Here is a 57,671-nt window from a genome sequence, read left to right on the forward strand (position 1 = left end):
TATGAAAAATTCAGACCCAATTATCCCAAAGAAATTATTCAGATTCTTCAGGAAAAGATAGGTTTGAATAAAAGCTGGCTGGTAGCAGATATCGGCAGCGGTACCGGCCTATCCACGCAGTTATTTTTGGAAAACGGAAATGATGTGTTTGCTGTGGAGCCCAATAGGGAAATGCGTGAATCTTTGGTACACCATTTTAAAACATACCGGAACTTAATTGCATTAAACGCCACGGCTGAAGATACCGCTATCGAGTCCGGTTGCGTGGATTTAATTTTCGCTGGACAATCTTTTCAGTGGTTCGATCGGACCGCCTGTTTCCAAGAATTTAACCGCATTCTAACGGAAACCGGTCATATTGTGCTGGCCTGGAATCAACGTGATCCGGAAGATGCTTTCCAGAAGGAATATGAGCAGTTTTTACATAATCATATTCCCACCTATCAATCTGTCAGTCATAAAAATATATCCGATGGGGACCTTCGTAGTTTTTTTGCCGATAGGCCAATGACGAAGGTATCCTTGCCCAACCAACAAGTATTTGACCTGAAATCCTTTTTGGGAAGGGTAAGATCATCCTCTTATTTTCCTAAAGAGGAGACGGAGAATAAAAATTTATACGATGACCTTCGCTCATTGTTTGAAAAATATGCGATCTCTCAACGTATCGTGTTTCGGTATATTACAGAGATTTATATCAGTTAAGATTAAGCGACCGGAATCTGTAGGGCTTCTTTCGATAGTTAAAAAAATGTTAAAGATATGACGGGAATAGGTGTGTGGCATTTTATTTGGAAGTGATTTAGGCATAAGTAAAAAAGATATGCTGAGAGTTGAATTGATATTCTTTAGACGCTGCTTATTTTTACTGCCAATTTTTGTGTTCGCAAGTAGAGTTAATGGTCAGCAGCTTACTTTCTTAAATAATTGGGATGAAAATTTCCCTATTGTAAATTATTGGATAGATCCTTTTTTTCCGGTAAATATGCAATCTCATGTCGTTAGTTTGGAACGAACGGAGGATAAAGATAAAAAGGCTATTGCAAAGGAGCAAACCATGGATAAAGTAGATGCGGCGGCTGTTGATCTTTCTAACGTGGTCGTTGCACGTAGTAGACATCGAGGAGATATCAGGTATTCTTCTTCACGTTCAGGTGCGTTATATCGTGTTGCTTTGGACAAACAGACCGATGAACGGTATGAGGGTAAGCCTGTTTTTTTGGATGCTAAGGGGGTAAAATATATAATTGACTCGAAATATAGAAAGCAAATTATCAGATAACAGAATAGCTAAGTTAAAACGCTGTTTAAAAAAATAATGCGGGGAAATTTTGGTATTTGTATTGTACTTTTACTTATAACTATTTAAATAGAAATTGGGGCATGACGGCAATAAATTCTACCGTAAAATCTTAAGTAAATAATCCTTATCAAGGTAAAAAGCATCTAAGCTTCCACCATCTTCTAGAATAGTGCTACTGATTTCCTTTTTATGCTGCTGAAGTGCCTGAATTTTATCCTCAACTGTATTTGGGCTGATCAGACGCACCGCGGTGACATTCTTTTGTTGGCCAATGCGGTAGATACGATCAATCGCCTGTTGTTCCACAGCCGGATTCCACCAGGGATCAACGAGATAAACCACATCCGCAGCAGTGAGGTTAAGCCCAGTTCCTCCGGCCTTGAGGCTAATCAGAAAAACCCGGCTATCTTCGTTCGATTGGAAATCACTGACAAGCTGCCCCCGGTTCCGCGACTGGCCAGTGAGGGTGAGCGAGGGGATTCCATTTTTATCCAACGCTTCTTTAATTAGATGCAACATGCTGACAAACTGCGAGAACACGATGATTTTGTGCTGATCTTTTTTATGCTGAATTTGCTCGATCAGCATTTCAATCTTTGCTGAATCTTCGACAGATGTTAGATCTTCGCTCTGGAGCAATTTACTGGAATTGCAGATCTGCCGTAATTTCGTCAGACCTTTCAGAACATGCATCGGACTTTTCTTGATTTCATCCCCATCTTTAGCAGAGATAAACTCCCGAAATTCTTTTTCATAGAGATCATATATCCGTCGTTGTGCGGTTTTCATTTCGCAATAGAGTACCAATTCATTTTTTGCAGGAAGATCATCCAATACATCCCGTTTTGTTCTTCGAAGGATAAAGGGTTTTATTTTTTCCTTTAACATCTTCTTTCTTTTGCGGTCGTGAAAAGCATCAATTGGCGTCGTATAGACGTCTTTAAAATATTTTTTATTTCCCAATAAACCCGGAATGGCGAAAGAAAGCTGCGCAAACAAATCCATGGTATTATTCTCTATAGGTGTTCCCGTTAGTATGATACGATTTCGAGAGTGCAGTAAATTTACCGCCTTGTACCGCTGTGAATCCGGATTTTTTATGTATTGAGACTCATCGAGTATAACATAATTGAAGATCAGCTTTTTTAACCTATTGATGTCGGTCAGTAGATTATGGTAAGAAATAAGCACGATATCCAGTTCTTCAAACTGCTCGCTTATGTCGCGTCGGTTTGACGCCTCTAGGACGACTGTATTAAAAGAGGGTAAGAATTGCTCAATTTCGTGCTTCCAGTTAAAAATCAGCGTCGTAGGGAGAACAAGCAATGTTGGTGTGGTTATGCCCTTTGCTTTTTGAGTGGCCAGAAAGGCAAGGATTTGAACTGTCTTTCCCAGCCCCATATCATCCGCTAGGCAGGCACCAAAATTTAATTTGTCCAAGAAGTTGAGCCATTGTAGCCCTTGCTGCTGATAGTGACGCAAATCGCCAACAAAAATATCGGGTAATTGCACCGGCGGGTAGCTTGCTGATGCGGAGAGCTGATTTCTTAAATAATCGACCTCGACGGATACGGCATGATCGATCTCTTCGTTGGAAAAGAGCTGGCCGATTTCATTAAACTTGTATTTGGGAATCTGAATAAGTTCATCTTCTATAATTTCGGCAGCGTTAAAATAGGCTTCAAATTTTTCCAGCCATTCCTGAGGCAGAATACCAAGTGTGCCATCGTCCAGGGGAATAAATTGAGAACGGTTGCGGACTGCTTTTTCCAGTTTCTTCAGTGAGACACTTTTGGGACCAAATTTGACCTGAATATTGGCATTAAACCAATTTTGTCCACTTAATACCTCGATCTGTATGTTACCTTTGAACCGGCTAAGTTTATTGCCTCGTATGGTATTGAAGCCAATGATCTGGACTCCGTGTTGGTGCCACTCTTCAAATGCATTTAAAAACCAGTTTTTATCGAGAAAATATTTACGATGTAAATAAAGGTGTTGAAAACTATCATCATCCAATTGCTCCTGAAAATAAGAATGCTGCTTGAGGAGCAGTGAGATGACTTTTGTTTCAGCCTCTTTTTTCCGCTCTACCAAATATTGGGATCCTTTCGCATCTGTTCCAAATATATTTCTTTTACTCAGGATCGGAACCTCAACATCACCGTAACGCATGACAGGAATGATATTTACAAAATCTTCCGATTCCTCCAGGAAAATAAGTGCCTGCATATCCTGATAGTAGAGGTTTTCTTTCAGTTGCGGTTTATTCGCCTTGGGGATATCCTTAAAATTTAACGCTACCGAATTGGCCAAAGGAGCCAAGAATAATTCGTTAAACTCTTTAAACTTATTCCGGTGTATGCGCAGCTCATTTCCTTTGTTTCCAAACAAACGGATCAGTTTGATATGAAGCTTATTCTCAATAAGATATAGGTGCTTTTTTATGGCGATAAAATGATTGAAAAGAATAGTCAGATCCTGTAGTTCGTAAGTAATGCCATGAAGGGATAATTCTCCTTTAATGCAATAAAAGGAACCGCTCTGTTCGATCAGCAGTTTGATTTCGCTTTTGTTCAGACCGATTTGAATCGGAGATAGGGAAGTAGCCGTTATATTTTCTGCTTTTTCATAATCATGAAGGAAAAAATCCAGACCCAAAGGATTCTTGGCAATGGCCCGCAGACTTCGGCCAATGGGTGTATCTGTCTGTTGTAACGGTTGTGCCAATTGGCTGATCGCCGCAAAGAACTGGGTTTCGTCAACGGATTCTGTTTGCCAGATCCGTGATTGGCTCTCTACTGTGGAAATGGGGTTTTTCGGCTTGCCCGATTTCGACAGTGGTGCCTGACATAGCAGGATCTGTAATTGTTTATAATAACGATTACGTGTCAGTACAATGAAGCTATGCAGCTGTTCACTGTGAATTTTAGAGAGGCTGGTTTGTGGCTCCAGGAGATCAAAATCGTCTATGGATGTCAGGTGTTTATCTTTGAGAACAAATTGTAGCGTTGCATCTTTAATATGTGCTGAAAAATAGTTTTCCAATAAGGGTTCATGTTCTAAACCATATTGTACAGCAATCTTTTTTAAAAGATTTCGATACCGGTTAAAGTCAAAAAAAGACAACCAGTTTTCTTGTCCGAATAGCCTTGTCAATGTCGCTTTCTGGTGACTACAGAAACCTGTCTCCTCGCAATTGCAGAAAAGCGAAGTTACAGGTGATCTGTAAATAACCGTCACCCGGAAATCCCTGTAATTTTCGAGGACCTGAAAGGTCGCCTGGTTGAATTCCATCTCCAGGACATTGATTTGGATATTCGCCAAGACGGTATCCATCCAGGGGAAATAAGAGTAACGGCTTACTGTGCCGAAATCTATTGTTGTCAATGTATATTGATGGAACTCCATATAATACGGTATTAAAAATGAAAATTCATGCCACCATAATAATTTCGCAATGGAGCAGGATTGAAATATCTGCCTCCAAAAGCATTGATGTCATTGCCTAGGCTGTATTTTTGGTTCAACAAATTGTCGGCACCAACAAAAAAATTGAGCTGATATCGCTGGCCGATCGCTTTATTCCAGGATATTTTGCCCTGTAAAAGATGGTAACGTTTTGCATACACGGTATTGGCGTCATCCAAGGGTATTGCAGCGGTTAAATTTGAAAGAAGATCCAATCGAATTTGGTATGGAAAAAGGGCATTTAAGGTATTGACCCAAACTGTTTTCGGTACTGCAGTTAGTTTGTTACCACTATAATCTTTATCTCCTACCTTATAATTTTTGAAAGCATAATTATTTAACGAGAAATTGCTTCCCACCTGTAAACTACGGATAATCCCTGAAGATTTTGGAGTCATCAAGTAGGTCAATATAGCGGCTTCAATTCCCTTTTGATCTATCTTTCCTGAATTCTGAAAATATTCTGCTCCCGTTTCACGTACTTGTCGAATAATGGCATCATTCATTTGATAACTATACACTGAGGCATCAAAAATAACTCGACGGTTCCACAAATGCCATCGAACGCCAAATTCATGGTTGGTGCCGGTCTCCGGCTTGAGGTCGTTATTAATTATATTGTCGGATGAGCGTACTTCAGCAATCGTCGGCGCAGAAAATCCCTTTGAGATCGAGGCCCGAAGCGCGAAAGTTGCTGTAGCCTGATAGGAAACAGCTGCCCGTGGCATCCAGGTATTCCCGAAATCGATGTGTGATTTATCCATCTGGGCTACAGGATAGCGCTGTTGATAAGCGATTTTATTCTCATTGAGTCCGACAGATAATTCGACCTGAAGGCGTTCCAGCCAAGCTAACTGTGTGCGCGCAAAAAATGATTGCTGGCTGTTTTCCAATTTATCTTTCGCCTGGGGATTACCAATATTACCCTGATTATTATCATAATTGTCAATATCGTACCAGCCTTTTTGTGCCTCTAAACCAAATTGCAATTCATACTTTAGGTTTTTGCTGATCCGATCGACATAGGATAGGTACAATCGTGTGCCCAGATTTTTCTCATCCCTTTTTTCATAATTTGTGATAAAAGGATTTTTAATTTGGTTGGATGAACCGAATACATTAGCAAAAAGGGTTAATTTGGTACTGATATTCGTTTGGTTGCTCAGGCCGCCAAAAAATGTTTTATCGTAGATGGCTGCTTTTTGTTCTGCAGCACTTGGATTGGGCCCGGCCTTAGGGCGGGACTGCCGTCGATCGCTTTCCATTTGTGCAGCAGTCAGGCCGCCGGGAGTCTGATATCCCAGATCAGTGTAGAACCCTGTAAATTTCAGTTCAGAATGTTTGGCATATTGCCAATTGTAGTTTAGCTGAATGTTTTTCTTGTTTAAAGATGAATGCTGTCGATATCCGTCACTACGCGTCCAACTTTGATTGATGGCCAACTGCTGTGTGTGGTTTATGGGCAGTACGGCATTGAGCTGCTGCTGAAATAGGCCATAAGAGCCCCCTGTTAGCTGAAGGTTGACTTCGGGCTTGGTCAAGGTATGATAACCTTTGCTGTAGAGTGAAATTACACCACCGGCATTTGCACCATATATGGAACCATCAGGACCCTTCAAAATATTGATCTGGTTTATTGTGTAGGGATCAATCAAATTTAGATAGGTATTTCCCCCTGCATCTGTAAGGGGAAAGTCGTCAAGATAGATCTTTACATTACGTACGCCGAATGGAGAGCGCAGCATACTGCCACGCAGTGCAAGTCGGTAACTCCCCGGGGAGCGTTCTTCCATACGTAGTCCGGGCACTGTATTCATAACGGAGACGAGCGCCGGCGATTGCTGTGATTGTAGATGTTGCTGGCTTAACACAGCCGCCGATGAGGTTAGTTTCAATAAAGGCTGTTTAGTAAAATAGGCTTTAATCTCCACTTGCTCAAGCGTATTGCTGGTGCTGTCAGTAGTCTGTGCATATAATTTGCCACTTAGACAAAGGGCGACGAGTACGTAATTTCTTTTCATTGGCTAATGGTTCGATCGGCTAGTCCGCAAATTCTTGGCTAAAGTAAATTTCAAAAATCTCTTTGGTCTTATTGTATTTTAGGCATTGGTAATTCGCATATACTGAACTTGTCGGTATACACAAGGTATTAGCCGTGGTATTTTTCGAAAAATCTTTGCTTAGGCATCCCCGTTTCAGATCGATGTTGTTATTTTTTGAGATATCATCAATGGAGAATGCCTTGTCATCGATCAAGTAATTTGATCGACTCGAACGCATATAGTCTTCCTGATAGATCAGTTCGGCTGCAATGCTATAATCTATTGTGCCATTCGTATAGTAACAATCCGATTGTCGCAATAAATTTGATACCTGAACATCCCGATACAGTGTTTTAAACCGTTTGCTCTGCTTGTCAAAAAGAATGATTTCAATTTGATATTTTTCTTTATCATAGACGACATAAGCAAAATCATTTTCCTTGTTGCCAAAGATATCCCCATTTGTGTGAGCCAGCAAATCGAGGTTTGTATGGCTTTCGAAATAATTTTTTTGGTTTTCAGCAAGGTCCTTAAGCAACTTTAGATGTAATTTTTCAAAGAGCCCCTCCTCAGCCAATTTGACGAGCTGTTGTCGTTGCAGATTAGCCGTCTCTTCGGTCCGTGGATTAGCATAGTTGGATGTATCAAGAAGAGGTTTCTCTGTACGCGGGCTTTCAGCCGCCTGTCGGTTTTGGTCGTTGACCGCACGGTCTTGTGTCGGGATATTTTGAGAATTAGATTGAATTGTCTGCTGACAGGAAGCAAATCCAAAAAGCAAAAAGTATAGAAAAATCGTCTGTAAATTCATGCGTATTTATCTTCAATGGGAGACCCCGTCTATCGGATTTTAGGCGAAGCCACAATATCGGCTAATTTAATGATTTTATAGAAAAGAAGTCTTGCTGCTTTCCATTAAATTAAAACGCTTCATTCAATCCGAGGAAGAATCCACGGGATCCATATTTTCCTATGGCGTAGTCCAAACAGAGATTTGTTCGAGTGGCTTTGTTAAACAGGACGCGTAATCCTGCGCCGCCTCCCGGCTGCCATCTTTCAAAAAGTTTTGTGCCTAATTCATCGCTAGCACTTTGGAGATTAAAAAATGCTGCACCGCTCAAAAAACGGTTTTTTAAAATTGGAAAGCGATATTCCGTTTCTGCGTAGGCAAAAGATATCCCCTTAAAATAACCAATTGTATAGCCACGGCCTGTTCTTACAGCGGCATCCCTTCCTGTCCCCGGAAGATCAAAGTAAGGGAGGACACCCCCCAGCTTATAGGAGCCCCAATACCAGAATGCAAGTACATGTGCGGGATCGGATTGCGATACACTAAAGTATTTACGAAAGTCAGTCGTGAGCTGGACGGCACTTTTGCTACTGCCCAGTAAGGTTGTATTCCATCGCAGGCCAATATCCGAATAGATTCCCTTATAAGGTCTGTTGGGATTATCGCGGGTGGTGTATTGCATATTTAGCAACAGTCCGTTTGAATTATAGCTATCTGGAGCAAAACCATGTTTTTCTGTGTAAATAGTATTGGGTGTAATATTCCCGTTAGGACCACTGCTCGTTATCTTTCGACGAAGGTCAAATGCCAATCCAGCTCCTAGAAACAAATCATCAGCAACCTTTTTGTAGACCTTCTCATTAAACGTAAAGGCATTGTATTTGGCTCCATATTTTTTATGTTCGGGATTCGCAAGCACTTCTTCTTCTTCATTGTTCCATTTGCCGTAAGGAGTCATCCCCAAACCCGCATCCAATGCAACCATTTTGACCAAAGCGAAAGCTCCTTGAAAATTCAGTTTATTGTTTGGGGTGAACACATTATGGCTGATGTAGAAAACCATAATGTTTTTGGTCGTGATGGACGCTGATGTTGCAGCAATTGACATGGTCGTCGTTTTTGGATCCCCCAATACTTTCCCCGCAACGGCTTTGACACCGATCTGCCCACCGATCGTAGGGTTATAGGCGATATTTGGCATTAGCGTAATCGGAGAACGTTTGCTCGATCGTTTCTTTTTGCGTTTAGGATGAATAATGCGACCGATTAAGTCCGATATATCATATTGGCTTGCCAAAATCGAATCGCGTTGCTTTTTATAGAAGGAAACCGAGTCTATCTCAGTTTCAGATTGAGCCACAAGCCTATTGGATATCAGCAGAAAGCAAGGTAGTAAAAAACAGAGCGTGAATAAATAGTGATGACGTAAAAATTGCTGCATACCTTCGGGTTTATCTTAGATCTAAACGTCAAAAATATTAAAATGTTTTCTAATCGGGCAAAGCCAATTCCGTAAAACATAGATATTGGCATAAACTGATAAGCGTGTAAAGGCTATTGGTCTGGATAAATGATCCGGGATTACGGCCCAACGGTGCGGGCGGAATATTTTTGGCAGTAAGAGAGAATCCGGTAATTAAACTTGGAAGTAAGTGCAAATTTATCTTAGTTTTGATTATTTAATTCGGAGATATGATCAGACAAAACATATATCGCTTCAGTTTGGCCTTGCTGTTGCTAACGGGGTTTGCGCAAGCACAGGAACTCTATACACCCAGGAATATTAAACAAGCCATTGAAAAAGGCACACGCACCACCACCGGAGAGCCCGGTAAAAATTACTGGCAAAACTTTGGGAAATACGATGTAAAGGTACAATTGGATCCCGCGACGAGGACTGTTCGTGGAAATGAGACAATTTTATATACCAACAACAGCCCTGATACTTTGAAGCAATTGGCTATCCGATTTGTGAATAATGTACATAAGCCCAACGCCGTGCGTGCTAACTATGCCTCGGATGATTATTTGACCTCGGGGTTGAAAATAAAATCATTTACGCTCAATGGAAAGGTTTATGAGGTAAATAGTGCGGATTGGGGCACAGTCAAACTTGGTGATTTTGGGCAGAAAATTCTTCCCGGAACAGTGGCAACCTTAGAGATTAGCTGGGAATATCCGTTATCGGTTGAGAGCGATCGTGAAGGCCTGCTCAATGCATCTACTTTCTATTGTGCTTATTCCTATCCACGTGTATCTGTCTATGATGATTATAATGGCTGGGATGTTTTGGAGCATAACGGTAGACAGGAGTTCTATAATGGTTTCAATGATTATCAGTTTGAAATTGCTGTTCCTAAGAATTTTGTTGTCTGGGCTACAGGTGAGCTTCAGAATGCGGCGGAGGTATTGCAGAAGCCTATTTTAGAACGTTTTGAGCAATCGAAACAAAGTGATGTGCCTATTCATGTTGCTACAGCATCTGAGATGAAAGAAGGTCGGGTGACCGCACAGCAGGATTGGAATAAGTGGAAGTTTAAAGCGACTTATGTTCCTGATTTTTGTTTCAGTGTGAGTGACAATTATATTTGGGATGCTGGTAGTGTGGATTTGGGAACGAAACGCGTCAGTGTACAATCCAGTTACGTCGCCGGTACTCCCGATTTTGAACAGTATATTGGCTGGCAGCAGTATTGCATCGACTGGTTTTCCAAGAATTGGCCCGGTGTGACCTACCCTTATCCGACGATGACAGCAGTACAAGGGTTTGCGGATATGGAATACCCGATGATGATCAATGATTCGAGTGTGCCCGATAATTTTGTTGATGCCCGACAAACAGCGGATCATGAGATTGCGCACACCTATTTCCCATTTTACATGGGAATTAATGAAACCCGCTATGGGTATATGGACGAAGGCTGGGCTACTGCACTTGAATTTTGGATTGGTAATGCAGAAATCGGAGCCGAAAAGAACAAGGAGCTCTTTAAAGACTCACGTGTGAAACGATATATTTTTGACCCGTCCACCGAAGAGGATCAGCCATTGATTACCATGACTTCACAGTTAAATGGTCTGGGGTACGGAAATAATGCCTATATCAAAGCTGCCTTATCGTATATCGCGTTACGGGATTATTTAGGTGATGCGGTTTTCAAAAAAGCACTACATCATTATATGGATCTTTGGCATGGTAAGCATCCAACGCCATGGGATTTCTTTTACAGCATCAATGCCGGAGCTGGTCAGAATTTAAATTGGTTTTGGAAAAACTGGTATTTTACCAATAATTATATTGATTTAAAAGTGGATAGCTTTAAGCAATCTGGTAATAAAAACACTTTGTCGATCAACAACGTAGGAGGATTTGCGGTTCCTTTTGATGTCTTGATTACCTATACGGACGGCACTTTGGAAACAAAACATCAAACACCTGCAATTTGGCAACAGAATGAAAAACAGGCAACAATTACCTGGTCATCACCTAAGAAGATAAAAAAGATTACGTTGGATGGCGGTGTTTTTATGGACTATACAGCAAAAGACAATGATTGGGAAGCTGTAAACTAATGTATCAATTCAATTGGATCAATCGCTGCGCTAGGGGAGATTGATCCAAATTCTCACCCGATGAAGTTTATGTTTGCTCAAGTCATAAGTGTTGTGCTGATCTTCCTCACGACGTATATAATTCGGTAAATGAACTGGATTTATGATCCAGATGTATTTAAAAGAAATTATCGATAGTTCTGAAAGTAAGATTGACACGTGGTTTAAACACTTTTTTTGTCGGGGGTAGCCGATGTAGCCAATAGGTCTGCGTGAGATCTTTCATAACCAGAAGACTACCATTTTCCAAAATAAGATCTATCTTTTCTTTTGTGGTTTTATGTTTGAACGCAAATTTTCTTTCGGCTCCAAAACTTAAAGAAGCAATTGCCCCATTTTTTTTCAGGTCCTTTTCTCCGTCACTATGCCAGGCCATGCCTTCGTCACCATTGTGATATAAATTTAATAAGCAGGAATTATAGGTTTCCTGTGTTTTCAATTCAGCAAGAGCTTTTAGCTCGAGAAGTTCTTTTGTCCAAGGGAGAGCCCTTTTGGTGGTGTTGGAATAGCTATATTCAAAGGCCTGTTCGCCGTACCAGGCAACTTTGCGTTTGGTGATAATTTCATTTCCAAAAATAATAGCGCGATCATTTACCCATTCGATGGAATCCATTAACCGGTCGAAATAGTGATTTGCTTGGGCCTGATCTAGTATTTTGCCGTAGTAATTCACTGTCCCATCATAGGGTAGTATATTTTTGTTTCCATCAAAAAGATTGTCGAAGAGTTCCATGATATCCTTGCTGTTTTGTTTTTTTATATTGCGGCATGGAGGCTTTCCCAGCCTATCATCGCTGTTTTCCGCATCGGATCCCAACGATAACCGCCAAATATACCACTGTTTTGAATAACCCGATGGCAGGGGATCAGATACGCAATCGGATTGCTGCCAACGGCGGTACCTACTGCGCGTGAAGCCTTGGGGTTTCCGATCTGAGAAGCAATCGAACCGTAAGTGCTTAAATTGCCCATGGGAATTTTTAACAGTGCCTCCCATACTTTCAATTGAAATTCCGTCCCCTTGAGGTGCAGTTTCACCTGACCGATATCGCCATCCTGTGGATTTAATGCTTTTAGTGCATTTTCGTGCATAATGTCTCTTTGTTGTATAAATTTAGCGTTAGGAAAACGACTTTGGAGTGCTTTGAATGCAGATTCTTTATCTTCTTCATAAGCGATATGACAGATACCTTTGGCGGTGGAAGCGATGATAATAGGGCCAAAAAGTGTATCATAGTAATCATACGAAATGAGCAGGTTGGCACCTTCATTCTTGTACTCAGCAGGTGTCATCCCTTCGATATTGATAAATAGTTCGTGTAACCTGCTGCTACTTGAAAGGCCCAGCTGAAAAGTGGTTTCTGCAATATTGTTTTCCTTCAGTAGTGATTTGGCATGATTTAAACTGATATATTGCAAGAACTTCTTTGGGCTTGTGCCTGCCCAGGAGGTAAACATCCGTTGAAAATGAGCTTCACTCATGTAGACATGAGAAGCGATCTGCCCCAATGTGGGTTGATTTCTGAAATTTTCTTGTAAGAAATGTATAGCCTTGGCGATACGTTGAAAATCTACTTCTTGTTGAATAGTCATGATTGTCCATTTAATTTATACAAAGTTGCTAAGAAGAAGAAGTTAATAAAATCCGATTTATGCTATATTGGAAGAATGCTAGGAAGTTTTATCCGAGTGTCCCAATGATTTTTCAGGAGCGACAATATCCCGGATCAGTTGTTTTAGCTCCTTTATCTCCGGAAATCGGCCTGCTCGCTTTCGATCGAAGATTTCTTTGCTGTCTATGCGTATGGTATAGCGGCCTGAGATTTCACTCGGAATAAGCAGGACGCCGTGGATATCTTCGGTGAATGAGCTCAGGATTTCTTGGGACATATAGGCCGCACGGAGCATCCAATTGCATTTTGGACAATACTCGATTTCAATAACAGGTTTTGTTGCCATGATTTAAACTAAGATGGTATACATTCTATATAACAAATGTACTTATCTCTCTGCTGTCATCAAAACGTGCATAAGAAATCCAGCCCAGACCGTTGACAAATAGTCGTTGAATAGTGCGGGCTGGAATCTTATTTCATTTTATTGTTCTTCAGTTAACCGATCTTTAATGAGGTCATGGTGAGGGAGCCTGCTACAGAATTGTCATTGAACAAAAATAAATCTTCGTTTTTTTCCTGTAAAGCCAAACTATAGATTAAAGGAAGATAGTGCTCCGGTGTAGGGATTGCCAGATCAAACTCTTTCCCCTGCTGTCTGAACTCAATTAAAGCCTGATGATTTCCATCCAGAATAAACTTTTTCATCTTATCATTGGCAATGGTAGCCCATTCGTAAGCATATCCTGTTGTATTGAGTTTATCCCAGGCTACCATTCGGAGATTGTGGACCATGTTGCCACTTCCGATAATCAATACACCTTTTTTTCTTAGCTCAGCCAGTTGCTGTGCAATTTCATAATGATAGGCAGCTGGTTGGGTGTAGTCGATACTCAACTGAATAATAGGCACGTCGGCATTTGGATACAGGTGTTTGACAACAGACCAGGAGCCGTGGTCCAAGCCCCACTTATCGTCCAGATGAACCTCTGTTTTTGTGACGATGCGTTTTGTTTCATGGGCTAATGAGGGGCTTCCGGGAGCAGGGTATTGCACGTCAAACAAAGCTTGTGGGAAACCACCAAAGTCATGGATTGTAGCAGGATGCTCCATGGCGGTAACAAATGTTCCACGTGTCTCCCAGTGTGCTGAGATCACTAAGATTGCTTTCGGTTTTTCGAATGTTTGTCCTATTTTTCTGAACCCTTGAACAAATTCATTGTCTTCAATGGCATTCATGGGGCTTCCATGTCCTAAAAAAAGAACCGGAAATTTGTCTGTAGCAGCAAGGTCAGTAGAAAATTTACGTAATGAACTTGCGGGACCTGCTATGCCTGATAGGGAGAGTGTTGCCATAATTTTGATAAAGTCCTTTCTACGCATTTGAATGATACGAATAGCGTTAATATTCCTACAAAATTAGACAGTCTGGAACGGTATCAGGTATTGTTTTTTAGCCAAATTGTTGTATTATTCGGAAATCAGTTTCTGAATCTCATGTCTAAATTCAGATGGGGTCATTCCGGCTTTCTTCTTAAAAACATTGGTGAAATAAGCTTTTTCCTGATAGCCTAATTCGAAACCTATTTCTGAAATGGTCTTATTGGTTGTTAGCAGCAGGTTTTTCGCCTCTATCAGTTTTCTTGTTTCGATGATCTCCGATACACTTTGCTGCAATATACTTTGGCAGATCAGATTTAAATTACGGGCAGACATAAAAAGTTTTTCTGCGTAATAGTTAACGCCCTCCGGTCGTCGATAATTTTCTTCCAGTATAGATAGAAAACTGGTGAATGTTGTACTTTGGTTTTTCAATTGTTGTTGTGCGGCTGGAAATTGTTTTTTTCGCTCAGACTCAATCATAATAAATATTGTACTTAGCAACTGCTTAACTACTGCATAGTCAGCTACGGCTTGTTGCATTTCCTGTTGCATCATTTGGCACAAAATCACCAGCCTGGAAAAACAGGAGGGCCGAAAAAATTTCAATGTCGCATTTTCGTGAAAATGTGCATAGAGCTGGAAGGTCGTTTCGGGAATAAATTCACTTTTAAATCTGATCACCCAAAAGTCGATCTCTTGGTCCAATAGGAGAGGTGTTACCCGATGATTTTTACCTTGCGCGACAAAACTGACGAAAGGAGCTGTATAGGTTTCCGCTTTAAAATCGATAAAATGTTTTAATTGCCCTTTGACACCAATAATCAGTTCTTCGAAATCATGTTGATGTATTTCGTTTTTCGATTCTTGGATGCGTAGTGCTTCATTCGCATCAAGCTGGTAAATTTTGAAAAGTTCGTTCAAAATAGGTGATGGTGATTAAATTTCCTTTTATCCGAATATACGGTTTAATTCGTGATTTTTGACTTTTAAGCTTCAAAAAGCTGTGTTTCTACTGAATTTTACGCGTTGCTAGTTTATGTCAGTTTTTTGGCTGCGGTCGGAAAACTGCTCGCCTCCGAATCAGGTTTGAATACGATCTAAATGGTTGATTCAAGCGAATTTTGAGAGGTTGGATTTGGTATCGTTCATGTCGCATCTCCGTCTTTAGTTTATGTTATGATCTGCTCAGGTATCGATTTTATAATAGTTGAGAAATAATCTAGACTTAGGTTAGTGTTTAGTTAGGTATCTATTAGCTTTTACCTAAAGAATACCTAAACTAAACCTAAACAAAACCTAAGTAAAACCTAAGTAAAACCTAACTAAACATAGGATCTGTACCGACATTGTTGTTGGTATTGTTGCCTTATTTTTCTATGGGCTCCGCGGACTGCCCGGCTGCGGTTCTTATGCCTGCCCATGATTCGGTCTCCCCGGTCCCCCGTTCCGCCATAGAGCCCGTCGGAGATCCGCGGATAACCGTCCATTTTTGCATCCCAGAGCCCCCAGGATCCTGTTTCACAAAAATAATCCCCCAAGTTCACAGCCAGTTAGCGGCAAAACGAAATAAATAAGAACAAAAGTCTTGGAAGTTTGCCCGAAAACTCCCTATCTTTGCACCACTCCGCAAGGGAGGGACGGTTACCGCGAGAGCAGGTATTCATGAAAAAAGAAGGATTTAACGAGAGTTAAACGCGGAAATCGGAAAAAGGGAAAAGAAAAAAAAACTTCAAAAGTTTTTTGGAAGTCCGGAAAAGATTTCTACCTTTGTAGTCCCAACGGAAACGGAGGGAAACAAAAAAGATAAAGAGGGGCCTGGTGCCCATCGGAATATAGCGGATACGGAAGTTGAAGCGGCAAAAGTTCTTTAAGAAAACACAATCATGTAAGCGTGACGGGTAGACAGACGAAAGTCGAAAGTCATGAACAAATTCAAGAATAGTTCAATTCGGTCCAAGATCAGAGATATAAAAAAAGAATTCTGATTATTATAAATAGTTGGAATCAAAAACTTCATTTTACAATGGAGAGTTTGATCCTGGCTCAGGATGAACGCTAGCGGCAGGCCTAATACATGCAAGTCGGACGGGATTTAACTTAAAGCTTGCTTTAAGTTAATGAGAGTGGCGCACGGGTGCGTAACGCGTGAGCAACCTACCTCTATCAGGGGGATAGCCTCTCGAAAGAGAGATTAACACCGCATAACATCAACAGTTCGCATGTCCGGTTGATTAAATATTTATAGGATAGAGATGGGCTCGCGTGACATTAGCTAGTTGGTAGGGTAACGGCTTACCAAGGCGACGATGTCTAGGGGCTCTGAGAGGAGAATCCCCCACACTGGTACTGAGACACGGACCAGACTCCTACGGGAGGCAGCAGTAAGGAATATTGGTCAATGGGCGGAAGCCTGAACCAGCCATGCCGCGTGCAGGATGACTGCCCTATGGGTTGTAAACTGCTTTTGTCCAGGAATAAACCCAGATACGAGTATCTGGCTGAATGTACTGGAAGAATAAGGATCGGCTAACTCCGTGCCAGCAGCCGCGGTAATACGGAGGATCCGAGCGTTATCCGGATTTATTGGGTTTAAAGGGTGCGTAGGCGGCCTGTTAAGTCAGGGGTGAAATACGGTGGCTCAACCATCGCAGTGCCTTTGATACTGACGGGCTTGAATCCATTTGAAGTGGGCGGAATAAGACAAGTAGCGGTGAAATGCATAGATATGTCTTAGAACTCCGATTGCGAAGGCAGCTCACTAAGCTGGTATTGACGCTGATGCACGAAAGCGTGGGGATCGAACAGGATTAGATACCCTGGTAGTCCACGCCCTAAACGATGATAACTCGATGTTGGCGATAGACCGCCAGCGTCCAAGCGAAAGCGTTAAGTTATCCACCTGGGGAGTACGCCCGCAAGGGTGAAACTCAAAGGAATTGACGGGGGCCCGCACAAGCGGAGGAGCATGTGGTTTAATTCGATGATACGCGAGGAACCTTACCCGGGCTTGAAAGTTAGTGAAGGATGCAGAGACGCATCCGTCCTTCGGGACACGAAACTAGGTGCTGCATGGCTGTCGTCAGCTCGTGCCGTGAGGTGTTGGGTTAAGTCCCGCAACGAGCGCAACCCCTATGTTTAGTTGCCAGCATGTGATGGTGGGGACTCTAAACAGACTGCCTGCGCAAGCAGAGAGGAAGGTGGGGACGACGTCAAGTCATCATGGCCCTTACGTCCGGGGCTACACACGTGCTACAATGGATGGTACAGCGGGCAGCTACATAGCAATATGGTGCTAATCTCTAAAAGCCATTCACAGTTCGGATTGGGGTCTGCAACTCGACCCCATGAAGTTGGATTCGCTAGTAATCGCGTATCAGCAATGACGCGGTGAATACGTTCCCGGGCCTTGTACACACCGCCCGTCAAGCCATGAAAGTTGGGGGTACCTAAAGCATGTGACCGCAAGGAGCGTGTTAGGGTAAAACCGATAATTGGGGCTAAGTCGTAACAAGGTAGCCGTACCGGAAGGTGCGGCTGGAATACCTCCTTTCTAGAGTATCGCGGACCGGTACTCGTCACGTTACATATGATTGAAAAAGAATAAAACATCAGAAGAAAGTGCCCGCCCCGGATGGAGCGGTCCCTGAGAGAGATAGATGAACAGAATAGCTAGTCCCGTAGCTCAGTTGGTTAGAGCACTACACTGATAATGTAGGGGTCAGCAGTTCAAATCTGCTCGGGACTACGAAATTAAAAAGGGGAATTAGCTCAGCTGGCTAGAGCACCTGCCTTGCACGCAGGGGGTCAACGGTTCGAATCCGTTATTCTCCACGTTCTTAGTACATAGTATCAAGTATTTAGTATGAAGATGACGGTATAGCGATATATAGGAGTCTAAATACTAACATCTAACTACTGGTTACTAAAAAAAGAGTTCTTTGACATATTGAAAGAGAAAAAAAATTACAAGAGAAGACAACAGTAGAGACAATACGTGTATGTGTCTGATGTAAAGAGGAGACCCCCGGTGAATGCCGGACGAATCTTTGCGTAGCATACGGGTATATATATCAAAAGCAGCCGCATAGTAGCAAAAGGCTATGCCGGTGAAGAAAGTAAATAAGGGCACACGGGGGATGCCTAGGCTCTCAGAGGCGAAGAAGGACGTGATAAGCTGCGATAAGCTCTGGGGATCGGCAAATGCGACTTGATCCAGAGATTTCCGAATGGGGCAACCTGACTATTTGAAGAATAGTCGTATAAAACGCGAACGCGCTGAACTGAAACATCTAAGTAGGCGTAGGAGAAGAAAATAACAATGATTTCCCAAGTAGTGGCGAGCGAACGGGAAAGAGCCCAAACCGATCATGTTACGGCATGGTCGGGGTTGTAGGACCACGAGATTGTACAATGCTATGAACTGGAAGCAGGTGGGAAACTGCGCGACAAGGGTGAGAGCCCCGTACAGGTAAAGAATATTGGCATAGTGGTATCCTGAGTACCGCGGGACCGGAGAAATCCTGTGGGAATCCACCAGCACCATCTGGTAAGGCTAAATACTCCTGAGAGACCGATAGTGAACCAGTACCGTGAGGGAAAGGTGAAAAGAACCCCGAACAGGGGAGTGAAAAGAACCTGAAACCGTGTGCTTACAAGCGGTTGGAGCAGAGAGATTCTGTGACAGCGTGCCTTTTGCATAATGAGCCTACGAGTTACTCTTGTCTGGCAAGGTTAAGTCCTTCAGGGACGCAGCCGAAGCGAAAGCGAGTCTTAATAGGGCGCATAGTCAGATGAGGTAGACGCGAAACCTTGTGATCTACCCTTGGGCAGGTTGAAGTTGCAGTAACATGTAATGGAGGACCGAACCGATAAACGTTGAAAAGTTTCCGGATGACCTGAGGGTAGGGGTGAAAGGCCAATCAAACTGGGAAATAGCTCGTACTCCCCGAAATGTTTTTAGGAACAGCGTCGGCATGGAGTCTGATAGAGGTAGAGCTACCGATTGGGTGCGGGGGAGTCAAATCCTACCAAATCCAGACGAACTCCGAATGCTATCAGATATGGCCGGCAGTGAGGCTTTGGGTGCTAAGGTCCAAGGCCGAGAGGGAAAGAACCCAGACCATCAGCTAAGGTCCCCAAATCCGTTCTAAGTTGAACTAACGAGGTCCGGTTGCCCAGACAGCTAGGATGTTGGCTTGGAAGCAGCCATTCATTTAAAGAGTGCGTAACAGCTCACTAGTCGAGCGGCCGGGCGTGGATAATAAACGGGCATCAAGAACGGTACCGAAGCTATGGATTTGCATTGAAAGATATGCATCTGGTAGGGGAGCATTCCATCGCCGGGGAAGCACAGTGGTAATGCTGTGTGGAGGTTATGGAAAAGCAAATGTAGGCATAAGTAACGATAAGGCGGGTGGGAAACCCGCCCACCGAAAGACCAAGGTTTCCTGATCAACGTTAATCGGATCAGGGTCAGTCGGGACCTAAGGCGCACCCGAAAGGGGCAAGCCGATGGACAACTGGTTAATATTCCAGTACTCTTGATAACTGCGATGTGGTGACGGAGTAGTGACACTGCCGCGAACTGACGGAATAGTTCGTTGAAAGGCGTAGGTATTGGAGTTGTAGGCAAATCCGCAACTCTAGCTGAAACCCAATAGTACAGCAAAGCTCCGGTGGCGCTGATAGAGCAGGTAAACAGACTTCCAAGAAAACCCGCTAAGCTTCAGGTTATGAAGACCCGTACCGCAAACCGACACAGGTGGTCGAGGAGAGAATCCTAAGGTGCTCGAGTGAGTCATGGCTAAGGAACTCGGCAAAATGGCCCTGTAACTTCGGGAGAAGGGGCGCTGTCTCAGTGATGAGCAGCCGCAGTGAAAAGGCCCAGGCGACTGTTTAACAAAAACATATGGCTTTGCAAAATCGCAAGATGAAGTATAAGGCCTGACACCTGCCCGGTGCTGGAAGGTTAAGAGGGGATGTCATCGCAAGAGAAGCATTGAATCGAAGCCCCAGTAAACGGCGGCCGTAACTATAACGGTCCTAAGGTAGCGAAATTCCTTGTCGGGTAAGTTCCGACCTGCACGAATGGTGTAACGATCTGGGCGCTGTCTCAGCCATGAGCTCGGTGAAATTGTGGTATCGGTGAAGACGCCGATTACCCGCAACGGGACGGAAAGACCCCATGCACCTTCACTATAGCTTAACATTGAGATTGGGTACAGGATGTGTAGGATAGGCGGGAGATATTGAAGTGGCTTCGCCAGGAGTCATGGAATCACCCTTGAAATACCGCCCTTTCTGTATCCGGTTTCTAACTCCATCATGTGGAGGACATTGTTTGGTGGGTAGTTTGACTGGGGTGGTCGCCTCCAAAAAGGTAACGGAGGCTTTCAAAGGTAAGCTCAGTACGCTTGGTAACCGTACGCGGAGTGCAATGGCATAAGCTTGCTTGACTGTGAGACCGACAAGTCGAACAGGGTCGAAAGACGGACATAGTGATCCGGTGGTTCTGTATGGAAGGGCCATCGCTCAAAGGATAAAAGGTACGCTGGGGATAACAGGCTGATCTCCCCCAAGAGCTCATATCGACGGGGAGGTTTGGCACCTCGATGTCGGCTCGTCACATCCTGGGGCTGGAGAAGGTCCCAAGGGTTGGGCTGTTCGCCCATTAAAGTGGCACGCGAGCTGGGTTCAGAACGTCGCGAGACAGTTCGGTCCCTATCTGTTGTGGGCGTTGGAAGTTTGAGTGGATCTGACCTTAGTACGAGAGGACCGGGTTGGACAGACCTCTGGTGAACCTGTTATGCCGCCAGGTGTACGGCAGGGTAGCTACGTCTGGAATAGATAAGCGCTGAAAGCATCTAAGTGCGAAACTAGCCACGAGATGAGACTTCCTAATAGGGTCGTAGGAGATGACTACGTTGATAGGCCATAGGTGTAAAGGTTGAGAGACCAAAGCCGAGTGGTACTAATAGCCCGAAGCTTTCTCAAGCAGACAGACACTGTTGTCTTCCTCTTTAATTTTTGAAACAAAGGAAACAGAACTCTTTCAATATATATGTCAATATAGAGTGAGCTATAGGATGGGTATACACTTTCAGAGGAAAGTCTAAATACTCATGTCTGACAGCTTGATACTATAAAAAAACTTTAGGTGCCTATATCGGCGGTGTCTACCTCTTCCCATTCCGAACAGAGCAGTCAAGCCCGCCAGAGCCGATGGTATTGCCGTAACAGGTGGGAGAGTAGGTCGGTGCCTTTTTTTACACGGAAGCCCTTGCTGGAAACAGTCAAGGGCTTCTTTCGTTTGGGTGCTCCCCAAGGACCTTTATTTATCCTCCGGTCCTTTTTCTCCCTTTGCCGGTACTATGCCCCGCTCCATGTTCGCTATCAAGAAGCGCCGGGGAACCCAGGGAAACGGCTCGGAGCTCCTGACACCGCACGGTCACGTACTGTGCACACTCAGCAGCCGGGTAAACCATGACCCAAATTCTGTTGATAAGCCTTTACCCCAGAGCCGGGAGGTGAATAAATAAAGACTATAACTCGGTCAGGGAACCGTCTTCTTGGAAGCAGTACCGCTGGAGGAAGGTTCGGCTAAAATCACTTGACTCCTGCAACATTATTATTGGACAATCGTTTGCATTTCGCAAGCTCTTTTTTACTTGGATTTACTATTGTATTATTGTTATGTTAATTTAACAGCATTTCGCCGCTTTCTCATGGAGATATAGCAATGCGATTTAATATTATAAATGATACACATGAAGATATCTTTTTGGAGTACAAAAGCGCAAGTTAGTTTATTGGTGGGATTGGCTTCTCCGTTTATTTTTCAATCGAATAAGATCGGTGCGATGATCCGCCCAGCTGCTAATTATAAGGTGGAACAAAGCGCCACTGTTAGCAGGATTATTGCTGTACAGAAAATTAATCCAACAACAGTGGAGATTGTATATGAAAATAACCAAAGGCTGACATTGGATTTTTATGGAAATCATATTTTCAGAATGTTTCAGGATATACATGGTGGTATTATCCGCGATCCGGAAGCAAAACCTGAGGCAAAGATCCTTGTCGAACAACCACGTAAGGCAGTGAATGAGCTGGAAGTAGAAGACGATGGCAGTAAAGCTACGATCACAACCAGAGATATTGTATTCTCCATAGATAAACATTCTTCTCAATTTAGTATCCTCAACCGTATCACAAATAAGGTTGTCGTCGAGAGTTTAAAACCTATCGTTTTTGAATCCAAACAAGTGACCTTAACGCTGAAAGAAAATAAGGATGAATACTTTTTCGGCGGTGGTGTACAAAATGGGCGGTTCTCCCATAAAGGTAGAGCGATCGCAATTGAAAACCAAAATAGCTGGACTGATGGCGGTGTAGCATCTCCTACACCTTATTTTTGGTCAACGAACGGTTATGGCTTTATGTGGCATACGTTCAAAAAAGGGAATTACGCATTTGGGGCTAAAACAAAAGGTACTGTAAAATTATCCCATGACACCGATTATCTGGATGTCTTTTTTATGATCAATAATGGTCCGGTACCCTTACTTAAAGATTTTTATCAGTTAACTGGTAATCCCATACTTCTGCCAAAATTTGGCTTATATGAAGGTCACTTGAATGCATATAATAGAGATTTTTGGAAAGAGGATGAAAAGGGAATTCTGTTTGAAGATGGAAAACGCTATAAAGAAAGCCAAAAGGAAAATGGCGGTACAAAAGAATCACTGAATGGCGAAAAAGGGAATTACCAATTTTCGGCGCGTGCCGTTATAGATCGCTATAAAGCGCATGATATGCCTTTGGGATGGATTCTGCCCAATGACGGCTATGGCGCGGGATATGGTCAGACCGGGACATTGGACGGAAATATTAATAACCTAAAGGAATTTGGTGATTATGCTCGTAAAAACGGCGTGGAAATTGGCTTATGGACGCAGTCTGACCTGCATCCTAAAGACAGCATCAGTGCATTGCTGCAAAGAGATATTGTCAAAGAAGTACGTGATGCAGGTGTCCGGGTTCTAAAGACGGATGTCGCTTGGGTAGGGCCCGGTTATTCCTTTGGCTTAAACGGTGTTGCTGACGTTGGGCATACCATGCCTTATTATGGTAATAATGCACGACCGTTTATTATTTCATTGGATGGATGGGCAGGAACACAACGCTATGCCGGTATTTGGTCGGGCGATCAGACCGGTGGGGTTTGGGAATATATCCGATTCCATATTCCGACCTATATCGGTTCTGGTCTTTCCGGACAGCCAAATATTACCTCAGACATGGATGGGATCTTTGGTGGAAAAAACTTTAAGGTGAACATTCGGGACTTTCAATGGAAAACTTGGACACCAATGGAATTGAATATGGACGGATGGGGATCCAACGAAAAGTATCCACATGCTTTGGGCGAACCAGCAACTTCCATCAACCGTCTTTACCTGAAGCTGAAATCTCAATTGGTTCCTTATAGCTATAGTATAGCTAGACAGGCTGTCGATGGTCTGCCGATGATTCGTGCGATGTTTTTGGAACAGGCAAATCAGTACACACTTGGAAAGGCGACACAATATCAGTATTTGTATGGGCCTAATTTTTTGGTGGCACCGATCTATCAGGAGACGCGCGTGGATGAGAAGGGCAATGACATCCGAAACGGTATCTATTTACCTGATGGAGCATGGATAGATTACTTTACCGGTGAAAAATATACAGGCGGACGTATCATCAATAATTTTGATGTACCAATTTGGAAACTACCGGTTTTTGTTAAAAATGGAGCCATTATTCCTGTTACGAATCCAAATAATAATGTACAGGAGATCAAAAAGGATCAGCGTATTTACGAGGTATATCCGTTTGGAAATTCTGAATTCACGGAATATGATGACGATGGAAAAACAGAAGCTTATCGTTATGGAAAAGGCGTCAATACAAAGATTTCTTCCATACAGAAAGAAGACAAAGTGCTGTTCACAGTAGCGCCATCAGAAGGGGAATTTGAGGGATTCGAAAAAGAGAAAGCGACAGAAGTCCGTTTTAATGTAACCGCTGCCCCGAAGAAGGTAACCGCTAAAGTGAATAAAAAAGGAATAAAACTTCAGACGGCACATTCACTGGCTGAATTTAAGAACCTGGAAAATGCCTACTTCTACGATGCACAGCCTGATCTGAATCAGTTTGCAACAAAGGGATCCGAATTTGAAAAGGTCAAGCTAATCAAAAATCCGATGGTATTAGTACGTATCGGTAAGCAGGATGTGTCATCAACAGCGCTAGAAATACAAGTTGATGGGTTCAGATTCACGCCTAATGACGCGCATTTGGCACAGACGGGTGCGCTTACGCCTCCTCGTGCCAAAGTAACGGAGAATAATACCCAAGCCTACACATTAACACCGACATGGGAGAAGGTCACCAATGCAGACTATTATGAGATTGCGTTTAATGATCTGATATACTCGACCATTGAAGATAATCAATTGTTATTTGAAGGGCTGGATGCAGAAACTGAATATAACTTTAAAATTCGATCCGTTAATAAAGCGGGTGCTTCTGATTGGAGTACATTTAGTGCAAAAACAAAAGCTAATCCGCTGGAGTTTGCGATCGAAGGTATTAAAGCAGAGACCTCTGTAGACAATCAAGGAGGCAACGGCATTAATAAACTGTTCAACTACGATGAAGGGGATATGTGGCATACCAAGTGGGGGCAAACTGCGGTTCCGTTTGATATCACGCTAGATCTGAAATCCGTCAATCAGCTGGACAAGTTTGAGTACCTTCCCCGGACGGATGGTGGCAACGGCATCATTTTAAAAGGTAAAGTATTTTATAGCAATGATAAAGATACCTGGTCTGAGGCCGGAAGCTTTGAGTGGAAACGTGATGGCGAAATGAAGGGCTTTAGTTTTGGTCAGCATCCTGTCGCACGTTTTATTAAAATTTCGGTTTCGGAGGCTGTCGGCGGCTTCGGTTCAGGCCGTGAGCTCTATGTCTTTAAGGTGCCCGGATCGACTAGTTATTTACCTGGCGATATTAACAACGATCGCCTGATCGACCATAATGATCTGACTTCTTATATTAACTATACCGGATTAAGAATGGGGGATGGGGATTTTGAAGGCTATGTGGGTAATGGTGATGTCAATAAAAATAATTTGATTGATGCCTATGATATCTCAAATATTGCCGTGTCGATCGAAGGCGGGGCCAAACCGGGCAAAGAGGAAAAAGTTGCCGGTAAGCTGAAGTTGACGGCATCCAAGACAGCTTTGAAATCTGGTGATATCGTTGAAATCACAGTGAGCGGAGAAAACCTTAAAGCGGTGAATGCGCTTAGCTTCGCATTGCCTTATAATCAGGGCGATTTTGAGTTTGTCGGAATAGATCCGCTACACTTAAAGGAAATGAATAACTATACTAATGACCGTCTGCATACAAACGGCAGTAAAGCTTTGTATCCTACTTTTGTGAATTTGGGCAATAAGGAAACACTGAATGGCTCCGAAGTGCTATTTAAGATCAAATTGAAAGCCAAACGTAACGTTAACTTCAATTTAAAAGCGATAGACGGTATTCTAGTCGATAAAAAACTCAATTCGATCAGTTTTTAAAGTAGATTTTGTAACGACGACAAAAAAAGGGGAATGTTAACATTCCCCTTTTTACAATGGTAATCCGATCAGGAATACGAGCATCCGGCTTACGCATACCGCTGGATTTAGCCGGCGGTAAAAGCAATAAAGTGATGCCATATTTTAATCATATCTCGCTTATCTGTCGCTTCAAGATGACAGTGAATTAATTTAATATCATGTTAAGATCCATCAGGAGGATCTCAGTATCGGGCGAAGTGGCCATGAGTTTAATTTCCGAAATACCCCAGATACCGAAGCCATCTCTCGTTTCCAGCTCTTGTCCCGCTACGTTGACACTTCCGCTTATGACGAAAATATAAACGCCATTTCCAGCTTTCCTAACTTTGTAATTTGCTTCAGCACCTTTGTCAAAATTACCCATATGAAACCATGCATCCTGATGTATCCATACTCCTTCGTCTGCCGGATCAGGTGAAAGGATCTGTTGAAACTTATTGTGTCTTTGTGATTTGTCCAAGGTTATCTGATCGTACCGAGGTGCTACATTGCGTTGGTTCGGGTAGACCCAGATCTGCAGAAATTTAACAAACTGATCGGTGTTTTTATTATACTCACTATGCATGATACCTGTCCCTGCGCTCATCACCTGGATATCTCCCTTTCGGATGATGGCCTGATTGCCCATACTGTCCTCATGCTCCAGATCCCCTTCCAGGGGAATACTGATAATTTCCATATTGTCGTGCGGATGCAATCCGAAACCCCTGCCTTTGGCAACAATATCATCATTCAGTACCCGGAGTACACCGAAATGCATACGTTCGGGATTATGGTAATTGGCAAAACTAAAGGTATGGTTACTCTGCAACCAGCCATGATCCGCATAACCCCGGCTCGTTGCTTTGTGTAGTACACTATGGTTTTCCAGTTGATCGGACTTGTATTGCACTGCATTGGCATCCAATGTTTCCAAAGGTTCTATTTCATCGATTTCATTCTTCATGACATCTGCTGACTCAGCACTTGATGCAAATATTCCGGAACCTAAAAGTCCCTTTTTTATAAAGTTTTGTTTATTCATGATCTTACGATTTATATATTCAAAATTAGTCTGCTAAGGAGTATTTTTCATTGAACTGGTTTAATAACCCAAAAAAACAGACCATTCTTTGTGAATTCATTTATTTGCCGGGAATCAAATCAGGGAATAAACTATAAATTTCATTTTTCAAAAGCCCACTTCCACCTCCATAATGTTTTATCAAACCAATCGGATGGTCTAAATAAGAAAGATGGTCCATGATTTCGGTTTCTTCTAGTGTTGATAAACCAGAGCTCAGCAGCAGGATGTCGACAGGGTAACTGGAGAGGTATTTCTTACAAGTGGAGAGATCTTGCTGAATGACCGCTTGCCAGCCATTTGTACCCGTTATGATCCGCTGTAGTGTGTGGAGGATTTCCTCGTTTTTTCCGAACAAAATAATGATTAAATTCTTCATTTAATTGTTTGTTTTCATGATTGTATTCACAACGGAATTGCCTTTTAATATCTTTGAAATCGGACATTCATCGGCAATTTGCCGTAAACGTAATACCGTGTTTTCTTCGATTGCCTGTCCGAATGAAATTTCTCGGTCAAAATAGGTCACTACTTGCTCTTTTTCAATTCGTAGATATAAATTGGCCGTGACTTGTATTTCGTCGATGTGAAGTTCTTTTCTGTCAATATACATCCGCAAAGTTGCTAATGTACAGGAAACGAGGGAAGAGACCAATAGGGTGTATGGGTCAGGCCCGAGATCTTTTCCACCCAATTTTTCAGGTTCATCGGTAATCAATTCACCATTGCGCCAGTGGATGGTCGTTTTATATTTTTGCTGGCCAATATGACCGCTGACAGGATTCTCTAAGATATATTTCATACGATGTATTCCTTTGATTTGATACAACAAAATTAAAGTCCATTTGGTTCAATTCCATTGATGTAGTTCAAGAAATATGGAAAAGAGGGACTTATTTGGCTACCTGAATTTGACTCAATATACTGCATGATGGAACAAAAAATAATTGTTTGAAAAATAAAGTGACAATATCGGCTCAATCGCCTAAATTTTCTTAATTTTAGATTGTTTTATATTTTTATGATGAAGAGATTTTTACTTTTTGCATGTATAGCCTGTGCCGTACCGTTTGCGGCTTTTTCACAAACCCATGAGCTTCGTGTCGGTGTAACTTCCGGTGTCTCTAATTTTACGGGGTCTGGAAGCATCGCTAAAAGCACTTTAAATGGCTCTGGTCAGCAGGATTATTATACCAATAATCCTTATGGTAAAAAGTATGGAATTAATCTGGGTGGTGCAGTGAACTACCGTTATGTCTTTGCAAATAACTTTCTTTTAGGTGTAGAAGCTGCTTTTGAACGTTTACAGACCAAGGTTGACCTGGAAGGCAATGAATTCGCAAATGGCAGTCGTGGGCTGACCAAGCTCAACCAACAATTTTTGAATTTTAATCCCTTCGTCGGCTATCGTGTTTATTTTGAACCGATGACAATGGATATGCAATTCGGTGTTGATGTAGCGAAGACTTTGAACATCAAGGAAAACGGAAGTATCGAAGATAAGAGTGGCAATAAGACAAGTTTTGAACGGGATAGAGGTAAAGTAATTGATGTTGATATTCGCCCGCGATTACAGTTTAATGTCAATTACGACCGTTATACGATTTTTGCAGGCTATTCTTGGGGTTTAAAGGATTATCGTGATGGAGTAGATGGCAATAACCCAGGACCGGCACGATTGAATGTGTTTCGCCTGGGGCTGCAATATCAGTTTTTAACACCGATTTATAACAATGACTAAAAGCCGGCTGGAAGCATTTAGTGATGGCGTATTGGCCATCATCATTACCATTATGGTACTCGAATTAAAAGTACCTGAAGGTTACACTTTTGCTAGTTTAAAACCCCTGTTTCCCAAAATCGTCTCCTATGTAGTCAGCTTTGTCTACGTTGGGTTGTATTGGAATAATCACCATCATCTTTTTCAGATTGTTCAGAAAGTCAATGGGAAAGTATTATGGGTAAATTTACACCTTTTATTTTGGCTCTCCTTGATGCCTTTGACAACCAACTGGATTGGTGAATCCCATTTTGAACGTGATCCCATTATTGCCTATGGCGTTGTATTGATCATGTGTTCCGTAGCCTACAACATTGTTGAATATTTTGCGGTCCAGACGGAAGGGGAAGAGTCAGCTTTGAAACGTGCCGTCAAATCGAAGACCAAGGAGAATATTTCTACAGCCTTGTATTTTCTTGGGATCGGTATATCTTTTATAAATCCGTACGTAAGTCTATTGATGTATGGTACAGTAGCCATCATGTGGTTAATTCCGGATCGTCGCATCGAAACCTTAATGAAAGATCAGTGAGTAGCTAATCCGAGCGATTCGCATATAAATTGATAGCGTAGTTCGACGGATGTTTTAGGTACTTCTATGACCATATATCCAAGCCGTTCATAGACTCTTTTCATCTGATAGAATGTAGCTTCGGCTTCTTCCCAAGTCTGCTTTCGCTCAAGATCGGTTTCATAAATTTCCTGCCATGGCGGAAGAATAAATATTTTTTTATGATAACGGTATCTTTTAGCCTCTTCAAGTAAAGGAGCCGCAACAGTTAACTTTTCCATGTCGATATAGGCGAGTGTATCTGGAATACCCCGGTCAAAAAAGACATACTCTTGGCGTTGGGTGTTTTCTTTGATTTCGAAAAGGTAACGAGCATTGGACGCTGCCAACATTAATGAGGCATAATGTTGCTTATTCTTCCAAGGTAAGCCATTGCCGTTTTTTGCCACCTGTTCCTGAATGATTCGACGTGCTTCTTCGGGCACTGTTCTATAGCCTTCTTTTTTTAATTTGTTGAGTAATGTAGTTTTGCCGACACCGGGTCCCCCGGTTAGGACAATAAAATAATTTTCTTGATCCATATAAAAAAATGTCATGGTCCTCCAATGCATTGAATATAGGTGCTTATTCGAAGGATGTAAAGATTGAAATGATTATGTGTATTGTTTGGCGATTTTCTTCTCGGGCTCTACATAAAATAGATAAAGGAAGAAGAGAAAAGTATATTCCAGTGGTTTCATTACCCTGTAGGTTAGGTTTGATGCCCCGACCGAGTTGATTCTGGTGGAGATGTTGTATCCGTATCTGTCGTAAAAATAACGTATATAACGATGCAATTTTGGAGATAAGTCGCTTAAGATCTCCTCAAAGGCATTAGCCACCAGCAGTTGACGGTTAACGATGATCGTATTTCCATGCCGATTGCCTAAACGTAATGGTTTTACAACTGTTGGATCACCTTTTGCAGCCACGGTACAGAGGTAATGTCCCCGATGGTCTAAAATAGGTGGATGCATTTTCTGAGAAAAAGCCCAGGTAGTGGTCTCGGTGAACACTTTGGCCATTGAGTCACTCTCCTGGCCAAATAGGATAAGAATAGCAGTCATGATGACAAAGAAAGGAACAAGTAAGATCAGCGCCCATACCGGATAGTCCATCTTGGACGAAAGCTGCCTATTGATGTTGTTCAGTATAGGATTTTGATAGTTTCTGTGGATCGCTGTTGTCTTCTCCTCCTGGATGATCTTCCAGATAAAACCTATGCCAAAACAAAAACAGAAAAGCGGTGTAAAAATAAAGTAAAAGGTGCCTTCATTCCCGACATAGATGCTTAAGGTTGATGTATCGTGATAGCTTACCTGAGTCAGCACAAAGATACTGATTATACATCCCAACATCAAAATAATAAGGGCAAGGACTAAGGGGATTGGTGGTATTTGTCGACCTTTTATCCAAACGGCGATTACAGCAACATTGAAAGCAACAAAATAGATAGCCAGCGATAGGGCATGTTTCCCACCAAAAGGTAGGTAGCAGGCGCCATCAACGGGATCGACAGCCTCATGATATTGACTCGAATGGGTCAACAGACCTGCTCCAAATAAAGCTAAGGATAGTATGTAGCCAATAACAACAATATATTCAACGGAAGATATCTTTTTATGTTGTTTTTTAACAGTGGAACGAAGTAGATAATTTAATCCCACAAAAAAAACAATGATAATGAATAAAACAATGGACATGGCAGCAAGTATTATTAGTGGAGGAAAGGGGTTAAATCATTGTTTTTAATTCACGTTCAAGGCGATCAAAGTTCTCTTCATCGCGAAGACGATCCTGGAGCTGACGATTTCATTGTCGGCTGAATGTGTCGGCGGGATTTGTAACATTGTCTCTGTGTGCCCGGATTTAACCAAATAAACGTTTCCAAAAGTTTTTCTTTTTGCTGATTTCATGTGAATTCTCCGTATCTGTTTCCGCAGGATCTACGTGTGCTTTTTCAACTTTCAAATTGGGTAGGATCTCATTTTCAGGGAGACCATTACGCTGTTCGATATCTTTGATCTGTTCGAATGCTGTGGTTTGATAAAGCAATGGACCTTCTTTGTCGCAGTTAAAGAGATTAGAATAACTTTTAGACTCATTCAGATCAAAAGGCTGAGGTTCCACAACTTCCGTAGCTTCCAGGAGGCCTAGACCACGCTCTTTGGCATAATTCAATGCCTTTAAGAAAATCGTGATGCGTCCCTCAGAAAATAATTGATCCAATTCCGATCTAATTTCAGGATTATGGTGATAGTCTTCCAACAGTCGAATGACCTGATCGGCCGAAATATATACACCGGAGCAATAATTTTCAATAAGCCTATTTTGTACTTTTTTTGTGAGCGAAGCTATTGGAATAAATTCTTCCCATTTTTTATAATAGGAATCTAATAATTTATTCGTTGAGAAAGATAATGCGCCGCCACGGACATAGAAATAGGTCTCAAAAAAACCTTGAACGACGGCGATAAAGAAACCATGTGTTTTGTCGAAATAATCATTCTGATCTGTTTCCCGACCGGCGTTTATGGTGTCCTGATATTTTGTTTTATAGAAATCATCAATTTGATACTCGGATGCCAGCGTTTCTATTTTTTCAGGATTTGCAATCGATTCAAAATACCAGGCGTTAATCTGTTCTTCAGAAATAGGATGGTAACTAATATCAAAGCCCATAATCAGCGGTTTTTAATCTGTTGTTCTATAATTGCTAAATTATTAAAATTTAGCGTGTTGGTCAAGTGAAATGCAAAAGATAATATCGGGATGCGTGCGGTATACGTTTTTTTAGCTATTATGGACGCAATAGTGAAGAATGGGATGGTTTGCCGGTTTAACTAATATTAATTAATTTCGGACAAAATAAAATTTTTTATGAAGCACTTACTATTTATTATTTTCATGTCGGCGAGTCTATTTTTCACTGCTTGCCAAGCTCCAAGCCCAGAAAATTTTTTCGGAAAAGTTGTTCTAAATACTAATCTTATAGCCGATTTTGCTCCAGACCGTTTTGGTAAACGCCTCGAACAGGAGACTGTTGAATTTGCCGATATCCCCTCGAGTAAGAACGCAGGTGATGAAGCGCAAAAAACCGTGGACATAAAGATACAAACAGTAGAGAAAGCATTAAAAGACATCAATGCACTCCATGTTTCGGATGATGATGCAAAAGCATTAAAAGAAAAATCTATCGCCTTATTTGAAAAGGTGCTGCCGGTCTATAAAAATGAGTATACTGCTTATGCTAAACTTTGTGATAAAAAGGGATCTACTGAAGAAAAGCAGGTACTATTACAAAAAATACAACAAGATTACATGCCCGGGATTGATAAAACATTTGATGAGGTATATGTTCTAGGAAAAGCATACGCCGAAAAGCACAACCTTAATGTCAACTGGGGCAATTAAGATGGATCAGGAAGTAAACTTATATAGAAATAGAAGCAAAACTACTAAGCTTCTAAGTCTGTCAGGCGTGATTTGTATCGTTCTTTTATTGCTCTTTTTGTACTGTATCGGAATCTTTGACGGTGAATTAAAAGTGAAACCTGCGGTATTTTCGGGTGGAATATTGCTTATAATGTTAGGTCTTTTGGTGAATGGCTTATTAAGTCTTCGGGACAAATCTGCGCAGATTTCATTGAATAAAAGTCATTTCTCCGGAAAAACTACGCCAATGGCAAAAGCTTTCGGTGCCGGTAATTGGGATGATGTCACAGCAATTAACTTACAGAAAGTAGGCGGAGATACTTTAGTGGTTGTCACTTTAGGCATTGCTTCCAATTATAAAGACCGGCTTTCAGCGATGTTATGGAAAATGGCTTATGATGAGGCTTCACAACAGCTAAATATTATGTACTCGGCTTCTGTGATAGCGATCGAACCCAGCGAACTTTACGAACTGTTTATGACTTATTGGCAAAACTCAAAAAAGGGATCCATGATCAGCTAAGGCAGAAGAATTAGCTGATTATAAAAGCCGACAAAGTGTAACGGATCGCGAACTTTACAGCATATTGATCTTGCGTTGGATAGTTTCCCGTTCCAGGGAGCTTTTTGCCAGTGCTTGTGCACGCTGAAAGTTCGCGATTGCTTTTTGTCGATCCATATACTTGTAAAGCTCTCCCAAGAGCGCATAATAAAAGTGGTTATCCGTCAGATTTAGTTTTTTTGCCTCGGTCAGTGCAGTTTTTGGACCTTTAGCTTTGTATAAGGCAAAGGTTCTGTTGAGTGCTGCACCCGGCGAATAATTCACCGCCAGCAAACGATCATATAGCTGAAGGATTTGTTCCCATTTTTCTACGGTATCTGCTTTTGCACAATGCCACTGCGCAATTTTTGCTTCGATATGGTAGGAGGTCAATTGATCGCCATCCGCCGAGAGATTCAAAAAATAAATTCCCTGATTGATTAAGGCTTGGTTCCAAAGTTTCTCATTTTGTTGTTCATACAAAATGAACTCTCCATCGATACTGTGTCGGGCATCGAAGCGTGAGGAGTGAAAACAGATTAACGCGATGAGCGCATTCGTTTTGGGGACATTTGTCTTTTCGTAAGTAGATAACATGAGAGCCAGGCGTAGGGCCTCAACGCACAGGTCCTTTCTTAGAATCTCATTCTGGGTCTTGGAGTAGTACCCTTCGTTAAACAAAAGGTAAATAATATGCAATACGTTATCCAGTCTTTTCACGATTTCCTTTTCGGAAGGCAATTCAAGCTGGATCTTTTCTGTGCGAAGCTTTTCTTTTGCCCGAAACAACCGTTTGTTGATGGTTTCCTTGTTTGAAAGAAAGGCTTCGGCAATTTCTTCAATCCCAAAACCGCATAGAATCCGCAGTGCAAGACCTATCTGGGCTTCACTGGCAATTGCAGGTGTGCAGATGGCAAACAGCATCTTTAACTGACTATCCTTGATGTTTTCCTGGGTGAAACTAAATTCATCGGTATAATCCGCGGCAATCTGATTTTGATGTATTTCCGGAACCACTTTGTCTTCAAAAATTTTATTCCTTCTAAAGTGACTTAAGGTTTTCTGTTTAGCTACAGAATACAGCCAGGCATTTGGATTTGCTGGCAAACCTTTCGTTTGCCATGATTCCGTAGCCAGCAAAAAAGTCTCACTGACAATATCTTCGGCAATTTCAATGTGTTGTAGCCCAAAACGTTTTGAAATCACAGCGACGATCTTGGTGAATTCTTGTTGAAAAAGCTGTTTTAGAAAATTAGATTCCATCATACATAATAGGGCAGTTGTATAGCGTACAACTGCCCATAAAATTTTTTTAAACCAAAAGTGCCCTAATTTCAACGCTGCCGCTAGATTCCAAAATGGGACAACCATGCGCCAATGTTGTTGCTTCTTCAAGGTTTTCTGCGGAGATGACTATAAACCCCCCGAGGCTTTCCCTGATCTCCACAAACGGACCATCTGTAATAATCCCGCCCGGTTTTAATACTTTTCCACTTTTTTCAAGACGTGAGCCATGGTCAGATAATTTTCCCTGTGCTTCAATACCACCGATCCAATCCTCCCATTTTTTGTTTATTCTGGCAATTTCTTCTTCGTTCAAAAGCGGCGGTTCACTGCCGGCCTGCCGAAATAATAAGATGAAATCCTTCATGCTTCGCGTTTAATTTGTTAAATAAATTGATTTATCTCGTTTTAGCTTTGTTATGCTGTCTGTACTTTATGTTGGCCCACTTTGTATCCGCCGGCTTCAGTGCGGAAAGAAATATTAAAACGGTTGTATGCATTGATTGTGGTTATGGCCAAAGTCAGGTCGATGAGTTCCTCTTCAGAAAATTCCTGATCTGCAATGGCGTAAACTTCATCGGGTACATCTCCATTGGTTATTTTCGTTACTGCTTCAGCCCAGACCAACGCTGCTCGTTCACGTGCACTATAAAGCGGTGCTTCACGCCAAGCATCCAATAAAAATAGACGTTGTGGATTTTCACCTGTGGCAAGCAAATCTTTTGAATGCATATCCAGGCAATAAGCACAGCCATTGATCTGTGATACTCTAAAATAAATCAGATGCAAAAGCTCTTGTTCGATGGTACATTTACCTAGATAAGCTCCCAATCCAAACATAGCTTTCATCGCATTTTGGCCTTTTGCGAAAAAATTGATTCGTTGTTTCATTTTATTATTGTTTTAAGTGTAACTGTTTTACACTACAATAATGATTGAAATTAAAGAAATTGGACATAAGGCGCTAAATATTTTTTTATTTGTTTTTAATATTTTGATTATTAGATATTTATGTTTTGTTTTTTCTGGTAAAATCGACCAATTCCATACTTAGCTATAGATTGGAAAGTTGCAGCGATATGAATTGTAAAATCCTTGAGGTGATTGATCAACAATCAACAACAATTGCTATTTTTAGTCAAATTACTCCAATGAAACTGATAACATATACGTTTTCTATCCTGAGTTTTGGAATCCTGGCGTCCTGCGGGTCGAGCTCCAGTTCTAAAAAAGCCGTTGCGGATACGACCTCCAATGCAAGTTTTAAAGCTTACGAAGATAGATTCATCGAGCAGCTCTGGAAAGAAAATCCGGAATGGGCCACACAGGTAGGTTTTCATCGATACGATTCGTTATTGACGATTCCTGATGCTAAAAGCAGGGCATTACGCTTGGAATTTTCAAAACAGCAGCTCGATCAGTTAAAAAGCTTTGATCTGCATGATCTGAATCTCTCGCAACAAACGGATTACCATTTGATCCAGAATTATCTGGAATCCAATGTGTGGTCGATCGAAAAGGAGCGGGCTTATGAATGGAACCCATCTGCCTATAATGTAAGCGGAACCATCGCCTTTATGCTGGCTGAGAACTATGCTCCACTGCACGACCGCCTTCACGCTATTGAACAGCGCATAGCGAAAATTCCAGCCTATTATGAAGCCGCGAAAGGGCAGATCAAGAGTCCAGCTCTGGTATTGACAGATTTGGCCATACAGCAAAATTTGGGTGGATTATCTGTATTTGAAACCGATCTGCGTGATTCTCTAAAAAAATCCAATCTTCCGGCAACTGAAAAGGCAGCTATTCAAACGAAAGCCGATCAAGCTGTAAAAGCAATAAAGGGATTTGTAACCTATTTAAAGGAAACATCCAATCCGTCTCCGCGAGGTTTTAGATTGGGGCAGGAACTATATGATCAAAAGTTTAAATTTGATATCCAATCAGGATCTACAGCTGCGGAGATCTACGATGCAGCAATAGCACGTAAGCGTTATTTGCATACCGAAATGCATAAAATCAGTAAGGAGCTATGGCCAAAGTATTTTGGAAAGGCCGTGCAGCCGACAGATAGTTTGGTCCTGATCCGCAAGATGATTGATACCTTATCTGTTAATCACGTCAAAGCGGCCGATTTTCAGTCTGCTATTGAAGCACAGATTCCAAAACTGGTGGAATTTGTGAAGAAGAAGAAGCTTTTATATATTGATGATAGTAAGCCTTTGATTGTGCGGAAAGAACCTGCCTACATGGCCGGTGTGGCCGGAGCCTCTATCAGTGCTCCGGGGCCCTACGATAAAGGTGGAAATACATACTACAATGTCGGTAGTCTTGCAGGATGGTCCAAAGAAGCTTCAGAAAGCTATCTGCGGGAATACAATCACTATATTTTGCAGATTTTGAATATCCACGAAGCTATTCCCGGACATTATACGCAATTGGTCTATGCCAATCAGTCACCGAGCTTAATCAAGAGTGTTTTGGGGAATGGTGCGATGATCGAAGGCTGGGCCGTATATACCGAGCAGATGATGCTGGAAAATGGCTATGGTGACAATGCTCCTGAAATGTGGTTGATGTGGTATAAATGGCATCTGCGTACCGTGTGTAATGCAATATTGGATTATAGTGTTCATGTGAAGAATATGAGTGAAAAGGATGCAATGCATTTATTGGTTGACGAAGCGTTTCAACAACAGGCCGAAGCCGTTGGAAAGTGGAAAAGAGTATCCGTTAGCAGTGTGCAGCTGACATCCTATTTTACAGGATATAAAGAAATCTACGATTTAAGAGAAGCTGTTAAAAAGGAAGAAGGTGCTCAATTTAAGCTGAAAGCCTTCAATGAGAAATTTTTAAGTTTTGGCAATTCACCGGTAAAATATATCCGGGAAATGATGCTTAAGAAGTAGATTTAACACAACTTCAGCAACAAGCCACACGATAATCGTGTGGCTTGTTGCTGAAGTTGCATGCCATTCCGCTGCGTTTGCGATGTAGTCTTTATCTTATTAGGCCACTTTGGCAAATTTGTTCCGATATTCTATGGGTGTAAGGCCCGTTATTTTCTTGAAGATATCGCGAAAAGCTTTAGTGTCGGTATAGCCCACATCATACATCACTTGGGAAACGTTCTTCCTTGAAGCTTCAAAAAATTTCTTCGCTGCCTCTATGCGTACACGCTGGATATATTCCACGGGCGTATTATTTGTTGCTTCTTTAAACCTTCGTTCGAAAGTTCGACGGCCAATATTAACAAAATTGGCTAAATCTTCGACCGTAATTTTTTCCTCATACTTCAGTTCAATGTAGTCCTGTGCTTTCTGGATATCCAGATCTTCGTGATTGCGTTGGCCGCGGAATATCGCAAATTGGGACTGACTGTCACGGCTGATATCCAATGCAAAATATTTGGCGATCATAACTGCCGTTTCACGGTCGGAAAATTTTTCGACAAGATATAGTATCAAATTCCACAGACTGCTGGCACCGCCACTGCTGTATATATTGTCGTTTTCGGTGATAACGGCGCCATCTTCGATTTCTATTTCGGGGTATTTTTCCTTGAACTCGCTGATATAAGCCCAATGAGTCGAGCATTTTTTTCCATTTAAGAGCCCTGTTTCTGCCAGAAGAAAAGCTCCCACGCATAGGCTAGCCAAGCGGGTGCCTTTTAAGTGAAGTTTTCTAAAATAAGGTATGGCTTCGGCATTGTCCCTTATTCCGGTGTCAATATCACCAAAAGTAGGCGGTATGATCAGTAGATCGGTGCGGTCAACATTTTGCAGTAAGCGATTTGTTTTTATGGTGTACTCGCCGCTATTGGCTGGTACATATTCACTAAGGCCTACATATTCAACATTGAATATCGGTTTTTTTCCAAAAGCCGATAAAAATTCATTGGCCGTATGAAAGGTTCTAAATGCTGGCGTAATACCTTCGATAGTACCATATTTGGGAACAAAAACAGAGATTTGCATATCTTTTGGGTTTATGAGATAAAGGTACAAATTGTTTTTGTCGTAATCCACCCCTAAAGTTGTCGGTTTTACAATACGTCGGCCTTTAAAATCCTTTGCATCTTTGCTATATCATTATAAACAAATAAAAAGAAATCATGGAAAGACAAACAAAAATCAACGTGGAAGCCACAGTAAATGCACCGGTGGAAAAAGTGTGGCAGCAATGGAATGCGCCAGCGGATATCATGCAATGGAATGCCGCGGATCCAAGCTGGCATTGTCCAAGCAGTCAAAACGATTTGCGTGTGAATGGTACTTTTAAAAATCGGATGGAAGCAAAGGATGGAAGTTTTGGGTTCGATTTTGAGGGGACTTATGATAAGGTAGAATTGTATCAGGAAATCGCCTATACCATGTCAGATGGTCGGAAAGTAAGCACATTATTTTCTGAAAGAGGTGGAAAGACAATTATGAGCACCACCTTTGATGCGGAGCAGATGAATGATCCTGAATTTCAGAAGCAAGGTTGGCAAGCTATTCTTAATAATTTTGTAAAACACGTTGAATCAACAAATTAATCTCCATAAAATACCAACATCATGAAAAAAAATAAAATTATCTTCCGGATAGCTACAATATTAATTGTTATCTGGGAAGGCGTTATGCCACTGGGCACATTACTATTTGCACCGCAATATATGAACGCAGGAACGAAGCCCTTGGGTTATCCGGATTATTTCGCTTATGCCCTTATTATCTGTAAAGTTCTTGGCGTCATAGCCATTGCCATTCCGCAGTTTCCGGCTAAATTAAAAGAATGGGCTTATGCAGGATTGACATTCAGTTTACTATTTGCCTTTATCAGCCACGCTTGTGTGGATAAAAATATAACCTATATGTTATTGCCGCTTATTGTATTGGGTATACTGATGTTATCTTATGTCTATCGGTCAAAGCTAGCTGGTGCAAGCCGTGCCGCACAGCAGGATACATACACAGGCGCATCAGCGATATCTTAATATGACAGTGCCCCCATCCGAAAGGATCGGTTTATTGAGAATTTATTAAAAAGAACAAAAAGGTAGTATTATCTATTTACATTATAAACAATCAAACGAGATGAAAACAAATAGTGTTTCTTTACATCGGATTATTCAGGCCAGCCCTGAAAAAGTATTCCGTGCATTCGCGGATCCGGTAGCGCATGCCACTTGGTTACCGCCTTATGGATTTGTCTGTACTGTACAGCAGATGGATTTTAAAGTAGGCGGTCAGTTTAAGATGACATTTATCAATTTTGGTACGGGCAATGGTCATTCATTTGGCGGTGAATATTTGGAAATCATACCCAATGAATTTATCAAATATGTTGACCGCTTTGATGATCCCAATTTACCAGGAGAAATGACAACGACAGTTTCGCTGCGTGCAGTCAGCTGCGGTACTGAACTTAAAATAGAACAAACAGGAATTCCTGAGGTTATCCCCGCCGAAATGTGTTACCTGGGATGGCAGGAATCGTTGGAAAAAATGAAAAAACTTGTGGAGCCCGTCATACCGGATGCATAGTTTAATTCAATTTGTTTAGGATATGGAACGGTTAAGAAGCGGGGTTTTTATCACATTTTCGGGGGATTGTAGAAAGGCGCTTACGTTTTATCAGTCATGTTTTGGCGGGAGCCTGGATTTTGACAGGCTAGATAAAAAAATAAATGGGTATTCAGAGCTACCTATTGTAAGTGCCTCTCTTATTTCTCCCAGTGTGGTCATCTATGGTTCGGATCTGGTACACGATGATGGTCGAAAAATTGGCAACTATCTTTCGGTGTTTTTACCTTGTACGAATGTGGCTGACCGTGGACGGCTCGTCGCTAAACTGGCGGCAGGGGCTGGTCAACCCGTATTAGGTAACAACGAGACGGATCAATTGGTGGAAGTGACAGATATTTTTGACGTAAAATGGATATTGGGGATCTTGGGATGAAAGTTTATTCCGTTGTAGCCAACAGCTATTATTGTGGCAATTTGGGCAAATGGCACCAGAAACTGATACCCTAATATAGAAATGATCTGTATCCATTACCATTATTCGCAGAAGTGTAATTTTGTGTATGCTTCAGGCAAAGTTGATAACAGTAATTTAGTGATAATAATGGAACTACAGATACGGAATAGTACCCCGCAGGATATTGATTCGATTTTTAAGTTTTATAAGTTTGCGACGGATTTTCAAAAAGCAAAATCCGTTGTTTCTTGGCCTGAATTTGACCGAAAGCTTATTGAGCAGGAACTGAAAGAGCATAGGCAATGGAAAATGGTTGCCGGTCGGGATATTGCCTGTGTCTGGGCGACCACATTCGATGACCCTGATATCTGGGAAGAAAGAAATGAAGACCCGGCGGTTTATATTCATCGCATTGCCACAAACCCCGATTTTAGAGGCCAGAATCTCGTTCAATACATTGTGCATTGGGCGATTGAATATGCCATTGCAAATAATAAGAATTTTGTTCGCCTGGATACAGTGGGGGAAAATAAGGGACTTATTGAACATTATACCAGATGTGGTTTCGAATTTCTTGGATTAAAGAAACTTCGTGATACATCCGGTCTGCCCGCGCATTATGATAAGGCTACGGTAAGTCTATTTGAGTTAAAGCTCTAAGCGGCCATTCCAATCTGCCTATACGGTTTTCATACCTCGATTGAGCTGTATGGGCAATAACTGTTTTTAGTTGATATTTCATTGAAAAATAGGTAGATCTGCCTGTTTTCTTGTGAAATTTTGTTATATTGTTGTAACAAATTGTCGTTGCAGTATACTAACGAATTATTAACAGTTAAACTTATTTATGAATTTATCAATAGAAAATCTCAGTAAAACCTATCCTAATGGTGTAAAGGCACTAGACGAAGTAAACTTAGAAATAAAGCCGGGAATGTTTGGTCTCCTCGGACCAAATGGGGCAGGAAAATCATCCTTGATGCGCACTATAGCTACTCTTCAGAAGCCCGATTATGGTCGCATTACTTTTGGTGATATTGATGTTCTTGGAAAGCAAATGGAACTGCGAAAAGTTTTGGGTTACTTACCACAGGAATTTGGTGTTTATCCGAACCTTTCGGCGATAGATTTATTACACTATTTCGCGAAACTCAAAGGGATTAAGACAGGTGCTGATCGGCAGGCTATCATCAAGCGTGTGCTGGAAGTAACCAACCTCTGGGATGTCCGAAACAAGAGTGTGAGTGGTTATTCGGGAGGAATGAAACAACGCTTCGGTATTGCCCAGTTATTGCTGAACGATCCCAAACTGATTATTGTTGACGAACCTACTGCGGGACTGGATCCGGCTGAAAGACACCGTTTTTTAAATGTATTGCGGGAGATCGGAACCAATCATACGGTTATCTTCTCGACTCATATTGTGGATGATGTCCGCGAATTATGCCATGAACTTGCTATTCTCAATGGGGGGAAAATACTATTGCGCGGTACGCCAAAGGAGACAATAGAACAATTGGAAGGCAAGATCTGGGTACGGATCATTAGCCGCGATCAATTGGATGAGTATACACAGAAGTATAACGTCATTTCTACAAACTATAATCAGGATAATACACTCAATATCCGGGTTTATACTGATGTGCAGCCAGATGAATCCTTCGTAAATGCACAAGGACAACTGGAAGATGTCTATTTTGTTGCACTAAAAACTGACCAGCGCCATGTTTAGTCCGATTTTTAATTTTGAGTTTACACGTTGGTTTAAGAGTGCCGCCGTCTATATTTATATGGCTTTATTCTTTGTCCTGTCGTTGTTCATCATGTTGTCCTCACTAGGGATATTTGATGGCGTCACGGCGACGACTTCATCCAATACCATCAGAAATTCGCCTTGGGCTATTAATGAGATGATAAACGGGATGTCTTCCATTATCTATTTCTTAATTCCCTCGATTGTGGGGGCCTGTGTTTATCGGGATTTTCAGTATAATGTACATACCATTCTTTTTAGTTATCCGTTTACCAAAACAGATTATCTATTGGGTAAGTTTTTTGGATCGATGGCTGTCGTACTCGTCATCGTACTGGCATCGACCTTAGGTATAGTTGTTGCACAGTTTGTTCCGGGGATTAATCCAGATTTGTTGGGTCCCGTACATATTTTAGCCTACTTCCAGACCTATCTTATTCAGGTTATTCCCAATCTGGTTATCCTTAGCGCTATTATTTTTGTATTGGTCACTTTTACCCGTAACGTATATGTAGGTTTTGTTGCGGTGCTGGTGCTTATTATTGTACAGGTACTTGTCCAGAATCTGACAACAAACGCCGATAATCGCTATCTCGGGGCATTGATAGATCCCTTTGGTGATAGCGCCATTTCTTACTACACACAATATTGGTCTCCTGAAGAAAAGAATACAAACAATCTTCCTTTTCTGGGGGCAATTATCTATAATCGTCTGATATGGCTCGCTGTGGCAGCATTGTTTATTGGTGGATTTTATCTGTTATTTTCTTTCTCACAGGATTCCATTTCAGTAAAAACAGGCAAGAAAGGAAAACGCCTGACAAAGAATAATTTTGACAGTGTTTTTCGGCTCAATCTACCGAAAGTAAGCTACGACTTTTCAACCGTCCACTATTTGAAAACGACTTGGACACTGGCGCGGTATGACTATCGATACATTGTTAAAAATCCGGTTTTTTTGATCCTAACCCTGGTCGGTGTGCTGTTTATCCTTTTGATGGCTAGTACAATCGGTGCGATTTTTGGTACCTCGACTTACCCCGTTACCTGGAAAATGCTGATGATACCTGGAACGACCTTTAAATTCTTTTTGTTGATCCTGACTTTCCTCTTCACTGGTTTATTGGTTCATCGAGGTAGTATTACACGCATGGGCGGACTATTGGATGTGACGCCAGTTCCGAATTGGGCGCTTATGGGGTCCAAGATAATCGCGATCATCTTGATGCAACTGACCTTGCTCACGGTGGTAATGCTCACCTGTATGGCATTTCAGGTCTATCATCATTATTATCATTTCGAAATCGGGCAATACATCATGCACCTGATGGTGTATGGTATGTTGGCAAATATCGTATGGCTATTTGTAGCCACCTTTGTACATACGCTCTTCAAAAATTATCTGGCTGGTTTTTTTATCCTGTTAACCTTATTTATCGGATTGCCATTTTTATCGATGGTAGGCGTAGAGCAGGCGATTTATCAGTTTAACCAGGGGCCGGGGCTTGACTATTCAGATATGGACGGTTTTGGCTATATCTTACCCTTTTTAACTTATCGGGCCTATTGGTTGCTATTTGCGGTGTTTTTTCTTACAATAGCTCTTTTACTTTGGCGTAGAGGCGGATTCTCCGGCATGAAGGAACGCTTGGCGATCTTGAAAGCTCGCTTAAGCCCGAGCAGTATAACAGTTCTTCTCCTGAGTTTAATTGGTTTTTTAGGGATCGGTGGGGGTATATATTATGAGAACCATATTAAAAATCCTTATTATACAAGTCTTGATCATGAAAAGCAGTCCGTGGAATGGGAAAAGAGGTACAAAAAATATCAATTTCGGCCTCAGCCCCGTGTTGTTGACATCAAGTTCAATATGGATATCTATCCTTCGACGCGTAGCTTTAAAGCACAGGCTTCTTATGTGCTGAAGAATAAAACGACTGTTGCCATAGACTCCATTTTTGTCAATTATAATGATTATGACTATACCTTCTCTTTTGATGTTCCTAATAAGCTGATTTCTGCCGATGATATTTACAATTTCAATATCTATAAGTTGGTCAAGCCAATGGCGCCGGGGGATTCTATCGTCTTAAATTTTACTACAGTTAGTCCCGCCAATACTTGGGTGAACGAGAAGTCTCCCGTTAAAGGCAATGGAACTTTCATTAACAATATGCTGTTTCCGAATATCGGCTATTTAGACCGGGGCGAGCTGGTGGATAATGATATCCGTAAAAAATATGGACTACCTTATCGGGATCGTATGGCTTCGCCCACTGATTCCAATGCGCGAAAGAATAACTATATTTCAAATGACGCAGACTGGATTAGGTTTGAGGCAACAGTGAGTACCGATACGGATCAATTGGCCATTGCTCCAGGATACTTGACCAAAAAATGGGAGAAAAACGGAAGAAAATACTACCAGTATAAAATGGATTCAGCGATCCTGAATTTCTTTGCTTTTAATTCCGCTCGATATGAGGTGAAAAAGGATCAATGGAATGGTGTTAATTTGGAAATCTATTACCACAAAGGGCATACCTATAATCTTGATCGGATGATGGCCTCGAGCAAGGCTTCCTTGGCCTATTTTACTAGCCAATATAGTCCTTATCAACATCGGCAACTTCGAATTGTTGAATTTCCCCGAACAGCCGGAACGTTTGCGCAGTCTTTTGCCAATACCATTCCTTTTTCGGAGGCGATAGGTTTTATTGCGGATGTGGATGATAAAGAAGACGATGCGGTGGATTATCCCTATGCTGTGACCGCGCATGAAATAGCGCATCAGTGGTGGGCACATCAAGTTGTCGGCGCCAATACGCAGGGTGCCACATTGATGTCAGAAAGTATGTCTGAATATTCCTCTTTGAAAGTACTGGAAAAGAGGTATGGAAAAGGACAGATGCGCAAATTTCTCAAAGATGCACTGGATGGTTATCTAAAGGGGAGAAGTGCAGAAAAATTAGGCGAGAGACCATTGATGTACAACGAAAACCAAATGTATATTCATTATCAAAAAGGTTCTTTGGTCTTATATGCGCTGAGTGACTATCTGGGTGAACATGTTTTCAACCAGACAGCAAAAGCCTATCTGGACAGCACAGCTTTCCAAAATCCACCCTATACAACATCCTTGGAATTTGTGGATTACTTTCGCAAAGCGACACCTGATTCACTTCGTTATCTGATCAAAGATATGTTTGAGACAATCACCCTGTACAACAATAAAGTGGAGAAGGTGAGTACTAAAAAGCTGAAAAATGGAAAATATCAAGTGGATATTCAATTTGAAGTGGCTAAGTATCGCGTGGATGCCAATGGGAAAAAGAGTTACAATGATCAAGGTAGCAACCCGTTATTATTTAAAAAATCAGATCGGGTGACATTGAAATCCTTACCACTGAGGGACTATATTGAGATTGGTATTTTTTCAAAAGCGGCGGATAAGAAAAATGGAAAACCACTGGAAATTTACCTCAAAAAACATCGTATTGATCAGATCAATAATACGTTGACATTAGTTGTCGATCAAAAACCTACGCAGGTCGGTGTGGATCCGTACAACAAACTGATTGATATTGATTCAGATGATAATAGAAAAGATATCTAACGAAGTCCAGATTTGTTGTTATCCCGGGCATTGTTCTAACGAATTATAAAACGGCCATAACAGATTGTAAAACTGTGTAGACTGTAATAGGTACTATCCGGCGAATAATAGGTGAAGAGTGGGAATTAAACGCAAAAAAGTCGCTTTTCCATGTAGGAAAGCGACTTTTTGCTTTGTGCTCCCACCTGGGCTCGAACCAGGGACCAAAAGATTATGAGTCTTCTACTCTAACCGACTGAGCTATAGGAGCAGGTCGTTTGTTTTGTCAATTTCAGCATTGGTTATGCCGTTTTGACGATGCAATTATCGATATTTGTATTGGTATTTCAAAATAATTCGATGGAAAAAATTAAAAATATTGTTCTTGATTATGGAAATGTAATCTTCATGATCGACTTTATGAAGTTGAAAGTTGCTTTTACTCAGTTAGGTATAGAAAATGTTGACGAAGTTTTTGGGCATCATGGCCAAAGTGCACTTTTTGACGATTTTGACAAGGGAAAAATTAGTGCTGCGGAATTCCGGGATGGGATTCGTGCGATTACCAAAAATCCTGCCTTGACTGACGCGCAAATTGATGGAGCATGGAACAGTTTATTGATCGGCGTCCCGGAGGGACATCATGCGTTGTTATTGCAATTGAAAGAAGAGTATCGTACTTTTTTGTTGAGCAATAATAATGCGATTCATTATGCGTACTGTATGAATGCTATTCATGAAAAATATGCTGTTGCCGATAATGAAGGATTTTTTGAAAAAACCTATTATTCGCATTTGGTGGGCATGCGTAAACCGGACGCCGAGATTTTCGAATTGGTCATGGCGGAGCAGGATTTAAATCCCGCGGAGACGTTGTTTATTGACGATAGTCCGCAGCATTTGGCTACAGCTGAACAATTAGGCTGGCATACGGCATTGTGTACCAAGGAGAAACCCTTGAAAATGATCTTGGAGGAATTTGGATTAATATAAAATTTATTTTTCTTTTCTTATTCAACGTAAATATCGTACCTTTGTCCCACTTTAAATTTTAAAAGCGACGAAAGGAGGTATATACAACGCATGATTATCGTAAATGTAAAAGAAGGAGAATCTTTAGATAGAGCATTAAAACGTTTCAAGAAGAAATTCGAGAAAACTGGCGTTTTAAGAGAGTTGCGTTCACGTCAAGCTTATGAAAAGAGATCTGTAACTCGTCGCATTCAAGTGAAAAAAGCGATTTACAAACAATCTTTGAATCAAGATGTGGCTAACTAATTGATTCGCTGAGAATTTAAAAATATAAAGGGAAAAGCATTGCTTTTCCCTTTTTTTTGTGCTTTTAAGTTTGTAATTTAAGGATAGTATAGCGAGGGAAATTATGTTGGAAAAGGAGTTTATTCGGTATTTGCAGATTGAAAAAAGATATTCAGAACATACGGTTGTTGCCTATCGGCACGAGCTGGAGATGTTTTGGTCTTTTTTAAATGCGGAGGGACTCATGTTATCGGATGTTGTTTACAGGGATTTACGGCATTACTTTGCGAAGATGATGGAGTCCGGTAAGAATGCGAGTTCTGTCAATCGAAGCATGTCTTCGTTGCGGACCTATTTTAAATTTCTTCAGCGTGAGGAATGCCTGGATAAAAATCCGATGACACTTATTAAGGCCTTAAAGACTGCAAAAAAACTACCTGTCGTTGTGGAGAAAGAAAAACTGGTTCGTCTGCTAGACCATCTGGAACAGGAGCAGCATGATTTTGAGTCGTGCCGGAATTATCTGGTGATGGAGCTACTTTTTGGGACGGGAATCCGTCTGGCCGAACTGTTGAAAATTAAGGAGCAGGATATAGATTTTTTTAATAAAAATATCCTTATATTAGGTAAAAGGAGCAAAGAACGCCTTGTTCCGATAAATGATCTTTTGGTAAAAGAATTGAAAAACTATTTGCAACAAAAGGCGTCGCAATTTGTTGGTACTAATAACAGCTTACTGATTGTTACGAAAGAAGGTAAACCAGCGTATGCCAAGCTCATCTATGATATTGTGCATCATTATTTAACACTGATTTCCACACAAGGTAAGCGGAGTCCTCATATTTTGAGGCATACGTACGCAACGGCCCTATTGGATAACGGGGCAGATTTAAATGCAATTAAAGAGCTGTTGGGACATGCGGGACTTGCGGCGACGCAGGTGTACACGCACAACTCAGCAGAACGATTGAAGTCTATTTATAAACAAGCTCATCCAAAAGCTTAAAAAAAGGAGGAAAAATGAACATTACTGTGCAATCCATTCGATTTAATGCAGATCAAAAGTTAATCGAATTCATTAAAAAGAAGACAGGAAAATTAGAGCAGTTTTTGGATTCAATTATCGGTGGTGAATGCTACCTGCGATTGGAAAATGTCGATGACGAGGCAAATAAGATTTCAGAGATTAAACTGAACATCCCCGGAAGCCAACTTTTCGCAAAAGGGCAAGCGAAGAGTTTTGAGGAGGCGACAGATATCGCTGTAGAATCCTTGCGTAGACAGATTAACAAATATAAAACAAAGACAAAAAATACAGTTATTAGCAATCGCAAAGAAGTACTTTCCGTAGAGGAAGAAGAAGAGGAAGAATACGATTAAAAAAATATTACATACTTATAAGGAAGGAGGTCAGTTTAAGCTGACCTCCTTTTTTATGGGAACCATCGAGCTGTCCCGGCTTTTTAAGTATTCAAGCGCTGCTCGCTTCTTCGGCTTGCATATTTTTTTAGCTTGTTTGGGGAGATTCGCAACTTGTCAGTAATATTGGGCGGTGAAGCTTATTTATATTAAATCAAAATAATTAGTGGTTTTACTTGGATTGATTATAAATAATATTTATTTTTGAGCAGTTTAATAGAGAAGGTAATAGAAATGTCAAAATTGGTTTGTCCATTAGCACACGTTGAAGAAGTATTTTCCACTACAGCTGGTACGGTATATCAATGTAGCCGTAAAAATTGCTTCTGGTTGGAGTATAATAACGAAACGACATCTTTTTCGGTGTCAGACTTTTTGAAATTCAAAAAGCGTATGGATGCAATTGATGTAGAACACATGATCAATGATACCACACGTTCATCTGATTTTGAGATTGTGATGCCTTTTCGTACAGAAAGATGCTTCATTCTTGCTGTAGAGAATGTACTTCAACTTCGCGAGCTGTTGGATGGTGCTAAGTTTATGATGGAATTAAATTCGGTCATCAGAACCTGTCTACAAGTATCACCTTTTGCCGTCTTGGCATAAGTACATTATAATAAAATAACAGAAAAAGCGGTGTGTCTAAACAAAAGATACACCGCTTTTTCTGTTATATGGTTTGCTTATTTAAATTAAAATTAAATAAGTATCCTTTTCGTGCTCTGCTATACTTATTGAAAATCGACGTTTTTTGGGGTAACAGGGCTATCATTATTTAAATTTATGGGTTATTGAAAGTATCTATGAGCGGTATTTGTAATTGTATTGATTCTAAACAAGTTGCGGTTTTCCTGTCTAATTTAGACTGAATTTGTATTGCAGATTATTTATACAGATTTTCCAAATCCGATGTATCTTTGTAATGTAATCGGGTGATAATGTATATCACTTGACATTGTTTTAGAAATTAAACTTAAGGTAAATATGAAAGATTTATTGAAATTAAAATCTTCTTTGAAAGAAGAGATCGAAAATATACTAAATGCACAGATCAAAGTAGAAGCACACTCTTCAGCTCTCTATCTGGCGATGTCTTCATGGTGTGATGATCAAGGTTTGGAAAACGCTGCTGAGTTTTTTGCAAAGCAGTCTAACGAAGAGCGTGAGCACATGTTGAAACTTTTCAACTACATCAACAATCGTGGTGGACGTGCAATCTCTCCGGAGATTACAGGTATCCCACAAGATTTTGAATCATTCCGTGGTGTATTTGAGCAGACTTTGGAACAGGAAATGTTTGTAACAGAGCAATTTAATAATATTGCTGATAAATGTGCCAAAGCGAAGGATTATGTAACCTTCAACTTTGTACAATGGTTCCTTGAAGAGCAGGTAGAGGAGGAATTTGTTGCGCGACGTATCCTGGAATTATTTGATGTCATTGGTGAAGATGGTACAGGCCGTTGGGAAATTGACAAACATCTTGTGAAGGTTACCTTTGCTGGTGAGTAACAGATTATAAAAAATTAGTTGAAAGAACGAGTTGTTTTCCTGACAACTCGTTTTTTTTTATACAAAATCACAACTTTTTACGTTAATAGCTTAAGAATTCTTATATTGAATTGTATTATTGCAAAGTCTGTTTGATGAAACTAAGGGGCGGGGATATAATCCGGTTTATACTTTTGTTATCCATTATAAGCTTATTTTTTCTGCCTAAAAGCACTTTTGGTCAGGCGACAAAAAAAGAAGTTTATGGAATTGTTGTAGATACTGCCGGCAACCCGCTGAAAGGTGTTAGCGTGCATTTGACGAGTTCCCGGGATACCTTATTTTCGTCAACTTCAGCTACCGGCTATTTCCGCTTTGGACGGGTTCTGGGCAACGACATTCGCATAAGTTGTAGCCAGATAGGTTTGAGTATTCTCGAAAGAAGTTATCCACTATACAATAGTAGCACAGCCAAATTGGATGTGGGAAAATTGACCATGTTTCCGCATGTATCCTTGCTCAAAGAAATCGTTATCCAAAAATACAAACCTATTGTCTATAAGCAAGACACCGTGCAGTTTAATCTGGACGCTTTTCAGTTCGATCGAAGGGCACTTTTAGAGGAGGCGCTCAAGGCCTTGCCCAACGTGCAAGTATCCAGAGACGGGTCAGTCTATGCTTTTGGGAAAGCGATATCTTCGGTAAAAGTTGATGGTAAAAAATTCTTTGGTGGCGATGTGCTTACGGCTACACGAAACCTTCCGGCGGATTTCGTGAAGAGTGTGCAGGTCATTGATTTTTATGGTGATGAAGCAACGGCGAAAGGGATCAAAAGTACGGAGTCTGAGAAAGTACTAAATATTGTTCTTAAAGAAGATAAGAAAAAAATCACCTTTGGGCAGGCGACATTGGGCGGGGGAACCGCAGAGCGCTATCTGGGAAGTATCGGGGTGAATAGATTTGATAATGGAAAGGAATATTCCATGGTGTCTTCGATGAATAATACAAATACCAATCTCTTTTCTTTCGGTTCTCCGAATGGAGGGGAGCGGGAACGGGAAATGGGCGAACTGGCAGATTTTGCTGATCCCACCGATGGTGTTAATAAGATAAGTTCTATCGGGGCAAGTTTTTCAAGTCCACTTTCTAAGAAGGTGAACGCCAGTGGAAAATACTCTTTTACACAGCGTAATAATAATACGGTAGGAAATTCTTTTTTGCAATCTATTTATGGATCTGGAAAAGGAAATAGCACAGCAATCAGTAACTATGAGGATTACAAAATAAAGTCGGTTGACCGGACACACAAGATGGACTGGGACTTTGATATGAAGCTGTCGCCTAAAGATCAATTGAAGATCTCTCCAAAACTCTCCTGGACCAATTCCACAAGCCGCACGTTAAAAGATAGACGGATAAAAAACAATAGATTGAGCAGTACGGGGATCTATGATGCGGCGAATAGTACCGAGAGTCCTGCAGCAGCGCTTGATCTATTTTATGTCCGTAGTTTTGACAAACCGGGCCGAAAAATACTATATACTTTTCATTCAGACTTTAACTCCTTGGATAAAGATGAGGTATTAGGTGATAATAATACAGAAGTAGATAGCAGCCTGACTCCGCCTAAGGTCACAAATACTTATCTAGATCAAATGATCCGATCCAATAACGAAAGTAAAAATATCCAAAGCCGCTTGTCACTTGTTGAGCCTGTGGACCTTGGTGGTGTTTTGGAGATCAATTACGATTTTGATTACACAAAAATTGATGCCAGTCGTTCGACTTTCGACAATATACTTCAATCTAAGATAGATTCATTAAGTTTAAAATACGATTATTCTTTTGCTAACAATAAGGTGGGGATGGTATACCGTCAGGATATAGGAAAAAATGTTAAGATAAATTTGGGTTTTGCAGTACAGGCATCAGAATTAAACGGGGCTTTAACAAATGAAAACATACGAACTTCCTACCCGAATGTCAATCTGGTTCCTTCGGCTGGGCTAAAATGGAAGTTTACGAAAGACGAGGATCTTGCCATCGATTATTATGGGAGAAATAACCAGCCTAGTTTTTATCAGATACAACCTGTAGTGGATAATACCAATACCCAGAATATTGTTATTGGGAACAAGGATCTGAAATCTGAATTTGCACATAGCATTGTATCAAAATACCGCAAATCCATGACGCGGAAGGGGCAATATCTTGAAGCTAGTCTTGCTTATAATCTCGTCAATGATAAAATTGTGGCAAATCGTACTATTGAGCCTAATTCAACAGTACAAAAAACAACATACCGTAATACTGAAGGCTATTTTGATCTCAAGAGCTACTATCTTTTTACAGCCTCTTTGTTTTCGGATAACTTACAGATGAGCCTTAACGGGAATGCTGATTACTACAATAATATATCGTATGTCAATGACAAGAAAAGCTTTGGTGGACATTTTTTATTCACACAGGCAATTCAATTTCGCTATGCCTGGAACGATATTTTTGAGGCAGAGCTCAATGGAAATTATTCGCTGAACCGGGCGACTTTTGATTGGCCCGTTCGGGATAATATTACGGCGCATTCAGGAATTGTGGGCCTTGGGTCAAAAGCGTATATGGGCAAGCATTTTACCATGGGGCTGGAGATGTCCCAAAAGTTTAACGCGGGGTATTCAAGTTCATGGAGCAATATCAATCCAACGATCATCAATGCTTATCTGGAATACACTTTTGGACGCAATAACTTGGGGATGCTGCGGTTTCAGGGGTTCGATTTGATGAATCAGAATACGGGAATCTCCCGTGCTGTTGTCGGAAACGATATATTGGATGTTCAAAATAATCGCCTGGCCCGTTATTTTATGCTCTCACTCAATATAAGGTTACAAAAATATCCAAAGAAATCCTGATTAAACACGCAGATAAAGATATCGGTATTCAGAGTAGGTGATTTAAACAATGGATAGGCCCATTGGATACTTGAACCAAAAAATAGACTCTTTAGACGAGCATAGATAAAACATAATAAATAAGTATTCACAGATGAAAGCAGTAGTTATAACCCAACCGGGCGGCCCGGACGTATTGCAGGTTGAGGAACTTGAACAACCGCGGGTAGGTGATTTGGATGTGCTGATAGCAGTCAAGGCGGCAGGGGTGAACAGGCCGGACGTTTTCCAGCGAAAGGGAAACTACCCCGCTCCTGCAGGTGTCGATCCGCGAATTCCGGGACTCGAGGTGGCTGGTGTTATTGTCGAAAAGGGGCGTCTGGTCGACAGCTGGAATATCGGTGATCCGGTGTGTGCTTTGGTTGCCGGTGGTGGGTATGCAAATTACGTTTCCGTATATCAAGGACATTGTCTTCCTATTCCGCCTAATCTGACTTTTGAAGCGGCGGCGGCACTTCCGGAAACCGTTTTCACGGTATGGGATAATGTTTTTCGTCGGGGAAAGCTCCAGGCGGGTGACCATTTTTTGGTTCATGGCGGAGCCGGCGGGATCGGGAGCACCGCGATTCAATTGGGAGTCTTATTCGGGGCAGAAGTCTATACGACCGTTAGTTCGGAGGAAAAGGGCGATTTTTGTCAATCCCTTGGTGCATCGAAAGTAATCAACTATAAAAGCGAGGACTTTCAGCTGGCATTGGCCGATCTGGGGGTTGATGTAATCTTGGATAGTATTGGCGGTGCTTATTTTGAAAAAAATATAGCTCTCCTGAACCCTGATGGGCATCTGGTTTATATCAATGCCATGCAAGGCGCAAAAGTGGAATTGAACTTGCTTAAATTGATGCAAAAGCGGATTACATTGACCGGAAGTACCCTTAGAGCAAGGGACCGTCAATTTAAAGAACTATTACGTAATGAGATCTGGGCTAAGGTGTGGCCTAAGATTGTTTCCGGAGATTTTAAACCGGTCCTGTATCATGTTCTTCCATTTGAGGAGGCACCGGAGGCGCATCGTTTAATGGAAGATTCCGTCTTGCTGGGCAAAGTCGTCTTAACTTTTTGATTTTTGATAATTGAGGGGCGTTGTGCCCGTGATATTCTTGAAATATTTGTGGAAACTTGAAAAGTTTTGAAATCCGGATTCGAAGCAGATTTGTTTGATTGTCTGCTTGTTTTCCATCAGGAGATTACATGCGGTCTTTACACGCATTTCAATGAGAAACTGAAAAAGTGTTTTCCCGAGCTGTGATTTAAAATAACGACAAAATGAATTAGGGGTCATACCTGTCAATGAGGCTAGTTGTTGTAGACGGATTTGGTCCCGATAATTTTCACCGATATAATGCATGGCAATGCGCATACGGTCCGCATCTTGGTCCTGTGACTGAATCGTAAAGCTTGTGCTGGTTAATAGGTCATGTTGTTCTTCTGCGGCAATGGTCATAAGAAGCTGGAGCAGGTGAATAAGACGGGCGGTGCCCACACTATCTAATATGGCATCAATATGTGCTATCGTGTCCGTCCGGCAAGAGCTGGAAAGTGCAATCCCCCGTTTCGAAATCCGCATCAAGTCTTTGATATTTTTGTTTTCCGGCAGGTTGGTGAATTCATTCCCCCAGAAGTTTTCCTTAAAATGCAGTACCCGTATATCTGCGGCCTGGGGACGATCTTCCCGTAGGTAAATCTCATCAAACAACCAATAATGGGGAAGATTGGAACCTACCAAAGTGATATCTCCGGATTCAAAACGTCGTACACTGTCGCCAATAAATTGTGTGCCAGATCCTTCAGCAAAATAAATCAGTTCGAGCTCTTCGTGATAGTGCCAAATATTGTGATATTGCGGCGTATCGTCTCTTCTCGCATTGAATGAATGGGTAAGGTCGTTGTCTAAATGCAGTAACTGTGCTTTCATGACTATGAAATATATGCATTAAAGTTACTTATTTCTGTTTGGATATGGTAATATAGCTTAATAAATTGATAATATACTTGAATATTGTCTAAGTTTTTTAGGCTTATTTTACATAAAATAACTACTTATAACCATTTGAATATATGACTAACAAAAAGAGTTACACATTTGCCTTGATTTTGGTGACCTCCTTGTTCTTCTTTTGGGGATTTATCCATAACCTTGATCCGATCTTGATTCCACATTTGCGGAATGCTTTTAGTTTATCGCATTTCCAGGCATCTCTGGTTGATTCAGCGGTATTTATCGCCTATTTTGTGATGGCGATCCCAGCGGGAATTATTATGAAGCGTTATGGTTATAAGGCGGGCATTCTGATCGGACTGCTTTTCTTTGCACTGGGCTGCTTTTTATTCGTTCCGGCAGCGAACACGATCAGTTATGTATTCTTTTTGGGCGCGCTATTCGTTGTTGCCTGTGGCTTGACGATCTTAGAGACGGCTGCCAATCCCTATGTGGCGATACTGGGTGACCCTTCAACCTCAGCGCAAAGGTTAAATTTTGCGCAGTCATTCAATGGACTTGCGGCCTTTCTGGCACCTATATTCGGCGGGAAATTTATTTTGTCGCACGAACCTAAATCGCAGGAAGAACTAGCGCAAATGGCTGAACAGGCAAAAATGGCTTATATTCAGTCAGAAACTGCTTCCGTAAAAATGCCTTACCTTGTTTTAGGGGTATTGATCTTATTGATCGCTGCTTTATTTTTCTTTACCAAATTACCGGATATCAAAGATGATGAGGAAGAGGGAAAAGCTGGCTTTTTTCACGCGTTGAAGCATAAAAATGTAAGATGGGCTGTTATTGCACAGTTTTTTTATGTTGGTGCACAGGTCTGTATTTTGAGCTTTCTGGTATTATATGCGACCGAAGTAGCGGGAATATCAGGTAAAGATGGGGCAGACTACGCTGGTTTTGCCGGACTTGCATTTATGTTGGGTCGATTTATCGGTACTTTCTTTATGCGTTTTATGTCTGCGTCCAAGTTGTTGATCATCTACTCGTTTGTTACGATCGTGTTATCGCTGTTCGTTATTTTTGGAACGGGGGTACAAACATTATATGCCTTGATCGGAATCGCATTTTTTATGTCCATTATGTTCCCGACCATCTTTGCTTTTGGTGTACAAGGTATTGGCGCAGATACTAAATCTGCATCCAGCTTAATCGTTATGTCTATTGTAGGCGGGGCTTTATTGCCGCCGCTTTTGGGTTTTATATCGGATAAAACAGGCCATTTTCAATACGGTTATTTTGTGCCTTTAGTCTGTTTTGTTGTGGTGTTGGCCTTTGCTTTTCAAAATAGGAATGTGCGTATCGCCGAAACAGAAAATCTTAAATCACATTAATAACGAACAATGAAACCATCATGATTTAATCAAACCGAGTGAACCGAACGAAGTGAGTTCATCAATACCTTAGCATACTAATTTAATGAGTAAATCAGTTCATGGATACAACGAAGGAAAATTATGAATGCGTTTAAAAAATACACTCGATGATAAATCTGATCGCTTCATCACGAAAAAAAACAAATTTATATAGATGAAAAAATATGTCATGGCATTGGATCTTGTCAATGATCCACAATTGATCAAAGAGTACGAGGATTATCACCGTGCGGTGTGGCCAGAGATCAAGCAATCGATCTTGGATGCCGGGGTAACGCAGATGGAGATCTATCGTTTTGAGAATAGACTATTTATGAACATGGAAGTTGGTGCGAATTTTTCATTTGAAAAGAAAGCAGCTATGGATGCGGCCAATGAAAAGGTACAGGAGTGGGAGCAACTGATGTGGAAATATCAGGCTGCGATCCCGGGAGCCAAACCCGGTGAGAAATGGGTATTGATGAATAAAATATTTGAATTAGTTTAAATTATGGCCATACAACGCTATTTACAGATCCATCCGATGGATAATGTCCTGGTTGCTTTACAGGACTTGGCCGAAGGAACGACAATTGTTTTCGAAGGCAGCGAGTTTACTTTGAAACAAGCCGTTGCGGCCAAACATAAGTTTACCATTCAGCCGATGAAACGAGATGCCGAAATATTGATGTACGGCGTTTTGGTCGGCAAGCTGAATGCGGATTTAAGTGCTGGTGAATTGATTACAACGGAAAATCTACGTCACGCATCCGAAGACTTTAGAATGGGAGACCGCAAGACCGCTTGGGTCAAACCAGATGTCACCGCATTTAAAGACAAAACATTCAATGGGTTCCACCGCTCAAATGGTACGGTGGGGACAGCGAATTATTGGTTGGTCATTCCATTGGTATTTTGTGAAAACCGGAATGTCCTGACGCTTAAAGCGGCTTTCGAAGAAAAGCTGGGCTATAAAGTGAAAGCCAATAATTATATCGCCGAAGTAGAAGACTTAATAGATTTATACAAATCCGGAGCAGATGTGAACCAGATTCTCGGGCAGGACTTATTGGCCAATCCAACTTCAAATGAACAAGAACGTTTGTTTAAAAACGTTGACGGTATTAAGTTTCTGAATCATGAAATGGGCTGCGGGGGTACACGTATGGATTCCGACGCCCTCTGTGGTTTGCTGGCCGGTTATATAACCCATCCAAACGTCGCGGGAGCGACTGTATTGAGCTTAGGTTGTCAACATGCGCAAGCCTCCATTCTAAAGGCTGAAATCGAGAAAAGAAATCCGGGGTTCGACAGGCCTTTATACATTTTTGAACAGCAAAAAGAGGGTACGGAGAAA

The 57,671-nt window shown here is 41.4% G+C and carries 47 protein-coding genes, 3 tRNA genes and 3 rRNA genes (2 of these 53 running past the window's edge); 32 read left to right on the plus strand and 21 right to left on the minus strand.

The genetic code is table 11. The annotated features are described in order from the left end of the window. A protein-coding gene (locus ABTV71_RS05505) for a class I SAM-dependent methyltransferase (protein ID WP_433902441.1) crosses the window boundary here: on the plus strand, positions 1-705 show its 3' portion. It extends 45 nt beyond the left edge of the window; only the last 705 of its 750 coding nucleotides appear in the window; its start codon lies beyond the left edge, outside the window; it ends in the stop codon at positions 703-705. Between the two features lie 175 nt (positions 706-880). Then, positions 881-1,282 carry a hypothetical protein gene (locus ABTV71_RS05510; RefSeq protein ID WP_433902442.1) on the plus strand — a complete coding sequence of 134 codons (402 nt, stop codon included), beginning with the start codon at positions 881-883 and terminating at the stop codon, positions 1,280-1,282. 117 nt (positions 1,283-1,399) lie between these two features. Here the strand turns inward: ABTV71_RS05510 and ABTV71_RS05515 are convergent, their stop codons facing one another. From ABTV71_RS05515 to ABTV71_RS05530, 4 genes are all read right to left on the minus strand, one after another. Beyond that, positions 1,400-4,714 carry a DEAD/DEAH box helicase gene (locus ABTV71_RS05515; RefSeq protein WP_433902443.1) on the minus strand — a complete coding sequence of 1,105 codons (3,315 nt, stop codon included), beginning with the start codon at positions 4,712-4,714 and terminating at the stop codon, positions 1,400-1,402. An 11-nt stretch (positions 4,715-4,725) separates the two neighbouring features. Continuing rightward, positions 4,726-6,795 (minus strand): TonB-dependent receptor, encoded by a 2,070-nt coding sequence (locus tag ABTV71_RS05520; RefSeq protein ID WP_433902444.1) that lies wholly within the window; start codon positions 6,793-6,795, stop codon positions 4,726-4,728. Between the two features lie 19 nt (positions 6,796-6,814). Further along, on the minus strand, positions 6,815-7,624 hold the full coding sequence (locus ABTV71_RS05525; RefSeq protein ID WP_433902445.1) for a hypothetical protein: 810 nt from the start codon (positions 7,622-7,624) through the stop codon (positions 6,815-6,817). Positions 7,625-7,733: 109 nt separating this feature from the next. Then, on the minus strand, positions 7,734-9,044 hold the full coding sequence (locus ABTV71_RS05530; RefSeq protein ID WP_433902446.1) for a BamA/TamA family outer membrane protein: 1,311 nt from the start codon (positions 9,042-9,044) through the stop codon (positions 7,734-7,736). 251 nt (positions 9,045-9,295) lie between these two features. On the opposite strand from ABTV71_RS05530, the gene ABTV71_RS05535 reads away from it, so the two are divergent. Then, on the plus strand, positions 9,296-11,176 hold the full coding sequence (locus ABTV71_RS05535; protein WP_433902447.1) for a M1 family metallopeptidase: 1,881 nt from the start codon (positions 9,296-9,298) through the stop codon (positions 11,174-11,176). A 157-nt stretch (positions 11,177-11,333) separates the two neighbouring features. Here the strand turns inward: ABTV71_RS05535 and ABTV71_RS05540 are convergent, their stop codons facing one another. The 5 genes from ABTV71_RS05540 to ABTV71_RS05560 form a co-directional block, all read right to left on the minus strand. Then, a complete protein-coding gene (locus ABTV71_RS05540; RefSeq protein WP_121126479.1) occupies positions 11,334-11,948 on the minus strand; it encodes an alpha-ketoglutarate-dependent dioxygenase AlkB family protein in 615 nt (204 codons plus the stop codon). A gap of 23 nt (positions 11,949-11,971) precedes the next feature. Further along, positions 11,972-12,808, minus strand: a complete 837-nt coding sequence (locus tag ABTV71_RS05545) for a methylated-DNA--[protein]-cysteine S-methyltransferase (protein WP_433902448.1) — start codon at positions 12,806-12,808, stop codon at positions 11,972-11,974. 78 nt (positions 12,809-12,886) lie between these two features. Continuing rightward, positions 12,887-13,174, minus strand: coding sequence for a SelT/SelW/SelH family protein (locus ABTV71_RS05550; RefSeq protein ID WP_104385774.1), 288 nt, complete (start codon positions 13,172-13,174; stop codon positions 12,887-12,889). A 152-nt stretch (positions 13,175-13,326) separates the two neighbouring features. After that, positions 13,327-14,184 (minus strand): 4,5-DOPA dioxygenase extradiol, encoded by an 858-nt coding sequence (gene ygiD / locus ABTV71_RS05555; RefSeq protein ID WP_220700158.1) that lies wholly within the window; start codon positions 14,182-14,184, stop codon positions 13,327-13,329. Positions 14,185-14,298: 114 nt separating this feature from the next. Continuing rightward, positions 14,299-15,132 (minus strand): helix-turn-helix transcriptional regulator, encoded by an 834-nt coding sequence (locus tag ABTV71_RS05560; protein ID WP_433902449.1) that lies wholly within the window; start codon positions 15,130-15,132, stop codon positions 14,299-14,301. 1,099 nt (positions 15,133-16,231) lie between these two features. Here ABTV71_RS05560 and ABTV71_RS05565 point away from each other — a divergent pair. The 6 genes from ABTV71_RS05565 (at position 16,232) to ABTV71_RS05590 (ending at position 25,844) form a co-directional block, all read left to right on the plus strand. Further along, positions 16,232-17,761: ribosomal RNA gene (locus tag ABTV71_RS05565) — 16S ribosomal RNA — on the plus strand. A gap of 121 nt (positions 17,762-17,882) precedes the next feature. Further along, positions 17,883-17,956, plus strand: a tRNA-Ile gene (locus tag ABTV71_RS05570). A 12-nt stretch (positions 17,957-17,968) separates the two neighbouring features. After that, a tRNA-Ala gene (locus ABTV71_RS05575) sits at positions 17,969-18,042 on the plus strand. A gap of 278 nt (positions 18,043-18,320) precedes the next feature. Continuing rightward, positions 18,321-21,204: ribosomal RNA gene (locus tag ABTV71_RS05580) — 23S ribosomal RNA — on the plus strand. 159 nt (positions 21,205-21,363) lie between these two features. Then, positions 21,364-21,475 (plus strand): 5S ribosomal RNA (gene rrf / locus ABTV71_RS05585). Together the 16S, 23S and 5S rRNA genes with 2 tRNA genes alongside form the textbook arrangement of a ribosomal RNA operon. A gap of 502 nt (positions 21,476-21,977) precedes the next feature. After that, a complete protein-coding gene (locus ABTV71_RS05590) occupies positions 21,978-25,844 on the plus strand; it encodes a TIM-barrel domain-containing protein (RefSeq protein ID WP_433902450.1) in 3,867 nt (1,288 codons plus the stop codon). A 187-nt stretch (positions 25,845-26,031) separates the two neighbouring features. Here the strand turns inward: ABTV71_RS05590 and ABTV71_RS05595 are convergent, their stop codons facing one another. The 3 genes from ABTV71_RS05595 to ABTV71_RS05605 form a co-directional block, all read right to left on the minus strand. Further along, positions 26,032-26,910: a pirin family protein gene (locus ABTV71_RS05595; RefSeq protein WP_433902451.1), complete on the minus strand. Its 879-nt coding sequence runs from the start codon at positions 26,908-26,910 to the stop codon at positions 26,032-26,034. 100 nt (positions 26,911-27,010) lie between these two features. Next, positions 27,011-27,328, minus strand: coding sequence for a hypothetical protein (locus ABTV71_RS05600; protein ID WP_433902452.1), 318 nt, complete (start codon positions 27,326-27,328; stop codon positions 27,011-27,013). Then, entirely contained in the window at positions 27,329-27,751 is a 423-nt protein-coding gene (locus ABTV71_RS05605) for an OsmC family protein (protein ID WP_121124903.1), read from the minus strand. It abuts the gene before it with no gap. Between the two features lie 219 nt (positions 27,752-27,970). Between ABTV71_RS05605 and ABTV71_RS05610 the strand changes: the two genes are divergently transcribed. Both ABTV71_RS05610 and ABTV71_RS05615 read left to right on the plus strand, forming a co-directional pair. Further along, positions 27,971-28,690 carry an outer membrane beta-barrel protein gene (locus ABTV71_RS05610; protein WP_121124906.1) on the plus strand — a complete coding sequence of 240 codons (720 nt, stop codon included), beginning with the start codon at positions 27,971-27,973 and terminating at the stop codon, positions 28,688-28,690. After that, the gene (locus tag ABTV71_RS05615; RefSeq protein WP_433902453.1) at positions 28,683-29,261 is read left to right on the plus strand and encodes a TMEM175 family protein; all 579 of its coding nucleotides are present in this window, start codon (positions 28,683-28,685) and stop codon (positions 29,259-29,261) included. The genes ABTV71_RS05610 and ABTV71_RS05615 overlap by 8 nt, the downstream gene beginning before the upstream one ends. On the opposite strand, the gene ABTV71_RS05620 is transcribed toward ABTV71_RS05615, so the two are convergent. The 3 genes from ABTV71_RS05620 to ABTV71_RS05630 all read right to left on the minus strand — a co-directional run bounded on the left by ABTV71_RS05620 (position 29,255) and on the right by ABTV71_RS05630 (position 31,961). Continuing rightward, on the minus strand, positions 29,255-29,821 hold the full coding sequence (locus ABTV71_RS05620) for an AAA family ATPase (RefSeq protein WP_433902454.1): 567 nt from the start codon (positions 29,819-29,821) through the stop codon (positions 29,255-29,257). The genes ABTV71_RS05615 and ABTV71_RS05620 overlap by 7 nt on opposite strands. A 72-nt stretch (positions 29,822-29,893) precedes the next feature. Beyond that, positions 29,894-30,982 carry a DUF6688 domain-containing protein gene (locus ABTV71_RS05625; protein ID WP_433902455.1) on the minus strand — a complete coding sequence of 363 codons (1,089 nt, stop codon included), beginning with the start codon at positions 30,980-30,982 and terminating at the stop codon, positions 29,894-29,896. Positions 30,983-31,148: 166 nt separating this feature from the next. Beyond that, complete coding sequence (locus ABTV71_RS05630; RefSeq protein WP_433902456.1) at positions 31,149-31,961, minus strand: hypothetical protein; 813 nt, start codon at positions 31,959-31,961, stop codon at positions 31,149-31,151. Between the two features lie 198 nt (positions 31,962-32,159). Between ABTV71_RS05630 and ABTV71_RS05635 the strand changes: the two genes are divergently transcribed. Next, a complete protein-coding gene (locus ABTV71_RS05635) occupies positions 32,160-32,693 on the plus strand; it encodes a hypothetical protein (protein ID WP_147430424.1) in 534 nt (177 codons plus the stop codon). Next, complete coding sequence (locus ABTV71_RS05640; RefSeq protein ID WP_433902457.1) at positions 32,674-33,237, plus strand: hypothetical protein; 564 nt, start codon at positions 32,674-32,676, stop codon at positions 33,235-33,237. Before ABTV71_RS05635 ends, ABTV71_RS05640 begins: the two co-directional genes overlap by 20 nt. A gap of 54 nt (positions 33,238-33,291) precedes the next feature. Here ABTV71_RS05640 and ABTV71_RS05645 read toward each other — a convergent pair whose 3' ends face one another. The 3 genes from ABTV71_RS05645 to ABTV71_RS05655 are packed head-to-tail and all read right to left on the minus strand — an operon-like array spanning position 33,292 to position 35,430. Then, on the minus strand, positions 33,292-34,521 hold the full coding sequence (locus ABTV71_RS05645) for an RNA polymerase sigma factor (protein ID WP_433902458.1): 1,230 nt from the start codon (positions 34,519-34,521) through the stop codon (positions 33,292-33,294). 46 nt (positions 34,522-34,567) lie between these two features. Beyond that, positions 34,568-34,906, minus strand: a complete 339-nt coding sequence (locus ABTV71_RS05650) for a YciI family protein (protein ID WP_121124915.1) — start codon at positions 34,904-34,906, stop codon at positions 34,568-34,570. Positions 34,907-34,956: 50 nt separating this feature from the next. Then, the gene (locus tag ABTV71_RS05655; RefSeq protein ID WP_121124917.1) at positions 34,957-35,430 is read right to left on the minus strand and encodes a carboxymuconolactone decarboxylase family protein; all 474 of its coding nucleotides are present in this window, start codon (positions 35,428-35,430) and stop codon (positions 34,957-34,959) included. A gap of 260 nt (positions 35,431-35,690) precedes the next feature. On the opposite strand from ABTV71_RS05655, the gene ABTV71_RS05660 reads away from it, so the two are divergent. Further along, positions 35,691-37,448: a DUF885 domain-containing protein gene (locus ABTV71_RS05660; protein WP_433902459.1), complete on the plus strand. Its 1,758-nt coding sequence runs from the start codon at positions 35,691-35,693 to the stop codon at positions 37,446-37,448. A 99-nt stretch (positions 37,449-37,547) separates the two neighbouring features. On the opposite strand, the gene ABTV71_RS05665 is transcribed toward ABTV71_RS05660, so the two are convergent. Continuing rightward, positions 37,548-38,516, minus strand: coding sequence for a GlxA family transcriptional regulator (locus ABTV71_RS05665; protein WP_121124919.1), 969 nt, complete (start codon positions 38,514-38,516; stop codon positions 37,548-37,550). Positions 38,517-38,653: 137 nt separating this feature from the next. On the opposite strand from ABTV71_RS05665, the gene ABTV71_RS05670 reads away from it, so the two are divergent. From ABTV71_RS05670 to ABTV71_RS05700, 7 genes are all read left to right on the plus strand, one after another. Continuing rightward, positions 38,654-39,076, plus strand: a complete 423-nt coding sequence (locus ABTV71_RS05670) for an SRPBCC family protein (protein ID WP_433902460.1) — start codon at positions 38,654-38,656, stop codon at positions 39,074-39,076. A 21-nt stretch (positions 39,077-39,097) separates the two neighbouring features. Further along, a complete protein-coding gene (locus ABTV71_RS05675) occupies positions 39,098-39,517 on the plus strand; it encodes a DoxX family protein (RefSeq protein WP_433902461.1) in 420 nt (139 codons plus the stop codon). 100 nt (positions 39,518-39,617) lie between these two features. Further along, positions 39,618-40,067 (plus strand): SRPBCC family protein, encoded by a 450-nt coding sequence (locus ABTV71_RS05680; RefSeq protein WP_433902462.1) that lies wholly within the window; start codon positions 39,618-39,620, stop codon positions 40,065-40,067. A gap of 22 nt (positions 40,068-40,089) precedes the next feature. Beyond that, a complete protein-coding gene (locus tag ABTV71_RS05685; protein ID WP_108637078.1) occupies positions 40,090-40,482 on the plus strand; it encodes a glyoxalase in 393 nt (130 codons plus the stop codon). 168 nt (positions 40,483-40,650) lie between these two features. Continuing rightward, complete coding sequence (locus ABTV71_RS05690) at positions 40,651-41,163, plus strand: GNAT family N-acetyltransferase (protein WP_433902463.1); 513 nt, start codon at positions 40,651-40,653, stop codon at positions 41,161-41,163. Between the two features lie 187 nt (positions 41,164-41,350). Continuing rightward, a complete protein-coding gene (locus ABTV71_RS05695) occupies positions 41,351-42,235 on the plus strand; it encodes an ABC transporter ATP-binding protein (RefSeq protein ID WP_433902464.1) in 885 nt (294 codons plus the stop codon). Further along, on the plus strand, positions 42,228-45,872 hold the full coding sequence (locus ABTV71_RS05700; protein ID WP_433902465.1) for a M1 family aminopeptidase: 3,645 nt from the start codon (positions 42,228-42,230) through the stop codon (positions 45,870-45,872). The genes ABTV71_RS05695 and ABTV71_RS05700 overlap by 8 nt, the downstream gene beginning before the upstream one ends. Before the next feature lie 176 nt (positions 45,873-46,048). Here the strand turns inward: ABTV71_RS05700 and ABTV71_RS05705 are convergent. After that, positions 46,049-46,122: transfer RNA gene (locus ABTV71_RS05705), tRNA-Ile, on the minus strand. Positions 46,123-46,211: 89 nt separating this feature from the next. On the opposite strand from ABTV71_RS05705, the gene ABTV71_RS05710 reads away from it, so the two are divergent. The 8 genes from ABTV71_RS05710 to ABTV71_RS05745 all read left to right on the plus strand — a co-directional run bounded on the left by ABTV71_RS05710 (position 46,212) and on the right by ABTV71_RS05745 (position 54,032). Next, positions 46,212-46,844 carry an HAD family hydrolase gene (locus ABTV71_RS05710; protein ID WP_433902466.1) on the plus strand — a complete coding sequence of 211 codons (633 nt, stop codon included), beginning with the start codon at positions 46,212-46,214 and terminating at the stop codon, positions 46,842-46,844. 90 nt (positions 46,845-46,934) lie between these two features. Next, on the plus strand, positions 46,935-47,129 hold the full coding sequence (rpsU, locus tag ABTV71_RS05715; RefSeq protein WP_046672133.1) for a 30S ribosomal protein S21: 195 nt from the start codon (positions 46,935-46,937) through the stop codon (positions 47,127-47,129). Between the two features lie 103 nt (positions 47,130-47,232). Next, the gene (locus tag ABTV71_RS05720) at positions 47,233-48,114 is read left to right on the plus strand and encodes a tyrosine-type recombinase/integrase (protein WP_121124933.1); all 882 of its coding nucleotides are present in this window, start codon (positions 47,233-47,235) and stop codon (positions 48,112-48,114) included. A 14-nt stretch (positions 48,115-48,128) separates the two neighbouring features. Then, a complete protein-coding gene (hpf, locus tag ABTV71_RS05725; protein ID WP_108637072.1) occupies positions 48,129-48,488 on the plus strand; it encodes a ribosome hibernation-promoting factor, HPF/YfiA family in 360 nt (119 codons plus the stop codon). A gap of 243 nt (positions 48,489-48,731) precedes the next feature. Continuing rightward, on the plus strand, positions 48,732-49,136 hold the full coding sequence (locus ABTV71_RS05730) for a DUF6686 family protein (protein WP_433902467.1): 405 nt from the start codon (positions 48,732-48,734) through the stop codon (positions 49,134-49,136). Between the two features lie 378 nt (positions 49,137-49,514). Then, positions 49,515-50,042: a ferritin gene (locus tag ABTV71_RS05735; protein ID WP_108637070.1), complete on the plus strand. Its 528-nt coding sequence runs from the start codon at positions 49,515-49,517 to the stop codon at positions 50,040-50,042. A gap of 134 nt (positions 50,043-50,176) precedes the next feature. After that, a complete protein-coding gene (locus ABTV71_RS05740) occupies positions 50,177-52,930 on the plus strand; it encodes a TonB-dependent receptor (protein WP_433902468.1) in 2,754 nt (917 codons plus the stop codon). Between the two features lie 133 nt (positions 52,931-53,063). Further along, complete coding sequence (locus ABTV71_RS05745; protein WP_121124937.1) at positions 53,064-54,032, plus strand: NAD(P)H-quinone oxidoreductase; 969 nt, start codon at positions 53,064-53,066, stop codon at positions 54,030-54,032. Here ABTV71_RS05745 and ABTV71_RS05750 read toward each other — a convergent pair. Beyond that, on the minus strand, positions 54,021-54,884 hold the full coding sequence (locus ABTV71_RS05750) for an AraC family transcriptional regulator (protein ID WP_121124939.1): 864 nt from the start codon (positions 54,882-54,884) through the stop codon (positions 54,021-54,023). The two genes, ABTV71_RS05745 and ABTV71_RS05750, sit on opposite strands and share 12 nt — an antisense overlap. A gap of 143 nt (positions 54,885-55,027) precedes the next feature. On the opposite strand from ABTV71_RS05750, the gene fucP reads away from it, so the two are divergent. The 3 genes from fucP to ABTV71_RS05765 form a co-directional block, all read left to right on the plus strand. Next, a complete protein-coding gene (gene fucP / locus ABTV71_RS05755) occupies positions 55,028-56,293 on the plus strand; it encodes an L-fucose:H+ symporter permease (RefSeq protein ID WP_433902469.1) in 1,266 nt (421 codons plus the stop codon). A gap of 196 nt (positions 56,294-56,489) precedes the next feature. Continuing rightward, positions 56,490-56,822 (plus strand): L-rhamnose mutarotase, encoded by a 333-nt coding sequence (locus tag ABTV71_RS05760; RefSeq protein ID WP_433902470.1) that lies wholly within the window; start codon positions 56,490-56,492, stop codon positions 56,820-56,822. 3 nt (positions 56,823-56,825) lie between these two features. After that, positions 56,826-57,671, plus strand: partial view of a UxaA family hydrolase gene (locus ABTV71_RS05765; protein ID WP_121124945.1) — the 5' portion only. Its footprint extends 813 nt past the window's final position; 846 of the gene's 1,659 nt are visible here — the first part of the coding sequence; its start codon is at positions 56,826-56,828; its stop codon lies beyond the right edge, outside the window.

This window comes from Sphingobacterium puteale, assembly GCF_050986225.1.
GTDB lineage: Bacteria > Bacteroidota > Bacteroidia > Sphingobacteriales > Sphingobacteriaceae > Sphingobacterium > Sphingobacterium puteale.

Bases quoted from the DNA above. Each gene is read 5' to 3' on its own strand.
- ABTV71_RS05515 (WP_433902443.1), bottom strand. From the start codon at position 4,714: ATGGAGTTCCATCAATATACATTGACAACAATAGATTTCGGCACAGTA.
- ABTV71_RS05520 (WP_433902444.1), bottom strand. From the start codon at position 6,795: ATGAAAAGAAATTACGTACTCGTCGCCCTTTGTCTAAGTGGCAAATTA.
- ABTV71_RS05525 (WP_433902445.1), bottom strand. From the start codon at position 7,624: ATGAATTTACAGACGATTTTTCTATACTTTTTGCTTTTTGGATTTGCT.
- ABTV71_RS05530 (WP_433902446.1), bottom strand. From the start codon at position 9,044: ATGCAGCAATTTTTACGTCATCACTATTTATTCACGCTCTGTTTTTTA.
- ABTV71_RS05535 (WP_433902447.1), top strand. From the start codon at position 9,296: ATGATCAGACAAAACATATATCGCTTCAGTTTGGCCTTGCTGTTGCTA.
- ABTV71_RS05540 (WP_121126479.1), bottom strand. From the start codon at position 11,948: ATGGAACTCTTCGACAATCTTTTTGATGGAAACAAAAATATACTACCC.
- ABTV71_RS05545 (WP_433902448.1), bottom strand. From the start codon at position 12,808: ATGACTATTCAACAAGAAGTAGATTTTCAACGTATCGCCAAGGCTATA.
- ABTV71_RS05550 (WP_104385774.1), bottom strand. From the start codon at position 13,174: ATGGCAACAAAACCTGTTATTGAAATCGAGTATTGTCCAAAATGCAAT.
- ygiD (WP_220700158.1), bottom strand. From the start codon at position 14,184: ATGGCAACACTCTCCCTATCAGGCATAGCAGGTCCCGCAAGTTCATTA.
- ABTV71_RS05590 (WP_433902450.1), top strand. From the start codon at position 21,978: ATGAAGATATCTTTTTGGAGTACAAAAGCGCAAGTTAGTTTATTGGTG.
- ABTV71_RS05595 (WP_433902451.1), bottom strand. From the start codon at position 26,910: ATGAATAAACAAAACTTTATAAAAAAGGGACTTTTAGGTTCCGGAATA.
- ABTV71_RS05600 (WP_433902452.1), bottom strand. From the start codon at position 27,328: ATGAAGAATTTAATCATTATTTTGTTCGGAAAAAACGAGGAAATCCTC.
- ABTV71_RS05605 (WP_121124903.1), bottom strand. From the start codon at position 27,751: ATGAAATATATCTTAGAGAATCCTGTCAGCGGTCATATTGGCCAGCAA.
- ABTV71_RS05610 (WP_121124906.1), top strand. From the start codon at position 27,971: ATGATGAAGAGATTTTTACTTTTTGCATGTATAGCCTGTGCCGTACCG.
- ABTV71_RS05615 (WP_433902453.1), top strand. From the start codon at position 28,683: ATGACTAAAAGCCGGCTGGAAGCATTTAGTGATGGCGTATTGGCCATC.
- ABTV71_RS05620 (WP_433902454.1), bottom strand. From the start codon at position 29,821: ATGGATCAAGAAAATTATTTTATTGTCCTAACCGGGGGACCCGGTGTC.
- ABTV71_RS05625 (WP_433902455.1), bottom strand. From the start codon at position 30,982: ATGTCCATTGTTTTATTCATTATCATTGTTTTTTTTGTGGGATTAAAT.
- ABTV71_RS05630 (WP_433902456.1), bottom strand. From the start codon at position 31,961: ATGGGCTTTGATATTAGTTACCATCCTATTTCTGAAGAACAGATTAAC.
- ABTV71_RS05635 (WP_147430424.1), top strand. From the start codon at position 32,160: ATGAAGCACTTACTATTTATTATTTTCATGTCGGCGAGTCTATTTTTC.
- ABTV71_RS05640 (WP_433902457.1), top strand. From the start codon at position 32,674: ATGTCAACTGGGGCAATTAAGATGGATCAGGAAGTAAACTTATATAGA.
- ABTV71_RS05645 (WP_433902458.1), bottom strand. From the start codon at position 34,521: ATGATGGAATCTAATTTTCTAAAACAGCTTTTTCAACAAGAATTCACC.
- ABTV71_RS05650 (WP_121124915.1), bottom strand. From the start codon at position 34,906: ATGAAGGATTTCATCTTATTATTTCGGCAGGCCGGCAGTGAACCGCCG.
- ABTV71_RS05655 (WP_121124917.1), bottom strand. From the start codon at position 35,430: ATGAAACAACGAATCAATTTTTTCGCAAAAGGCCAAAATGCGATGAAA.
- ABTV71_RS05660 (WP_433902459.1), top strand. From the start codon at position 35,691: ATGAAACTGATAACATATACGTTTTCTATCCTGAGTTTTGGAATCCTG.
- ABTV71_RS05665 (WP_121124919.1), bottom strand. From the start codon at position 38,516: ATGCAAATCTCTGTTTTTGTTCCCAAATATGGTACTATCGAAGGTATT.
- ABTV71_RS05670 (WP_433902460.1), top strand. From the start codon at position 38,654: ATGGAAAGACAAACAAAAATCAACGTGGAAGCCACAGTAAATGCACCG.
- ABTV71_RS05675 (WP_433902461.1), top strand. From the start codon at position 39,098: ATGAAAAAAAATAAAATTATCTTCCGGATAGCTACAATATTAATTGTT.
- ABTV71_RS05680 (WP_433902462.1), top strand. From the start codon at position 39,618: ATGAAAACAAATAGTGTTTCTTTACATCGGATTATTCAGGCCAGCCCT.
- ABTV71_RS05685 (WP_108637078.1), top strand. From the start codon at position 40,090: ATGGAACGGTTAAGAAGCGGGGTTTTTATCACATTTTCGGGGGATTGT.
- ABTV71_RS05690 (WP_433902463.1), top strand. From the start codon at position 40,651: ATGGAACTACAGATACGGAATAGTACCCCGCAGGATATTGATTCGATT.
- ABTV71_RS05695 (WP_433902464.1), top strand. From the start codon at position 41,351: ATGAATTTATCAATAGAAAATCTCAGTAAAACCTATCCTAATGGTGTA.
- ABTV71_RS05700 (WP_433902465.1), top strand. From the start codon at position 42,228: ATGTTTAGTCCGATTTTTAATTTTGAGTTTACACGTTGGTTTAAGAGT.
- ABTV71_RS05710 (WP_433902466.1), top strand. From the start codon at position 46,212: ATGGAAAAAATTAAAAATATTGTTCTTGATTATGGAAATGTAATCTTC.
- rpsU (WP_046672133.1), top strand. From the start codon at position 46,935: ATGATTATCGTAAATGTAAAAGAAGGAGAATCTTTAGATAGAGCATTA.
- ABTV71_RS05720 (WP_121124933.1), top strand. From the start codon at position 47,233: ATGTTGGAAAAGGAGTTTATTCGGTATTTGCAGATTGAAAAAAGATAT.
- hpf (WP_108637072.1), top strand. From the start codon at position 48,129: ATGAACATTACTGTGCAATCCATTCGATTTAATGCAGATCAAAAGTTA.
- ABTV71_RS05735 (WP_108637070.1), top strand. From the start codon at position 49,515: ATGAAAGATTTATTGAAATTAAAATCTTCTTTGAAAGAAGAGATCGAA.
- ABTV71_RS05740 (WP_433902468.1), top strand. From the start codon at position 50,177: ATGAAACTAAGGGGCGGGGATATAATCCGGTTTATACTTTTGTTATCC.
- ABTV71_RS05745 (WP_121124937.1), top strand. From the start codon at position 53,064: ATGAAAGCAGTAGTTATAACCCAACCGGGCGGCCCGGACGTATTGCAG.
- ABTV71_RS05750 (WP_121124939.1), bottom strand. From the start codon at position 54,884: ATGAAAGCACAGTTACTGCATTTAGACAACGACCTTACCCATTCATTC.
- fucP (WP_433902469.1), top strand. From the start codon at position 55,028: ATGACTAACAAAAAGAGTTACACATTTGCCTTGATTTTGGTGACCTCC.
- ABTV71_RS05760 (WP_433902470.1), top strand. From the start codon at position 56,490: ATGAAAAAATATGTCATGGCATTGGATCTTGTCAATGATCCACAATTG.